Origin of the sequence: Pseudomonas izuensis, from assembly GCF_009861505.1 — a bacterium.
Classification (GTDB): Bacteria; Pseudomonadota; Gammaproteobacteria; order Pseudomonadales; family Pseudomonadaceae; genus Aquipseudomonas; species Aquipseudomonas izuensis.
Genome location: NZ_WTFT01000017.1, coordinates 56,869 through 111,816 on the forward strand (window position 1 = coordinate 56,869; position 54,948 = coordinate 111,816).

The 54,948-nt window shown below is 59.1% G+C and carries 58 protein-coding genes and 1 tRNA gene (1 of these 59 only partly in view); 33 read left to right on the forward strand and 26 right to left on the reverse strand.

Annotated features, from left to right (window positions below; genetic code table 11):
* The first annotated feature begins 152 nt into the window (after window positions 1-152).
* From speE to GPL81_RS16790, 6 genes are all read left to right on the forward strand, one after another.
* Window positions 153-1,028 carry a polyamine aminopropyltransferase gene (gene speE, locus GPL81_RS16765; protein ID WP_160107639.1) on the forward strand — a complete coding sequence of 292 codons (876 nt, stop codon included), beginning with the start codon at window positions 153-155 and terminating at the stop codon, window positions 1,026-1,028.
* A 114-nt stretch (window positions 1,029-1,142) separates the two neighbouring features.
* Window positions 1,143-1,376, forward strand: coding sequence for a hypothetical protein (locus GPL81_RS16770; RefSeq protein ID WP_160107640.1), 234 nt, complete (start codon window positions 1,143-1,145; stop codon window positions 1,374-1,376).
* Between the two features lie 212 nt (window positions 1,377-1,588).
* Complete coding sequence (locus GPL81_RS16775; RefSeq protein WP_053157306.1) at window positions 1,589-1,933, forward strand: ribonuclease E inhibitor RraB; 345 nt, start codon at window positions 1,589-1,591, stop codon at window positions 1,931-1,933.
* A gap of 362 nt (window positions 1,934-2,295) precedes the next feature.
* Window positions 2,296-3,705, forward strand: a complete 1,410-nt coding sequence (locus tag GPL81_RS16780; protein WP_160107641.1) for a circularly permuted type 2 ATP-grasp protein — start codon at window positions 2,296-2,298, stop codon at window positions 3,703-3,705.
* Between the two features lie 12 nt (window positions 3,706-3,717).
* Window positions 3,718-4,668, forward strand: coding sequence for an alpha-E domain-containing protein (locus GPL81_RS16785; RefSeq protein ID WP_008061804.1), 951 nt, complete (start codon window positions 3,718-3,720; stop codon window positions 4,666-4,668).
* Complete coding sequence (locus GPL81_RS16790; RefSeq protein WP_160107642.1) at window positions 4,665-5,474, forward strand: transglutaminase family protein; 810 nt, start codon at window positions 4,665-4,667, stop codon at window positions 5,472-5,474. The genes GPL81_RS16785 and GPL81_RS16790 overlap by 4 nt, the downstream gene beginning before the upstream one ends.
* 116 nt (window positions 5,475-5,590) lie before the next feature.
* Here the strand turns inward: GPL81_RS16790 and GPL81_RS16795 are convergent, their stop codons facing one another.
* A complete protein-coding gene (locus GPL81_RS16795) occupies window positions 5,591-6,412 on the reverse strand; it encodes a c-type cytochrome (protein ID WP_160107643.1) in 822 nt (273 codons plus the stop codon).
* Between the two features lie 603 nt (window positions 6,413-7,015).
* On the opposite strand from GPL81_RS16795, the gene GPL81_RS16800 reads away from it, so the two are divergent.
* From GPL81_RS16800 to GPL81_RS16810, 3 genes are all read left to right on the forward strand, one after another.
* Entirely contained in the window at window positions 7,016-8,221 is a 1,206-nt protein-coding gene (locus GPL81_RS16800) for an acetyl-CoA C-acetyltransferase (RefSeq protein WP_160107644.1), read from the forward strand.
* A gap of 24 nt (window positions 8,222-8,245) precedes the next feature.
* Window positions 8,246-10,390 (forward strand): 3-hydroxyacyl-CoA dehydrogenase NAD-binding domain-containing protein, encoded by a 2,145-nt coding sequence (locus GPL81_RS16805; protein WP_160107645.1) that lies wholly within the window; start codon window positions 8,246-8,248, stop codon window positions 10,388-10,390.
* Between the two features lie 94 nt (window positions 10,391-10,484).
* The gene (locus tag GPL81_RS16810; RefSeq protein WP_160107646.1) at window positions 10,485-11,213 is read left to right on the forward strand and encodes an amidotransferase; all 729 of its coding nucleotides are present in this window, start codon (window positions 10,485-10,487) and stop codon (window positions 11,211-11,213) included.
* Between the two features lie 103 nt (window positions 11,214-11,316).
* On the opposite strand, the gene GPL81_RS16815 is transcribed toward GPL81_RS16810, so the two are convergent.
* The 3 genes from GPL81_RS16815 to GPL81_RS16825 form a co-directional block, all read right to left on the reverse strand.
* Entirely contained in the window at window positions 11,317-12,288 is a 972-nt protein-coding gene (locus GPL81_RS16815; RefSeq protein ID WP_160107647.1) for a magnesium and cobalt transport protein CorA, read from the reverse strand.
* Window positions 12,289-12,431: 143 nt separating this feature from the next.
* Complete coding sequence (locus GPL81_RS16820) at window positions 12,432-13,154, reverse strand: lysophospholipid acyltransferase family protein (RefSeq protein WP_160107648.1); 723 nt, start codon at window positions 13,152-13,154, stop codon at window positions 12,432-12,434.
* A gap of 214 nt (window positions 13,155-13,368) precedes the next feature.
* On the reverse strand, window positions 13,369-14,058 hold the full coding sequence (locus GPL81_RS16825) for a crotonase/enoyl-CoA hydratase family protein (protein WP_160107649.1): 690 nt from the start codon (window positions 14,056-14,058) through the stop codon (window positions 13,369-13,371).
* Window positions 14,059-14,365: 307 nt separating this feature from the next.
* Here GPL81_RS16825 and GPL81_RS16830 point away from each other — a divergent pair.
* A tRNA-Ser gene (locus GPL81_RS16830) sits at window positions 14,366-14,455 on the forward strand.
* Between the two features lie 109 nt (window positions 14,456-14,564).
* On the opposite strand, the gene GPL81_RS16835 is transcribed toward GPL81_RS16830, so the two are convergent.
* From GPL81_RS16835 to phbB, 4 genes are all read right to left on the reverse strand, one after another.
* A complete protein-coding gene (locus GPL81_RS16835; RefSeq protein ID WP_096509741.1) occupies window positions 14,565-14,831 on the reverse strand; it encodes a hypothetical protein in 267 nt (88 codons plus the stop codon).
* Window positions 14,832-14,890: 59 nt separating this feature from the next.
* Complete coding sequence (gene phaC, locus GPL81_RS16840) at window positions 14,891-16,594, reverse strand: class I poly(R)-hydroxyalkanoic acid synthase (protein ID WP_160107650.1); 1,704 nt, start codon at window positions 16,592-16,594, stop codon at window positions 14,891-14,893.
* 160 nt (window positions 16,595-16,754) lie between these two features.
* Complete coding sequence (locus GPL81_RS16845; RefSeq protein ID WP_160107651.1) at window positions 16,755-17,933, reverse strand: acetyl-CoA C-acetyltransferase; 1,179 nt, start codon at window positions 17,931-17,933, stop codon at window positions 16,755-16,757.
* 63 nt (window positions 17,934-17,996) lie between these two features.
* Complete coding sequence (gene phbB, locus GPL81_RS16850; protein ID WP_160107652.1) at window positions 17,997-18,743, reverse strand: acetoacetyl-CoA reductase; 747 nt, start codon at window positions 18,741-18,743, stop codon at window positions 17,997-17,999.
* Between the two features lie 272 nt (window positions 18,744-19,015).
* Here phbB and GPL81_RS16855 point away from each other — a divergent pair, with 272 nt between their 5' ends.
* Window positions 19,016-20,131 carry an AraC family transcriptional regulator ligand-binding domain-containing protein gene (locus GPL81_RS16855; protein ID WP_160107732.1) on the forward strand — a complete coding sequence of 372 codons (1,116 nt, stop codon included), beginning with the start codon at window positions 19,016-19,018 and terminating at the stop codon, window positions 20,129-20,131.
* A gap of 14 nt (window positions 20,132-20,145) precedes the next feature.
* On the opposite strand, the gene GPL81_RS16860 is transcribed toward GPL81_RS16855, so the two are convergent.
* Window positions 20,146-22,524: a DUF3141 domain-containing protein gene (locus GPL81_RS16860; protein WP_160107653.1), complete on the reverse strand. Its 2,379-nt coding sequence runs from the start codon at window positions 22,522-22,524 to the stop codon at window positions 20,146-20,148.
* Between the two features lie 252 nt (window positions 22,525-22,776).
* Here GPL81_RS16860 and phaP point away from each other — a divergent pair, with 252 nt between their 5' ends.
* Entirely contained in the window at window positions 22,777-23,340 is a 564-nt protein-coding gene (gene phaP, locus GPL81_RS16865) for a TIGR01841 family phasin (RefSeq protein WP_160107654.1), read from the forward strand.
* Window positions 23,341-23,374: 34 nt separating this feature from the next.
* Here the strand turns inward: phaP and phaR are convergent, their stop codons facing one another.
* Window positions 23,375-23,908, reverse strand: coding sequence for a polyhydroxyalkanoate synthesis repressor PhaR (phaR, locus tag GPL81_RS16870; RefSeq protein WP_160107655.1), 534 nt, complete (start codon window positions 23,906-23,908; stop codon window positions 23,375-23,377).
* 371 nt (window positions 23,909-24,279) lie between these two features.
* Here phaR and GPL81_RS16875 point away from each other — a divergent pair, with 371 nt between their 5' ends.
* From GPL81_RS16875 to GPL81_RS16890, 5 genes are all read left to right on the forward strand, one after another.
* Complete coding sequence (locus tag GPL81_RS16875) at window positions 24,280-24,483, forward strand: hypothetical protein (RefSeq protein ID WP_160107656.1); 204 nt, start codon at window positions 24,280-24,282, stop codon at window positions 24,481-24,483.
* A gap of 194 nt (window positions 24,484-24,677) precedes the next feature.
* Complete coding sequence (locus GPL81_RS16880; RefSeq protein WP_160107657.1) at window positions 24,678-24,998, forward strand: YbjQ family protein; 321 nt, start codon at window positions 24,678-24,680, stop codon at window positions 24,996-24,998.
* A 147-nt stretch (window positions 24,999-25,145) separates the two neighbouring features.
* The gene (locus tag GPL81_RS31485) at window positions 25,146-25,334 is read left to right on the forward strand and encodes a hypothetical protein (protein ID WP_096515244.1); all 189 of its coding nucleotides are present in this window, start codon (window positions 25,146-25,148) and stop codon (window positions 25,332-25,334) included.
* A 337-nt stretch (window positions 25,335-25,671) separates the two neighbouring features.
* Complete coding sequence (locus tag GPL81_RS16885) at window positions 25,672-26,040, forward strand: bacteriocin (RefSeq protein ID WP_096509750.1); 369 nt, start codon at window positions 25,672-25,674, stop codon at window positions 26,038-26,040.
* Window positions 26,041-26,391: 351 nt separating this feature from the next.
* Window positions 26,392-26,700 (forward strand): hypothetical protein, encoded by a 309-nt coding sequence (locus tag GPL81_RS16890; RefSeq protein WP_096509751.1) that lies wholly within the window; start codon window positions 26,392-26,394, stop codon window positions 26,698-26,700.
* Between the two features lie 33 nt (window positions 26,701-26,733).
* Here GPL81_RS16890 and greB read toward each other — a convergent pair whose 3' ends face one another.
* The 3 genes from greB to GPL81_RS16905 are packed head-to-tail and all read right to left on the reverse strand — an operon-like array spanning window position 26,734 to window position 30,453.
* Window positions 26,734-27,231: a transcription elongation factor GreB gene (gene greB / locus GPL81_RS16895; RefSeq protein ID WP_095196793.1), complete on the reverse strand. Its 498-nt coding sequence runs from the start codon at window positions 27,229-27,231 to the stop codon at window positions 26,734-26,736.
* A gap of 34 nt (window positions 27,232-27,265) precedes the next feature.
* Complete coding sequence (locus GPL81_RS16900; protein ID WP_160107658.1) at window positions 27,266-29,770, reverse strand: ABC transporter permease; 2,505 nt, start codon at window positions 29,768-29,770, stop codon at window positions 27,266-27,268.
* Entirely contained in the window at window positions 29,770-30,453 is a 684-nt protein-coding gene (locus tag GPL81_RS16905) for an ABC transporter ATP-binding protein (RefSeq protein ID WP_034150171.1), read from the reverse strand. Before GPL81_RS16905 ends, GPL81_RS16900 begins: the two co-directional genes overlap by 1 nt.
* 10 nt (window positions 30,454-30,463) lie before the next feature.
* On the opposite strand from GPL81_RS16905, the gene GPL81_RS16910 reads away from it, so the two are divergent.
* The 3 genes from GPL81_RS16910 (at window position 30,464) to GPL81_RS16920 (ending at window position 32,517) form a co-directional block, all read left to right on the forward strand.
* Window positions 30,464-31,069, forward strand: coding sequence for an arylesterase (locus GPL81_RS16910; RefSeq protein ID WP_160107659.1), 606 nt, complete (start codon window positions 30,464-30,466; stop codon window positions 31,067-31,069).
* A gap of 56 nt (window positions 31,070-31,125) precedes the next feature.
* The gene (locus GPL81_RS16915; protein ID WP_096509755.1) at window positions 31,126-31,419 is read left to right on the forward strand and encodes a hypothetical protein; all 294 of its coding nucleotides are present in this window, start codon (window positions 31,126-31,128) and stop codon (window positions 31,417-31,419) included.
* Window positions 31,420-31,545: 126 nt separating this feature from the next.
* A complete protein-coding gene (locus GPL81_RS16920; RefSeq protein WP_096509756.1) occupies window positions 31,546-32,517 on the forward strand; it encodes a L,D-transpeptidase family protein in 972 nt (323 codons plus the stop codon).
* 123 nt (window positions 32,518-32,640) lie between these two features.
* Here GPL81_RS16920 and oprI read toward each other — a convergent pair whose 3' ends face one another.
* On the reverse strand, window positions 32,641-32,892 hold the full coding sequence (oprI, locus tag GPL81_RS16925) for an outer membrane lipoprotei OprI (RefSeq protein WP_003199355.1): 252 nt from the start codon (window positions 32,890-32,892) through the stop codon (window positions 32,641-32,643).
* A 639-nt stretch (window positions 32,893-33,531) separates the two neighbouring features.
* Between oprI and GPL81_RS16930 the strand changes: the two genes are divergently transcribed.
* Window positions 33,532-33,819 (forward strand): GNAT family N-acetyltransferase, encoded by a 288-nt coding sequence (locus GPL81_RS16930; RefSeq protein ID WP_008057026.1) that lies wholly within the window; start codon window positions 33,532-33,534, stop codon window positions 33,817-33,819.
* A gap of 82 nt (window positions 33,820-33,901) precedes the next feature.
* Here GPL81_RS16930 and GPL81_RS16935 read toward each other — a convergent pair whose 3' ends face one another.
* Together GPL81_RS16935 and GPL81_RS16940 are read right to left on the reverse strand one after the other, a co-directional pair.
* Window positions 33,902-34,978 (reverse strand): 3-deoxy-7-phosphoheptulonate synthase, encoded by a 1,077-nt coding sequence (locus GPL81_RS16935; protein WP_095634708.1) that lies wholly within the window; start codon window positions 34,976-34,978, stop codon window positions 33,902-33,904.
* A gap of 170 nt (window positions 34,979-35,148) precedes the next feature.
* Window positions 35,149-35,592 carry a PilZ domain-containing protein gene (locus GPL81_RS16940; RefSeq protein ID WP_121105886.1) on the reverse strand — a complete coding sequence of 148 codons (444 nt, stop codon included), beginning with the start codon at window positions 35,590-35,592 and terminating at the stop codon, window positions 35,149-35,151.
* On the opposite strand from GPL81_RS16940, the gene GPL81_RS16945 reads away from it, so the two are divergent.
* The 5 genes from GPL81_RS16945 to cysB all read left to right on the forward strand — a co-directional run bounded on the left by GPL81_RS16945 (window position 35,591) and on the right by cysB (window position 39,546).
* Window positions 35,591-35,977 carry a thioredoxin family protein gene (locus GPL81_RS16945; protein WP_160107660.1) on the forward strand — a complete coding sequence of 129 codons (387 nt, stop codon included), beginning with the start codon at window positions 35,591-35,593 and terminating at the stop codon, window positions 35,975-35,977. The two genes, GPL81_RS16940 and GPL81_RS16945, sit on opposite strands and share 2 nt — an antisense overlap.
* Entirely contained in the window at window positions 35,974-36,930 is a 957-nt protein-coding gene (locus tag GPL81_RS16950; RefSeq protein WP_160107661.1) for a putative 2-dehydropantoate 2-reductase, read from the forward strand. The genes GPL81_RS16945 and GPL81_RS16950 overlap by 4 nt, the downstream gene beginning before the upstream one ends.
* A 25-nt stretch (window positions 36,931-36,955) precedes the next feature.
* Entirely contained in the window at window positions 36,956-37,861 is a 906-nt protein-coding gene (locus GPL81_RS16955) for a 5'-nucleotidase (RefSeq protein ID WP_096509760.1), read from the forward strand.
* Window positions 37,862-37,955: 94 nt separating this feature from the next.
* A complete protein-coding gene (locus tag GPL81_RS16960; protein WP_160107662.1) occupies window positions 37,956-38,459 on the forward strand; it encodes a universal stress protein in 504 nt (167 codons plus the stop codon).
* A 112-nt stretch (window positions 38,460-38,571) separates the two neighbouring features.
* Window positions 38,572-39,546, forward strand: coding sequence for an HTH-type transcriptional regulator CysB (cysB, locus tag GPL81_RS16965; protein WP_008057010.1), 975 nt, complete (start codon window positions 38,572-38,574; stop codon window positions 39,544-39,546).
* Between the two features lie 6 nt (window positions 39,547-39,552).
* On the opposite strand, the gene GPL81_RS16970 is transcribed toward cysB, so the two are convergent.
* Entirely contained in the window at window positions 39,553-40,035 is a 483-nt protein-coding gene (locus tag GPL81_RS16970) for a GreA/GreB family elongation factor (protein WP_160107663.1), read from the reverse strand.
* Between the two features lie 2 nt (window positions 40,036-40,037).
* Window positions 40,038-40,448: a hypothetical protein gene (locus GPL81_RS16975; RefSeq protein ID WP_160107664.1), complete on the reverse strand. Its 411-nt coding sequence runs from the start codon at window positions 40,446-40,448 to the stop codon at window positions 40,038-40,040.
* Window positions 40,449-40,572: 124 nt separating this feature from the next.
* On the opposite strand from GPL81_RS16975, the gene earP reads away from it, so the two are divergent.
* The gene (earP, locus tag GPL81_RS16980) at window positions 40,573-41,715 is read left to right on the forward strand and encodes an elongation factor P maturation arginine rhamnosyltransferase EarP (protein ID WP_160107665.1); all 1,143 of its coding nucleotides are present in this window, start codon (window positions 40,573-40,575) and stop codon (window positions 41,713-41,715) included.
* 48 nt (window positions 41,716-41,763) lie between these two features.
* The gene (locus GPL81_RS16985; RefSeq protein WP_007983530.1) at window positions 41,764-42,333 is read left to right on the forward strand and encodes an elongation factor P; all 570 of its coding nucleotides are present in this window, start codon (window positions 41,764-41,766) and stop codon (window positions 42,331-42,333) included.
* Between the two features lie 185 nt (window positions 42,334-42,518).
* On the opposite strand, the gene GPL81_RS16990 is transcribed toward GPL81_RS16985, so the two are convergent.
* From GPL81_RS16990 to GPL81_RS17005, 4 genes are all read right to left on the reverse strand, one after another.
* On the reverse strand, window positions 42,519-43,532 hold the full coding sequence (locus GPL81_RS16990; RefSeq protein WP_160107666.1) for an alpha/beta hydrolase: 1,014 nt from the start codon (window positions 43,530-43,532) through the stop codon (window positions 42,519-42,521).
* 37 nt (window positions 43,533-43,569) lie between these two features.
* On the reverse strand, window positions 43,570-43,989 hold the full coding sequence (locus tag GPL81_RS16995) for an organic hydroperoxide resistance protein (RefSeq protein ID WP_150772566.1): 420 nt from the start codon (window positions 43,987-43,989) through the stop codon (window positions 43,570-43,572).
* A 342-nt stretch (window positions 43,990-44,331) separates the two neighbouring features.
* A complete protein-coding gene (locus tag GPL81_RS17000) occupies window positions 44,332-44,793 on the reverse strand; it encodes a MarR family winged helix-turn-helix transcriptional regulator (RefSeq protein ID WP_160107733.1) in 462 nt (153 codons plus the stop codon).
* A gap of 69 nt (window positions 44,794-44,862) precedes the next feature.
* Window positions 44,863-45,819 carry a LysR family transcriptional regulator gene (locus GPL81_RS17005; RefSeq protein WP_160107667.1) on the reverse strand — a complete coding sequence of 319 codons (957 nt, stop codon included), beginning with the start codon at window positions 45,817-45,819 and terminating at the stop codon, window positions 44,863-44,865.
* A gap of 114 nt (window positions 45,820-45,933) precedes the next feature.
* Here GPL81_RS17005 and GPL81_RS17010 point away from each other — a divergent pair, with 114 nt between their 5' ends.
* Window positions 45,934-46,683 carry a sulfite exporter TauE/SafE family protein gene (locus GPL81_RS17010; protein ID WP_160107668.1) on the forward strand — a complete coding sequence of 250 codons (750 nt, stop codon included), beginning with the start codon at window positions 45,934-45,936 and terminating at the stop codon, window positions 46,681-46,683.
* Here GPL81_RS17010 and GPL81_RS17015 read toward each other — a convergent pair.
* Complete coding sequence (locus GPL81_RS17015) at window positions 46,673-47,527, reverse strand: LysR family transcriptional regulator (protein WP_160107669.1); 855 nt, start codon at window positions 47,525-47,527, stop codon at window positions 46,673-46,675. The two genes, GPL81_RS17010 and GPL81_RS17015, sit on opposite strands and share 11 nt — an antisense overlap.
* A 95-nt stretch (window positions 47,528-47,622) precedes the next feature.
* Here GPL81_RS17015 and GPL81_RS17020 point away from each other — a divergent pair, with 95 nt between their 5' ends.
* The gene (locus GPL81_RS17020; protein ID WP_096509770.1) at window positions 47,623-47,838 is read left to right on the forward strand and encodes a DUF1127 domain-containing protein; all 216 of its coding nucleotides are present in this window, start codon (window positions 47,623-47,625) and stop codon (window positions 47,836-47,838) included.
* A gap of 64 nt (window positions 47,839-47,902) precedes the next feature.
* On the forward strand, window positions 47,903-49,132 hold the full coding sequence (locus GPL81_RS17025; RefSeq protein ID WP_160107670.1) for a winged helix-turn-helix domain-containing protein: 1,230 nt from the start codon (window positions 47,903-47,905) through the stop codon (window positions 49,130-49,132).
* Between the two features lie 113 nt (window positions 49,133-49,245).
* On the opposite strand, the gene GPL81_RS17030 is transcribed toward GPL81_RS17025, so the two are convergent.
* On the reverse strand, window positions 49,246-50,592 hold the full coding sequence (locus tag GPL81_RS17030; RefSeq protein ID WP_160107671.1) for a class II 3-deoxy-7-phosphoheptulonate synthase: 1,347 nt from the start codon (window positions 50,590-50,592) through the stop codon (window positions 49,246-49,248).
* A gap of 164 nt (window positions 50,593-50,756) precedes the next feature.
* Here GPL81_RS17030 and GPL81_RS17035 point away from each other — a divergent pair, with 164 nt between their 5' ends.
* The gene (locus GPL81_RS17035; RefSeq protein WP_160107672.1) at window positions 50,757-51,512 is read left to right on the forward strand and encodes a spermidine synthase; all 756 of its coding nucleotides are present in this window, start codon (window positions 50,757-50,759) and stop codon (window positions 51,510-51,512) included.
* A gap of 136 nt (window positions 51,513-51,648) precedes the next feature.
* On the opposite strand, the gene GPL81_RS17040 is transcribed toward GPL81_RS17035, so the two are convergent.
* Window positions 51,649-52,440, reverse strand: a complete 792-nt coding sequence (locus GPL81_RS17040) for a crotonase/enoyl-CoA hydratase family protein (protein WP_160107673.1) — start codon at window positions 52,438-52,440, stop codon at window positions 51,649-51,651.
* A 422-nt stretch (window positions 52,441-52,862) separates the two neighbouring features.
* Between GPL81_RS17040 and GPL81_RS17045 the strand changes: the two genes are divergently transcribed.
* Complete coding sequence (locus tag GPL81_RS17045; protein ID WP_096509775.1) at window positions 52,863-54,536, forward strand: DEAD/DEAH box helicase; 1,674 nt, start codon at window positions 52,863-52,865, stop codon at window positions 54,534-54,536.
* Window positions 54,537-54,691: 155 nt separating this feature from the next.
* Here the strand turns inward: GPL81_RS17045 and GPL81_RS17050 are convergent, their stop codons facing one another.
* Window positions 54,692-54,948: the final stretch of a DODA-type extradiol aromatic ring-opening family dioxygenase gene (locus tag GPL81_RS17050; RefSeq protein WP_160107674.1), read on the reverse strand. The gene runs 511 nt beyond the window's last position; only the last 257 of its 768 coding nucleotides appear in the window; its start codon lies beyond the right edge, outside the window; its stop codon occupies window positions 54,692-54,694.

Here is a 54,948-nt window from a genome sequence, read left to right on the forward strand (position 1 = left end):
TTTTCTCCCACAGGACGGTGTGAATCAGAAGGTTCGACCTGTCATCTTCCGCAACGTAGAATGCGCGCCTTTCCCGGGCAATCGAGGCACTCGATTGGCCATCATGGGCGGGTAACCGTCCGTTGCCACCCGCATTCATCGGAGCACTTCCCATGAGCACCACCCCAACCAGCGACTACCTGGAAACCCTCTACGAAGGCTACGGCCAGCGTTTTCGCATGGACAAACTGCTGCACGAAGTGCGCACCGAGCACCAGCACCTGGTGATTTTCGAAAACCCGCGCATGGGCCGGGTCATGGCGCTGGACGGCGTGATCCAGACCACCGAAGCCGACGAGTTCATCTACCACGAAATGCTCACCCATGTGCCGATCCTCGCGCACGGCACCGCCAAGCGCGTATTGATCATCGGCGGTGGCGACGGCGGCATGCTGCGTGAAGTGGCCAAGCACCGCAGCGTCGAACATATCACCATGGTCGAGATCGATGGCACCGTGGTCGACATGTGCAAGGCGTTCCTGCCGAACCACTCCAAAGGCGCCTATGACGACCCGCGTCTGAACCTGGTGATCGACGACGGCATGCGCTTCGTCGCCACCACCACCGAAAAGTTCGACGTGATCATTTCCGACTCCACCGACCCGATAGGGCCGGGTGAAGTACTGTTCTCGGAAAATTTCTACCAGGCCTGCCATCGTTGCCTGAACGAAGGCGGCATCCTGGTGACCCAGAACGGCACGCCGTTCATGCAGATCGAAGAAGTCAAAACCACTGCCGGTCGCCTGCGCAGCCTGTTCCCGGACTGGCACTTCTACCAGGCCGCGGTGCCGACCTACATCGGCGGCTCGATGACCTTCGCCTGGGGCTCGACCAATACCGCTTATCGCAAGTTGACTCGTGAAACCCTGCAACAGCGCTTCGCTGGCAGCGGCATCGTCACGCGCTACTACAATCCAGAGATACACATCGGCGCGTTTGCCTTGCCACAGTACGTACTGCAGGCGGTGGGCAAGCCAAGCAACGACTGAATGTATGCATGTGTGTTTTTATGCCAACGCACAGCAACCGATTGGAACGATCAATTCAAGCTAAAGTCGAGATAGGTGTAAGCCCATTTACGGGTTTTGATTGAGGAGGCTCCGATGTCAAAGTGGAAAGTCACCTTCGTGGATGATCACGGTGAAACAATCGACGAAGTCTTCGAGTGCGAGGAATGCCCAAGTCATGAGCAGGCCGCCAAACTCATCAAGGAACGGCTCCTTCCTGTCGCCGCCAAGCTGGATCTGAACGATCTGGAAGGTCGAACCACTGACGCGAGCGTCAAAAACCTCAAGACCCAGAACAGCATTCAAATCCTCGGCATCACGCCAATCTGAACAACTCCTGTCACATTCTCAACCAGGCCTTGGCAGCGCCTCTGTCCTGAGGCTACTCTGCAATCGAGATCAGCGAATGGATCGCTAAGGTCTGGTCTTGTCAGCTACATGCTTGTTTCCCGCCGGCACTTCGGTTGCCGAAACGCGCGCGGCCATGGTTGCGCGCGCAGGGAGTACGGAAAGTCTATCCATCGGTTTGAGGAGGACGTTTCATGAGCACAGCCTATCAAGAAGACATCAGCAGCAGCGTGCTGCGCCGCATGAAAGAAGGCGGTTTCGACTTTTCACGGTTCCATCCCATCGAGTTCTACGCCATTTTCCCGGACGAGGAGCGGGCACGCAGGGCGGCAGGTCATTTTCATCGAGGAGAATCCCTGAATGCGCAGATCAGTGTGCGCGACGACGGCGCATGGGCGCTGGAGCTCAGCAAGGTGATGTACGCCACTTACGACGATATCGGCGATTTCGAGCAGGGTTTCGAAGCGGTGGTCGAGCCGTTGGGCGGCATCATTGAAGGCTGGGGAGTCAAGCAGGAGGTACGAGGGCGACTCGCATAACCCTATGAACAGTGACAAGTATCAGTAGCGGCTGACCTTCGGGTTGGCCGTTTTCGTTTAAGCAAATGTGAAATCGAACACGGACCTGTAGGAGCTGGCTTGCCAGCGAAGAAGGCCGTCCAGTCAACAATGCAGCGCCTGATACACCGCCTTCGCCAGCAAGCCGGCTCCTACGGGCTATGCTCGTGATAGGCAACAACATTGCCTTGCAATGAAGCGGGGGGCGATCAGGTTGGGCATTTGCCGCACAGGATTGGTGCGGTGTCTGCGTATTGATTATCCAACCGATTGATATCAAAGCGTTTATGCCGATGGCACGGGCCTTGCGAAGGCCTGGGTGTCCGGGTGACAAGGAGTACGGCATGATCCGCACCTATTTTGATGAGATGTACGATGCCGGCGGCCAGGTCCGTCCGCATTATCGGGAGTTTGCCCGTTGGCTGGCCGAGACGCCTGACGAGCTTCTGGCACAACGGCGACGCGAGGCCGATCTGTTATTTCATCGTGCCGGGATTACATTCACGCTCTACGGTGATGAGCAGGGGACAGAACGCCTGATTCCCTTCGACACCATTCCGCGCAGCATCCCCGCCAGCGAATGGCGGGTGGTCGAGCGCGGCTGCATCCAGCGGGTCAAGGCGTTGAACATGTTTCTCGCCGACCTCTACCACGAGCAGCGGATCATCAAGGCCGGCATCATTCCGGCCGAGCAGGTGCTGGCCAACGAGCAGTACCAGTTGGCGATGCAAGGGCTGGATCTGCACCGCGACATCTACTCGCACATCTCCGGCGTCGATCTGGTACGCGACGGCGACGGCACCTACTACGTGCTCGAAGACAACCTGCGCACGCCCAGCGGCGTCAGCTACATGCTTGAAGACCGCAAGATGATGATGCGCCTGTTCCCCGAGCTATTCGCGGCGCAACGCATCGCGCCCATCGATCACTATCCGAACCTGCTGCTCGATACCCTGAAAAGCTCAAGTCCCATCGACAACCCGAGCGTGGTGGTGCTGACGCCGGGACGGTTCAACAGTGCGTTCTTCGAACATGCTTTTCTGGCGCGGGAGATGGGCGTGGAGCTGGTGGAAGGCGCGGACCTTTTTGTGCGTGACGACAAGGTCTACATGCGCACCACCGACGGGCCAAAAGCCGTCGACGTGATCTACCGCCGTCTCGACGATGCGTTCCTCGATCCGCTGGCGTTCAACCCGGAGTCGATGCTCGGCGTGCCGGGCCTGCTGTCGTCCTACCGCTCCGGCAATGTGGTGCTGGCCAATGCCATCGGCACGGGAGTGGCGGACGACAAGTCGGTGTACCCGTTCGTCACGGACATGATCCGTTTCTATCTGGACGAAGAGCCGATTCTGAAGAACGTGCCGACCTGGCAGTGTCGTAATCCCTCCGAGCTTTCCCACGTATTGGCCCATCTGCCGGAGCTGGTGGTCAAGGAAACCCAGGGCTCCGGCGGTTACGGAATGCTGGTGGGGCCAGCCGCAACCGCAGCGGAAATCGAAGCCTTCCGGGCGCGGATCATCGCCAAGCCCCATGCCTACATCGCGCAACCGACGTTGTCGCTGTCGACCTGTCCGACCTTTGTCGAAAACGGCATCGCGCCGCGCCATATCGACCTGCGTCCGTTTGTATTGTCCGGCCGTGAAACCCGGGTCGTGCCTGGCGGCTTGACCCGTGTCGCGCTACGCGAAGGCTCCCTGGTGGTGAACTCCTCCCAGGGCGGCGGAACCAAGGATACCTGGGTGGTCGAGGATTGAAGGAAGCCTGTCATGTTAAGTAGAACTGCCTCGGATTTGTATTGGATGTCGCGTTACCTGGAGCGGGCGGAAAACCTCGCACGGATGCTCGACATCAGTTATTCGCTGTCGCTGATGCCACAGGATGGCCGTGGCAACGGTCTGCACGAATTGGCCATGCCACTGTTGATTACCGGCACCCTGGACGATTACCTCGAACGCCATGGCGAACTGCATGCCGAACGGCTGCTGCATTTTTTCGCCCTGGATGCGGCCAACCCGGCGAGTATCTACAGCTGCCTCGGCGCGGCGCGGGCCAGTGCCCATGCGGTGCGTGGGCGAATCACCGCCGACATGTGGGAAAACATCAACGCGACCTGGCTGGAAATTCGCGGGATCGCGGAGCAGGGCCTGAGTCGCTACGGCATGAGCCGTTTCTGCGAATGGATCAAGGAGCGTTCCCACCTGTTCAGGGGTGCGTCCTACGGCACCATCATGCGTAACGATGCGTTCCGCTTCATCCGCCTGGGGACCTTCATCGAGCGCGCCGACAACACCCTGCGCCTGCTCGATGCCCGCTACGAAATGGCCGGTGATCAGGCTGAAGCGGTCAGCGACGGCACGGCCCACGCCTATTACCAGTGGAGTGCCTTGCTGCGGGCGCTGTCGTCGTTCGAGGCATACACCGAAATCTACCGTGACGCCCCCGGCGCCCGGCATGTGGCCGAGTTGCTGTTGCTGCGGGCGGATGTGCCGCGTTCGTTGCGCGCCTGTACCGAGGAAATCGACCAGATTCTCGCTCAGTTGCCGGGGGCCAATGGCCGACCGGCGCAACGCTTGGCGGCAGAAATGGACGCGCGCCTGCGTTACACCGGCATCAGCGAAATTCTCGATGAAGGCCTGCACGCCTGGCTGACCGAGTTCATCCCGCTGGTGCGCCAGCTGGGCAACGCGATTCACAGTTCCTACCTGGAGGCTGCATGAGACTTTCCATTAGCCACGAGACCACCTATCACTACGAAGATCAGGTGCGGGCGAGCATCCAGTATTTGCGACTGACCCCTCACGACAGCGAACGCCAGCATGTGCTCAGCTGGCAGCTCGACCTGCCGCGCCCGGTGCGTGCGCAACTCGATCCATTCGGCAATATCCTGCATGTGCTGACCCTGGACGAGCCCCACGAGGCGATCATCATCGGTGCCCGTGGTCAGGTCGACATCGACGAGCTGCGCGAAGCCGAGCACGAGAGCCAGTCGGCGTTGCCGTTCCTGCGTTTCACCCGCCTGACTGAAGCGGATGCGGCGTTGCGTGCGTTCGCGCAGCAGGCGTGCAAGCAGCGGCGGGACCGCACCGCGCTGATCGACCTGATGCATGGCCTGAACCAGCACATGACCTATACGCCGGGCGCCACCGAAGTGGACACCAGCGCCGCCAAGGCTTTCGCCGGGCGTTCGGGGGTGTGCCAGGACCACACCCATGCCTTTCTCGCCTGCGCCCGCAGCCTGGGTATCCCGGCGAGGTACGTGTCCGGTTATCTGTACAGTGAAAACAGCGAACACCTGGCCAGCCACGCCTGGGCCGAAGCCTGGCTCGATGATGCCTGGTACAGCTTCGACGTGACCAACGAACTGGCCCGGCCCGAGCGCCACTTGAAACTGGCGGTGGGCCTGGATTATCTGGATGCCTGTCCGGTGCGCGGCATGCGTCGCGGTGGTGGTGCTGAGCAGATGCATGCCAAGGTGTTCGTTTCACCGACGCCCGCGCCGGTGATTTCCGTCCAACAACAGTAAGGCGCCAACCCCTGTAGGAGCAAAGCTTGCTCGCGATAGCGGTGGTTCAGTTACAGAAATGTTGACTGACAAACCGCCATCGCGAGCAAGCTTTGCTCCTACAGGGTAGAAGGCAATCAGGGCTTAACCTTGCGCCCCACCATATGTTTCAAATACCCCACCAGCATCCCCAGATCCTCATCCGGCAGGACCTCGGTCGAGAACCCGGGCATTTTCGCCTGGGGCCACTGGCGCAAACCCTGTGGATCGCGGATGTAGCGCTTGAGGAAGTCCGCGCCGAAGTACTCGGTCGGGTTATAGGGAATATTCAGGTCCGGCCCGAACTGCGAATCCCCGGCACCGTTCAATCGATGGCACGCCAGGCAGTTTTTCTGAAACAGCGCAAAGCCCTTGTTGACCGGGTCGTCGGCCTTCAACGCAGGATCGGGCAGCAGGGCAGGGAAGCGCTCGGCCACCGGCGCCATGCTCTTGATGCTGGCGACTTCGAACGGCCATTGTTCCGGGCTGATGTTGCCCGCCCGCGGATCAGTCCAGACCAGGTAAAACGGCCCGGCACTGTGCTTGCCTTCTGACAGCGGTGGCCACGGGTTCGCCGGGTCTTCGATTGCCAGCCAGGCCCGCGCTCCCTTGGCATTGAGCAGGGGTGCCGCTGACAATTCCGCGGCAAAACCATCGAGTGCCACAGCTTGCAAATGATCGTCGGGCTTGACCCCCGTCAACAACGCCGCCAACGGAACAGCGCGGTAGCTCATGTCCCGTTTGTAGGAAACGTCATTGGGGATATTGATGGTCTGGACCAGCGGATGCTTGAGCAATTCCTCGGTCTGCCAGGTGCGACTGTCTGCGCCCAGCTCCAGATTGAGTTGTGCGGCGTACAGGGGCGTGCCGAGCAGCAAGGCCCCGAACAGAATGAGCGTTTTCAATTTATCGCCGTCCATGTCGTGGAAGTGCCACAAAGGTTGGCACAGCCACGCTGGCCCGGGTAGCGAGCCAGTCACATTTTTAACGTGGCGATGTAAAACTCTGGTGTCGTATTTTTTGAATACCGACTAGCCGATCACCTTGGTCAGGTTGGGCAAAATCAACAACAGCGTAGTAGCAAAGAGAATGAGACCTGCTTGACGGACTTTCGATTGTTTGAACATGGCTGACCGCCTTTTTTTTGTTATTTCCTGATGCTTGCCTGCATATATCCATGACGGCAAACGTTGCACTTCCTGTAGGACGAGCGCCTCGGCAAAACCCGACGACAACTTCGTATAACTTCACCTTAGAGCCCGCGTCACGCTTGTTTTAGATCCATTTAGTATGGTGATCTCACTCGATGCTATTAAAAAGGCATGAGGCCTATTGCCAGCTTCTTGGGCGGCCTTTTGCTAGACACCTGCGTGTCCTGAACCGGTTCACCGCATCGCTGATGACCGTCCGTCTGAGCGTGAGCGTCAATGCCGATGAGCGCTGCGGTCATTGAATCCATTGCGCCCCGGGCCAAGAGTGTGAGTTGTGTTTTCCACTCACCTGCACTGCGGTTCGAGGACGTCATGACCCAAGCTTTGATTTTCGATGCGTTACGTACGCCCCGTGGCAAAGGCAAGGCCGACGGCGCCTTGCACAGCGTCAAACCGGTAAATCTGGTGGCCGGGTTGCTCAGGGCGCTGCAAGAGCGGACTGCCCTCGACACCCGTCAGGTCGATGACGTGGTGCTCGGTTGCGTGACGCCCATCGGCGATCAAGGCTCCGACATCGCCAAGACCGCGGTCCAGGTAGCGGACTGGGATGTCAGCGTGTCTGGGGTGCAGATCAATCGTTTTTGCGCGTCAGGGCTGGAGGCGGTGAACCTTGGGGCGATGAAAGTCCGCTCGGGTTTCGAAGACCTGGTGGTGGTCGGCGGTGTCGAGTCCATGTCTCGCGTCCCCATGGGCAGCGACGGCGGTGCATGGGCCCTGGACCCGGAAACCAACCTGCATAGCCACTTCACTCCGCAAGGCGTCGGGGCCGACCTGATCGCCACGCTCGAAGGCTTCAGCCGTCACGACGTCGATGCCTACGCGTTGCATTCACAGCAGAAAGCCGCGCGGGCGCGTGCCGATGGATCGTTCAGCAAGTCGCTGGTGCCGGTGCAGGATCAGAACGGCATCATCCTGCTCGATCACGATGAGTTCATCCGGGCTGACTCGACGATGGAAGGCCTGGGCAAGCTAAAGCCGAGTTTCGAAATGATCGGGCAAATGGGCTTCGATGCCACCGCATTGCGGGTCTACAGCCATGTGGAGCGAATCAACCACGTTCACACTCCCGGCAACAGCTCCGGGATCGTCGACGGTGCCGCGCTAATGCTGATCGGTTCCGAAGCCAAGGGCCAGGCGCTGGGCTTGCGGCCGCGGGCGCGGATCGTCGCCACGGCGGTGACCAGCACCGATCCGACCATCATGCTCACCGGACCTGCACCGGCCACCCGCAAGGCGCTGGCCAAGGCCGGGCTGCGGGTTGAAGACATCGACCTGTTCGAGGTCAATGAGGCCTTTGCCTCGGTGGTGTTGAAGTTCATCAAGGACATGGCCGTCGACCCGGATAAGGTCAACGTCAACGGCGGATCCATTGCCATGGGGCACCCGCTGGGCGCCACCGGCTGCGCGATTCTCGGCACCCTGCTCGATGAACTGGAAATCCGGCGCCTGCGCTACGGCCTCGCGACCCTGTGTGTCGGTGGCGGCATGGGCATTGCCACCATCATCGAACGCCTCTGAGCCCCGTATCCAAGGAAACCTTTCATGACCCAAGCCATTCGTTACGAAAAAGGCCAGGACCGGATTGTCGTCCTGACCATCGACATGCCGGGCCAGAGCGCCAACACCATGAACGCGGTGTACCGCGACGCCATGGCCGACTGCGTGACCCGCCTGATTGCCGACCGGGACGCCATTGCCGGTGTCATCATCACTTCGGCCAAGAAAACCTTCTTTGCCGGCGGCGACCTCAATGAGTTGATCAAGGTCGGCAAACCGCAAGCCAAAGCCTTTTACGACATGGTGCTGAACCTCAAGGGGCAATTGCGCACCCTGGAAACCCTCGGCAAACCGGTGGTTGCGGCGATCAATGGCGCGGCGCTCGGCGGCGGTTGGGAAATCTGCCTGGCCTGCCATCACCGCGTGGCGCTGGACAACCCTTCGCTGCAACTCGGTTTGCCGGAAGTGACCCTCGGCTTGCTGCCAGGCGGCGGCGGGGTGGTGCGCATGGTGCGCATGCTCGGCCTGGAAAAAGCCCTGCCGTACCTGCTCGAAGGTAAAAAAGTACGACCGCAACAGGCGTTGCAGGCGGGGCTGATCGATGAACTGGCGGCGGATCAGGAGGAGCTGCTGGCGAAGGCCCGCGCCTGGATTATCGCCAACCCGACCGCCGTGCAGCGTTGGGATGTGAAGGGTTACCAAATTCCCGGTGGTACGCCGTCGAACCCCAAGGTTGCACAGATGCTGGCGATTGCGCCGTCGATCCTGCGCAGCAAAACCCAGGGTTGCCTGCCGGCCCCGGAGAAGATCCTCTGTGCCGCGGTGGAAGGTGCGCAAGTGGATTTCGACGCTGCACACCTGATTGAAACCCGCTACTTCACGGAGTTAACCACCGGTCAGATCTCGAAAAACCTGATCGGTACCTTCTGGTTCCAGCTCAACGAAATCAATGCCGGAGGCTCGCGGCCGCAGGGATTCGCTCCGCACCTCACCCGGAAAGTCGGCGTACTCGGCGCCGGAATGATGGGCGCGGGTATAGCGTTTGTCAGCGCGTCGGCCGGTATCGAGGTGGTGCTCAAGGACATCAGCCTGGCGGCTGCCGAGAAGGGCAAGGCACACTCGGCAGCGCTGCTGGACAAGAAAGTGGCGCGCGGTCAAATGAACAGCGGGCAGCGCGAAGCCGTTCTGGCACGCATTCATACCACCGAAAGCGACGCCGATCTGGCCGGTTGCGATCTGATCATCGAAGCCGTGTTCGAAGACCGTGAGCTGAAGGCCAAGGTCTCCCTGGCCGCGCAAAAAGTCGTCGGCGCGGATGCGGTGATCGCCTCGAACACGTCGACCCTGCCGATCAGCGGCCTGGCCTCGGCGGTGCCGGACCCGAGCAAGTTCATCGGTCTGCATTTCTTCAGTCCTGTGGACAAAATGCCCCTGGTGGAAATCATCAAGGGCAATCACACCAGCGATGAAACCCTGGCTCGCGGCTTCGATTTCGTCCTGCAAATCAAGAAAACCCCGATTGTGGTCAACGACAGCCGCGGCTTCTTCACCTCGCGGGTGTTCGGCACGTTTACCAATGAAGGCATCGCAATGCTGGGTGAAGGCGTCAGTGCGCCAATGATCGAGACCGAAGCGCGCAAGGCCGGCATGCCCATCGGGCCGCTGGCGATCTCCGACGAAGTGTCCCTCAGTCTCATGAGTCATATCCGCCAGCAAACCGCCAAAGACTTGCAGGCCGAAGGCAAACCGCTGGTCGAGCATCCGGCATTTGCCGTGATCGACTTGCTGCTCAACGAATACAAGCGCCCGGGCAAGGCGGCAGGCGGTGGTTTCTACGAGTATCCGGCGGGTGGCCAGAAACATCTGTGGCCTCAATTGAAAACCCGCTTTGAAAAGGCCGACGGGCAGATTTCGCCCAAGGACGTGCGCGATCGCCTGCTGTTCGTGCAAGCCATCGAAACCGTGCGCTGTGTGGAGGAGGGCGTACTGACCTCGACGGCGGACGCCAACGTCGGTTCGATTTTCGGCATCGGTTTCGCCGCCTGGACCGGCGGTGCGCTGCAGTTCATCAATCAATACGGGGTCAAGGACTTCGTCGCCCGCGCCCAGTACCTGGCCGGACAATATGGCGAGCGCTTCGCACCACCGGCATTGCTGCTGGAGAAAGCCGCCAAAGGGGAGACGTTTTAGGGATCGGTGACGCATCGCGGGGCTTGCCTTGTTACGGTGTTTCAAGGCAGGCTCTGGGGTGTGCATTATTCCCATCACGTGTCAGGTATTTTTTATGTCGTTACGCATCTGCATTCTCGAAACCGACAACCTGCGTCCGGAATTGGTCGACCAATATCAGGGCTACGGGCAGATGTTCAAGCGCCTGTTTTCGCAGCAACCCATTGCCGCTGAATTCACTATTTACAACGTGGTACAGGGTGACTATCCCAGCGATGACCTGACCTTTGATGCCTACCTGGTCACCGGCAGCAAGGCTGATTCCTTCGGCACCGACCCGTGGATCCAGACCCTCAAGGAATATCTGCTGACCCGCTACAAGCGTGGCGACAAACTGTTGGGCGTATGCTTTGGCCATCAGTTGCTGGCGCTGTTGCTCGGCGGCAAGAGCGAACGGGCGAGCCAGGGCTGGGGTGTCGGTACCCACAATTACAAACTCGCTGCCAAGGCACCGTGGATGAGCCCTGTGCGCGAAGAGCTGACCCTGCTGATCAGCCACCAGGACCAGGTGACCTCACTGCCGGAAAACGCCACGGTGATCGCTTCCAGCGATTTCTGCCCGTATGCCGCGTATCACATCAACGACCAGGTGCTGTGCTTCCAGGGGCATCCGGAGTTCATTCACGACTATTCCCGGGCCTTGCTGGAAATCCGTCAGCAAGCGCTGGGCGAGCAGGTGTATTCGAAGGGCATTGCGAGCCTGGAAAGTGAGCATCACGGCGCCACGGTGGCCGAGTGGATGATGCGGTTTGTGGCGCATAAGCCAGAATCGGTCAAAGGCTAAAAGCTTCGCGAGCAGGCTCGCTCCCACATTTGAAACTCGATCGATTGTGGGAGCGAGCCTGCTCGCGAATGAGGCGACTGGTTTTCACTGAAAGCACACAGCCCTACAGCCAGCCCGATTTCTTGAAGCTCGCCCACAAGGCCACACACCCAACCGTAATAAACCCCAGTACGGCGAAATAGCCGTAATGCCAGCTCAGCTCGGGCATGTTCTGGAAGTTCATCCCGTAAATCCCAGCTACCGCCGTCGGGAACGCCAGGATCGCCGCCCACGCAGCAAACTTGCGCTGAACCACACTCTGGCGTGACGCCTCCAGCAACACCCCGACTTCGATCGTCTGGCTGGCAATGTCCGCCAGGGTGGTCAGGTCTTCCATCTGCCGTGTAACGTGAATCTGCACATCGCGAAAGTACGGGCGCATGTTCTTGTCGATGAATGGAAAGCTCAGTCTTTGCAGCTCCTCGCCGATCTCCACCATCGGCGCTGCGTAACGGCGCAGGCGCAACACATCGCGGCGAAGGCTGTGCAGGTCCTGGATATCGCGTTCGTTCAGCGTGCCGCACAGGACGTTGCGTTCCAGCTCATCGATCTCGGCATGAATCGCTTCGCCCATCGGCTGGTAGTTTTCAATCACGAAGTCGAGGATGGCATAGAGTACGAAATCTTCTCCGTGCTCAAGCAGCAGTGGTCGCGCCTCACAACGCTGTCGGACATAGGCGTAGGACGCCGAGTGACCGTTGCGTGCGGTAATGATGTAACCCTTGCCGGCAAAGATATGGGTCTCGATGAACTTGAGTTTGCCTTCTTCCCGAATGGGGGAATACGTGACGATGAAGAGCGCATCGCCGAAGGTTTCCAGTTTCGGTCGACTGTGTTTTTCCAGGGCGTCTTCGATGGCCAGTTCGTGCAGGTTGAACTGGCGTTGCAGGTTGTACAGTTCCTCGGCGCTCGGCTCTTCAAGGCCGATCCAGACAAAATGCCCCGGCTTTGCAGCCCAGGACGCGCCTTCGTCGAGGGTGATATTGGTGACTCTCTTGCCAGCGCTGTAAACCGCAGCAGCAACAACTCTACCCATGATGGTGATTCACTTCTTATTAGCAGGCGTTCATTAGCAAAAAGTAGCGGGCGATACTCAGCTTAGCCTTGTCTGCTGCTGGAGCGTCAGTGAAATCTGCGCGGTTCTCAGGCAAAAGAAAACCCGCACCAGGCGGGTTTCATTCAAGCGGCTTGCAGTTGCCGGTCCATCGAGTCGATGCATTCGCGCATCTGTTCGCGGCACTGGGCAATCAACATGGGCATGTCGTCCAGACTCAAGCCGGCGGTAGGAATGGCCGGCAACGAGCGAATCAGAATTTTCCCACTGCGCCAGCGATTCAAACGCATGTGTTTGACGTAACTGCTGACACACACCGGCACGATCGGAACCCCGGCCGCGATGGCCATCTGGAAGGCGCCTTTCTTGAAGGGCAACAGCTCTTCGCCCAGATTGCGCGTGCCTTCCGGGAAGACCCAGATCGAGGTGTCTTCATTTTGCAGCGTGTGGGTGGTGGTCACCATCGACTGGCGTGCTTTCTGCGCATTGCCACGGTCGATCAGCACATTACCGGCCAGCCAGAACAACTGACCGAACAATGGCACCCATTTCAGACTCTTTTTACCGATGCATACGGTACGGCGGGGCACCACGTTACCGAATACAAACAGATCGTAGTTGGATTGGTGGTTGGCAATGATCACGCAACTGTCGGGTTTATCCATCAGCGGCCCGACATCGGCCTTCACCCGTAAACGCAAAATACACATCGCCGGCCACGCATAGAGACGCGCGCACAGACGACTGTTATCCGGATTGAACGGGCGGCACAGGCCAAGCATCACGCCCAGCACACCCGCGACAATAAAGTGCAGGCCCATCAATGACATACGTAAAACAAACAGCATTTTCAGGCCCCACCGGGACAAAAGGTGGCGCAGTGTACGGATGTGCACTGTTTTCGGCAATTGCCGCTAAAGAAGCGGGAGATAGCCGATGTTTAAGCACATGTTTCCGGCTGATGGGTGAGACGCGTTCTAGAGCGGTTTCTGGCTTTTCAACAGGATACGTACGAAAAAGCCCGACACGACGGTCGGGCTTTTCGTTGAGGCAGGTTGAGGCTTAACCCAAATGCTCCTGATCCAGAATGATCGCGTTATCCAGGGTGTCCAGCAGTGCCTTGCGGACTTTCAGCTTGGTGTTCTTGTGTGCGGTCATGTTGATCTTCTTCAACTGACGAGCCGCCGCCAATGCCGCGCCTTGCAGTTCTTCGGCCGACACTACCAGGTCAAGGAAGCCGGCATCCACCGCAGTCTGTGGATTGAACATTTCACCGTTGATCACCGAACGGTGGAATGCCGACTTGCGCAGTCGATCACGGGCCAGCTCGATACCGGCGTGGTGCATGGTCATGCCGATCTGCACTTCGTTCAGGCCGATGCTGAACGGGCCGTCGACACCGATGCGGTAGTCGGCTGACAGCAGCAGGAATGCACCCTTGGCCACCGCATGGCCTGGGCAGGCCACGATCACCGGGAACGGGTGTGACAACAGGCGACGGGCCAGCGTCGAGCCGGAAGTTACCAGCGCCACGGCTTCTTTAGGGCCGGACGTCATCACCTTCAAATCGTAACCGCCCGAGAGAATGCCGGGCTGACCGGTAATGATCACCACCGCACGATCAGCCACCGCCTGATCCAGCGCCGTGTTGAAGGCTGCAATCACATCCGGAGAAATGGCATTGACCTTGCCATTGCTCAGGGTCAGGGTCGCGATACCGTCTTCGAGATGGTAGGAAATCAACTCACTCATGACGCTATTCCTTTCAATAAAGTTGGGCAGAAGTTACCCACCGTCTCAGGCCAGGTAAAGCGCCATGACTGACCCGCCAGTCACCCTTTGCCCGCCCGCCAAGCGTAGCCCGCCCTGCCAGCGGCACATTGCCCTCTATATAGTTGTGTGTGCGAAGCCAGAGATTGGCCGGTTTGCCATTGCCTTGACCGGCTCGAAACGACTAATTGCGTTAAGCGCATGAAAATTCTGAAAAAATGTTTGCCATCAGAAAAGCTTTCGACTACATTAGCGCGCCTCGACAGACAGAACTTGTTTGAAGAGATACGGTGAAGTGTCCGAGTGGCTTAAGGAGCACGCCTGGAAAGTGTGTATACAGGAAACTGTATCGAGAGTTCGAATCTCTCCTTCACCGCCACATTTAAACGAAAAAGCCCCGATTATTCGGGGCTTTTTCGTTTCTGCGTTTCGGAAAAAAATCCAGTTCATACCTTGGACGGATCACCGGGAGTGATCCGCGAAAGTGCTTACTCTGGCATCGTCCAGGATTGTAGCGTGTAGCCTTCCTGGCTCAATTTGGCGCGCACCTCTTCCAGCAGGCTTTCCAGCTGCGCCGGGTCGGAATAGGCGCTGCTTGGTATCTGTTTGCGACAAATACGTGTGTTGGCCCGGTCGACGACAGTCAGGCTCAGTTCGCCATTACCGTCTTGCGGAGCCCAGGCGACGCATTGAAAAGGTTCGAGTGCGTGGCCGGCAATCAAAAGTGCTTCGTTGATGCGCAGCGGGGTGCTCATCGGTCGTCTCTCCTTGTACCCAACAAATGATGTGCCGAGCTCTGGCCCATAGCAGTCGTTCATTGTTTTACATACCTGCCTGGCGCCGGTTCCAGAGGCGGGAATTTGTCATTCCCTGTGTGTGCTACCGCGGGTTGGCGCTCGCCGGAGTGTCCCTCCAGCCAGTTGAACCAATCATTCCACCAGCTACCGGGTTGTTGCTCGGCATTCTTGAACCAGGTCTCCGGGTTTTTCGTGACCCGATTATTGGTCCAGTAATGGCGCTTCTGCTTGGTCGGTGGGTTGATGACGCCGGCGATATGCCCTGACGCACCCAATACAAAACGCTTGGCCCCGGAGAGCAGGTTGGTGCTGGCGTAGGCACTTTTCCAGGGCACGATGTGATCGTCATGGGTGGCGAGGATGTAAGCGGGAGCCTCAATTGCACGCAAATCCAGTTTGGCCCCGCAGCATTCCAGCTCGCCTGATTTCAAATCGTTTTGCAGATAGGTGTGGCGCAGGTACCAGCAGTACATCGGGCCCGGAAAGTTGGTGCTGTCGTTATTCCAGTACAGCAGATCAAGGGGGATCGGCTTTTGTCCCTTGAGGTATTTGTCGACGTTGTAGTTCCACCACAATTCGTTGGGGCGCAGCAGGGAGAAGGTATTGCCCATGTCCTCGCCACGAAACAGCCCGATAGGGCCATTCTTGCCGCCGATTGTGCGCTCGCGGTAGGCCACCAGCTCTTCGTCGACGAAGACGTCGATGGCGCCGGTATCGAGGTAATCAAGGAACGTGGTGAGCAGGCTCACGCTGGCAATCTCTCTGTCGCCACGTGCAGCCAGTACGGCCAGTGCAGTGCTCAACAGGGTGCCGCCGATGCAGAAACCCACGCAATTGAGTCGCTGCTGGCCACTGATCTCGCGGGTCACTTGCAGGGCATTGATCACCCCGTGCTCAATCATGTCATCCCAGGTGGTGCCAGCGTGTTCCTGGTCAAAGTTGCGCCAAGATATCAGGAATACGGGATGTCCCTTTTCCAGCAGGTGACGGACCATCGAGTTGTCCGGACGCAGATCAAGGATGTAGTACTTGTTGATCGAAGGCGGTACGACGAATACCGGGTGCCGGTACTGGGTTTCGCTTTGCGGATAGTACTGAATCAGCTGGAACAGATGATTCTCGAAGACGACTTCGCCAGGGGTGTTGGCCAGATCGACGCCAACCTTGAAGGCGTCTTTATCACACTGACGCATTTTGCCTTCGTTCATGTCGCTGGCCAGATGCTGCATGCCCGTGAGCAGGCTGGCACCCTGAGTCTCAACCACACGCTGCAGCGCGTCAGGGTTACTGACCAGAAAATTGCTTGGCGCACTGACGGCAATGGCTTGCTCGACCAGATAGCGCAGGCGTTGGCGCGGTTTCTTTTCGTTGATCAGCAGTTTGTCGAGCAGTTTCAGGAGAAAGCTGGAGTTGAGCAGGTAAAACGCAGCGAGGGAGCCGAACAGTGGGTCGCTCCAGTTGCCGCTGGCAAAGCGTCGATCATCGAAGCTGAAGGGTTGGCCGGTCAGCAATTTTTGGCCGAGTTGACCCCATTGAACCTGGTAGTCCATTTGAAGGCTATCCAGGGTTTCGCGAGGCAGGTCGAACCAGGCACCGTGCTCATGCCCGGAAAACCAGGGATTGGTGCTGACCCACAGGCGCAATTGTTGCACTGCATAGGACGCGATGAACGGAACCTGGCCTGACCAATAGGTGGTGAATGTATGCGCGTTATTGTCCATAAAGTTCCTTGCCCCTACCGATGAGCCGGGCAGAAAAAAGCCGCGCTGTGCCGGACTCCGGCATTGCGACGGCAGAAATGCGGGCTGCATTGTTTGACGCCAATCTGATGCGCGGAGCAAGGCTCGCAGGTCCGCGCATTGGCGATTCAGATGCCGTTGGTTAGCGCTCGATAGCCAGGCCTACGCCTTGTCCACCACCGATGCACAACGTAGCCAGCGCCTTCTTTCCATCGCGACGGACCAGTTCGTGCACCAGCGACACCAGAATCCGTGCCCCCGACGCGCCGATCGGATGACCAAGGGCGATTGCACCGCCGTTGACGTTGACTTTGCTGGTGTCCCAACCCATCTCTTTGCCAACCGCCAGCGCCTGGGCGGCGAAGGCTTCATTGGCTTCGATCAGGTCGAGGTCCTCGACGCTCCAGCCGGCTTTTTGCAGGGTCAGGCGTGTAGCCGGGACCGGGCCGATGCCCATGATTGACGGGTCCACACCGGCGCTGGCATAGGCTTTGATCCGTGCCAGTACTGGAAGGCCCAGCGCTTGTGCTTTAGCAGCGCTGGCCAGCAACAGCACGGCCGCACCATCGTTGAGGGTCGACGCGTTGCCGGCGGTCACGCTGCCGTCTTTCTGGAATGCAGGCTTGAGTTTCGCCAAGGCTTGCGCAGTGCTGTCGATACGCGGTTGTTCATCGGTGTCGAAGACCAGTGGTTCGCCCTTGCGCTGAGGAATCAGGATCGGGGTGATTTCGCTCTGGAAACGCCCGCCTTCAATGGCGGCGGCGGCCTTCTGTTGCGAGGCGGCAGCAAAGGCATCCTGTGCTTCACGAGAAATCTCGTACTTCTGCGCCAGATTCTCGGCGGTGATACCCATGTGGTAGTCGTTGAAGGCGTCCCACAGGCCATCCTGGATCATGCTGTCTTGCAGCTGCGCATGGCCCATGCGCAGGCCGGTACGTGCCTTGGGCAGAACATAAGGGGCCAGGCTCATGTTTTCCTGACCGCCAGCGATCACCAGTTCCGCGTCGCCGCAACGGATTGCCTGGACGGCGAGATGGATCGCCTTGAGGCCGGAGCCGCAGACCTTGTTCAAGGTCAGGGCAGGTGTGGTGTTTGGCAAGCCAGCCTTGATCGCTGTCTGGCGTGCCGGGTTTTGTCCAGCGCCGGCAGTGAGTACCTGGCCCAGGATCACTTCATCAATCTGAGCAGCATCGAGACCCGTCTGCTCCAGCAAGTTGCGAATCACTGCGGCACCCAGCTCGGTCGCGGGAATTGCAGACAAGGAACCCTGGAAACTGCCAATGGCGGTACGAGTAGCGGCAACGATTACGACTTCGTTCATGCGTGACCTCATGGAAAGACAAAATTCGTCGAGCAAACCAGGGCATTGCTGCCCTGATCAGGGTTATTGCATGTTCATGCCGCCGTTCAAGGAGAAGTCGGCACCGGTGCTGTAGGCGGACTCATCGGAAGCCAGCCACGCCACGATTGAGGCGATCTCTTCGGGTTGGCCAAGGCGACCCACCGGTATGCCCGCGATCATGCCTTCGAGAATGTCCGGGCGAATGGCCGCGGTCATGGAGGTTTCGATATAGCCTGGGGAAACGGTATTGACGGTCACGCCCTTGCCGGAAACTTCCCGGGCCAGTGCCATGGTGAAACCATGGATGCCAGCCTTGGCGGCGGAGTAGTTGGTCTGACCGAACTGGCCACGCTGACCGTTGATCGAGGAGATATTGATGATCCGCCCCCAACCCTTGGCCAACATGCCTTCAATGACCTGCTTGGTGGTGTTGAACAGGCCCGTCAGGTTGGTCCCGATCACACTGTTCCAGTCTTCCGGGGTGAGCTTGCGAAAAGAGGCGTCGCGAGTGATGCCGGCGTTGTTGACCAGCACATCGATCGGGCCGAATTGTTCACGCGCCATCTCGAAAGCCTTGCGGGTCGTCTCCCAATCGGTGACGTCGCCATAGATGAACTCGAACTCATAACCCGCCTCGCGCTGGCTGGCAGCCCAGTCGTTCTTGCGGCTGGAATCAGAGCTGCAGCCGACGATTACCTTGAATCCTTCCTTGTATAGACGTTGGCTGATTGCCGTACCGATACCGCCCATACCACCCGTTACCAAAGCAATACGACTACGCGATTCCATACATCTACTCCATTTTTTTTGCGCTGCAGGAGAGAAGATTGTTCGATATCGACGGGGCGTGCGGAAGTGTTTGAAGGTGACGATTTCCTGTCCATCGGTGCCACGCGGCTATTCTGGCCTGATGGCAAAAAAATGAAGAACTACCCTGCTGGGATCAATTTCTGAAACTCCATGGATAGTTAATATTTGTGAAACATTATTGAAATATGTTCAACGCATGTCAGTATCGGCTCCGGACAGGACGTTCGGTTCCACAGGTCAATGAGGACGCCATGTATAGAATGAGTTCAGGTTATGCCAGCGTGCTGGCGAATACGTTTTTGGCCCAAGGACTGGACGTTGCCCGTCTGTGCGAGGAGGCGGGGCTGGATATCAGGTTTGTGAATGAACCGGGGGCATTCTGCGACAGAAGTATTATCTATCGTCTTTGGGATCTGGCTGCTCAGGCTTCGGATGACCCGAACATCGGTTTGAAAGCCTACGGGAATTTCCATCCCAGCAGTTTTCAGATCGTGGGTTACACGATGATGTCCAGTTCGAACCTGAAAAGGGCACTTGAGCGTCTGGTTCGTTTCAGCCCGTTGATCGGTACCGGATTCAGCCTTTTCCTTGTCCGGGAGCAGCAGCATTACCGACTGGCCAGCCTCGATCATCAGCAATCTGGCTCGGTCAAACCCCGGCAATATACGGATGCAGGCTTGTCTTCGCTGCTGGGGTTCTGCCATTGGCTGGCAGGTGGCAAGTCACCGCAACCTTTGAGTGTGGAGTTCACGTATCCCGAACCCGAAGACACGTCGGAGCATCAGCGGCTTTTTGGCTGTCCGCTGAAATTTGGCTCGGCGTATGACAGCATCTTGTTCGATGGCCAGGAGCTTCTGAGTCCTTTGAGCATGGCCAACGAGGCGTTGGCCACCCTCCATGACAGTTTTGCCGTGGCTCAATTGGACCTGTTGTCCGGTTGCTCTATCGTTGGCAGGATTCGCGGGCTGATTACCGAACGCTTGAGCCAGGGGCAATGCGATATGGAGTCGATTGCGGCGGCACTGAACATCAGCAAGCGAACGCTTCAACGAGGCCTTGAGAAGGACGGCACGCAATTCAAGGACGTCCTGAACGATGTGCGCCGCCAGATGGCTGACTTCTATTTGCGCCATTCTCATTTCAACTTGAAGCATGTGACATGCCTGCTCGGCTTCCATGATCACAGCAGCTTCCATAAGGCATGCATCCGTTGGTTCGGTATGACCCCCGGCCAGTATCGAACCGACGAGTTGTCGCCTGTGGTCGAAGAAGTCACGCCGGTCCGACCCATGAACCCCGTCGGCCTGTACAGGGATCAAAAGGTCGCAGGCTTCGCCAACGTCTACGCCGAACGGATACACCGCTAATCCCTTGTGAAGGTTTATTGAGGTTTGGGGCCTTTTGTCTTTCTGCTCGCTTTGCGCTTCGGGGCTTTAACGACGATGGCGGGAGCGGGCGTCGGGGTGACAACTGTTTCACTGGGCGGTTGGGTCAGGCCAAAGCCCGGCAGAGGGACTTCGAGCAGCGCGTGGAGTTCACGCCAGAGTTCGCCTTTTGCTCCGGTTGTCGCCGGCAGTTCAGGCATCATTTGCCCAACGGCTGTCAGGACCTGTTGGCGTTCCTTTGCCTCTGGGAGCAATAAGGGCAGGGTGCGCAAACTTTCTTGCGGGTGGGCAAAAACCAGCAGATTCTGCAAGCGGATGGCCTCGCGCAGGGCCGTGGGCTCATTGCTGTAATCCTGGACCTGCCGATGCACCTGCTGGACCAGTTTTTCGATGTTTTCCTTGCCCGCCTTGTCGCTGTCACGGCCCAGTAGAAACAGAATCCTCACCAAGGCTTCCAGGGGGCCACCATGGGGTAGCGAATCCTGCAGGCGTTCGATCAGGGCCTGGTCCTGCCTGTCGGCATGTGCCTGGAGATTTCGCGCAGGCTTGTTGCCAGTGAGGGCATTCAGTGCGCCATAAACTCCGTAAAAACACAGCTCCTGAGTGGCATCACGCATATCGCGGTACGCATTCAGGGTGTCCTGCATCTGGTTGGAGAACAGTTCCTGCCAGGCCAGCAACGGGTTGTCTTTGCGGGCGGGACGACGATCACTGGTGACTTTGGATGTGCTCCCGGCCAACCACCACAGCGCCGGATTCAGGCTGCTCCATAGCAACCGCTGCTGTTGGAAGGGGTGCGTCCTGCGCATCAATTCGGCAACGGGTTCGTTGATCATCGGACGCAGCCATGGACGTATGAATCCGTCGTAAAACGCGCTGTTGATTTCAGAGATGCGCTCTACCAGAGAGAATTCGCGATCGTCATCACGGGCCGGCTCGATGTCGTCGTGGATATCGGCGATTCGCCTTGATTCGAATTGCACTCGGTATTGCACGTCATGGCTGCCTGAAGGGGCCGGCAGATCGTCAATCAGCATTTCATACAGCCCTGCCGGCAGCGCATTGATGGCTTCGACGGCGCCGAGCAACTCCCGGTGTTCACGCCGCGCCACCTTGCCGGAGACGAAAATACCCAAATGGCCGATGCTGGCGTGCCGAAGATAGACGATGGTGCGGCCTGCCTCATGCAAAGCGAGATCGCTGGGATAGACATCGGTGATCCAGTTCAATGCCTGCTGGGGAGGGGTGATGTTGTCGCCGTAGGAGCAGAACACCACCACCGGTACCTCGATCCGTTTCAGGTCGATACCGCTGCTCTTGCGATCGAGTCCGCCGGACAATTGGTTGCCGATGAAAAGATCGTCGACAATCATCTCGATCTCTTCGCCATTGAGCAGGGTCGGGCTGCCCCACCAGCGTTCGAAGTCGAGAAAGCGCGCAGCCTCGCTGTCGACCTGGCTGAACAACTGGTAGTACTTGCCCCAAAAAGTGTTGGCCGGGTCCAGGTTTTCGAAATTGCTGACCAGCCAGCTACCGTCAAAACGGCCGTTGCCCAAGTCGCTGCCCAGGCGAGCCAACCAGCCACCACCCAGCAGGCCACCGGTATAGCGCATCGGATTGCGTCCATTGACACCGGCCCAGTAGGACAGGGGGGCACCATTGATAATGATCAATCCCGGCAGTTCCGGTCGTGTTGCCGCCAGTCCCATCAGGGCCCAGCCGGCTTGGCAGTTACCAATGATGATCGGCTTGCTGTTGGCCGGGTGTAGGGCGCCGACGACTTCGATGAACCGGGCCTGGGCTTCGGCGATATGGGCCAGGGTTTGCCCGGGCTGTGGTGAGTGGCTGAAAGAGATGAAATAGGTGGGGTGGCCGGCTCTGAGGCTTTCACCTAATACCGAATCCTGTTTGAAACCGCCGATGCCCGAGCCGTGGCCGCCGCGTGGGTCAATGATGATCACCGGCCGGGCGTTGCTGTCGATTTCTTGCCCGGGTCCGGGGAGGATTTGCAGCAGTGAATAGTTGACCGGGTGCGGGAGCTCGGAGCCTGCGATCAGGGTTTCATGAGCGAACTTGAGCAGCAGCGGATACCCGGCGCGTTCATGGGCCAGCGTATTGTCGCCGCGCTGGCGCAGGGTGTCCCAAAACAGCAGGCAACGTTGGCCGAAGTCCGTGACATATTCCTGCCATTCAGCGGGCGTAGGTTGTCTGAGTTGACCCCGCTTCAGAGGTGCGAGGGTTTTTTCCTGGCGCTGGCGACAAGCAAAAAGGAAGTTCAGCGTATTGAGGCGCTGCAGATGAATCAGGTGTTCGAACAGGCCGCGTTGAGAGGAAAGTCTGTCATATTGCGATGCAATAATATCTTCCTGGCCCATGGTGATCTCCTGGTTTTATGCATGAGAAGCAGCTTGCCTGCCTCTCATCATCAAAGAGCGCTTGGCCGGCCGTTTGCCTTTCAGGAGTCTATAGCGAATAGCGGCGGGAGGTGAAGGTTTTTTGTGCGGCGCACAAAAAAGCATTGCCAAACGGATTTGTGCACTGCAATATAAAGGCTAACGCGATGACCGGCAGGATCGCTATCGCGTCCTCAGGCCCACGTCGGCCTTTCAGAATCAGGAGATTCAAGCATGTCTTTTTTCAACTTGGAAAAATTGCAAGACGCTCAGAAAGCCAACCTCGACCTCCTGCAGCAAATCAGCGGCAAAATCTTCTCCAGTGTTGAGCAGCTCAGCCAATTGCAGTTCAAGACCTTGCAGGCCACAACCGAGGAGCAGTTCGACGGTTTCCGCAAACTGCTGGCGGTACGTGATCCACAAGGGTTCGCTGAGCTCCAGGCTTCGTTCACCCAGCCTAATGTGCAAGCCGAACGTCTGGCTGAGTTCAATCGTCAAGTACACGCGCTGATTGTTGGCACCCAATCGGAAATTGCCCAACTGGCCACGCGTCAGGTCGAGGCGGGCACCCGGCAGGTGCAAGAGTTCGTTGAAGTGATCAGCAAGAATGCACCGGCTGGCTCCGAGTCTGTTGTGGCCGGATTCAAGTCATCGCTGGCGAATGCCAGTACCGTTTTTGAAAGTGCACAGAAAGCCGTAAAACAGGCTGCTGACGCTGCCCAGAGTGGTTTTGGCGCAGCGACCGCTGCTGCCGGCAAAACCGCTCCTGGTGCCAAGGCTACTAGCGAAAGCAAATAAGTCGGATCAGAACGGTTACAGGATGACGATGGGTTTATTCCCCATCGTCATTTTTTTTTGGCCCGCCGCCGGCCCCCGGCTTGCCTGCCGGCATGGCGCCGAACAGGCCAAAGAGGTTCTGAGTGTTCATGTAGAGGGCTTTTGACTGGTCGACATACTGGCGCATCAAGTCCTGCATGACCGGTGCTTGCTGGTGCATGAATGCGCTCCAGGCCTCAGAGGACTGAGCGCCGGTCTGAGACTGGATGTCGATGACCGTCTGGATGCTTTTATCCAGGTAGCTGCCGAGGACACTCTGGTAGGGACCGTAGAACTGGATAATCCCCATGAGCATCTCACTGGAGAAGATCGGCTCACCGCCACTTTCGGCTTCCAGGATGACCTGCAGCAAAATGCTTCGGGTCAGATTCTCGCCAGTCTTGGCGTCGACCACCTCGAAAGGGATTCTATCGACGACCAATTGGCGTATATCCGAAAGGGTCAAATGACTGCTGGTGTGCGTGTCATACAGACGGCGATTCGGGTACTTCTTGATCAGACGGGGGGTGTTCCGACTGTTATCTGTCATGCGGGGCTACTCACAGCAAGCCTGGTTTGCAGGCATCTTATCGTACTCTGACCACTGCGACTCCACTGCGTCGCTTCACGCGGCACGCGCGGGGGCAGCGTAAGGACTTCCCTTCATCTTTTGAGTGCTGAGCCCGCAAACGCAGAAGAGAGGGCGCTTCCGAAACTTATGTAGGACAAAGGCGCGCAGCGTAGGAAGCAACGCTGGAAAGGCAAGTGGTTGAGTGCTTTGATAGGTTCCAGCACCTCACAAAACCCGTCTCGGCCGGGGGTATTCGCTTTGCACCTTCAAGGTACAGAATGAATCAAAGGGCAGCGTGTATCGCGCCCCTCCAATAGGACGGAAACACGCACGTTATGCAGGAATTCACCATGCAGCAGGCCGAGTTGGAAAAGGTACATGTGGAAATCGTCAAGCTGATGGCCGAGCAGCGCAAGCTAATGGCTGAGCAGCGCAAGCTGAACGCAGAAGCCGGCAAGATGACTCGTGAAACTTTTTGGTATCCGGTGGCTGTTTCCACGGGCTTGATTGGCACAGTGGCGACTATCACTGCGGTGCTGGTCAAGCTTTTATAGCGCTGTATTTGCGATTTGCATAACAGGCCAGGTTCACTCGGTTTCGCGATCTTTTCAGTGTGAGCAATGCTGTCCAACCTTCGAACGAATCGACCCCCCCATGCCCCGGCCTCGCGCCGATTTTCGCGGTGTATCCATGCTCATCGCAGTTGTATTGATGCACTGGCTCACTCTCTGAACGACAAGGAAATCCCATGATCACCACCACGACGCACGCTGTCGAAGGCCGACAAATCACCGCCTACCTGGATATTGTCAGCGCCGAGTCGGTACAGGGCGTCAACGTCATCCGCGATGTGTTCGCCGGGATGCGGGATTTTTTCGGCGGGCGCTCTCAGACATTGGAGCGAGCATTGAAGGAGGCGCGTATCCAGGCCACCGACGAGATCAAGGAGAGGGCGAGGGCGCTTCAGGCGGATGCGGTGGTTGGGCTCGATTTTGAGATCAGCATGCCGGCCGGCAAGGGTGGAATGGTGGTGGTATTTGTGACTGGAACGGCTGTCAAACTGAGGTGATCAGGTCAGGTCCATTCGTCGGGCATTGGGTAATCTGAACTGCAAGTCCATTAATGACCGGCTAGTCTCGATGGCCTTGGTGATCGATATTTTTTTTGGCAAATGGGCTTGCCGGTGTCGGTCCCGCTTTTGAAGAGGGGTGAAGAGATGGCTGATCCGTATATCGAAGACGACGGTGCAGAATTTCCGATCAACAACTGCGTACAGTGTGGCCAGACGGCGTACGTAGCCAGCTTCGGCGAAGACCAGACCGAGGTCGACAAAATCAAGACCAGGGCGTGTCGGGTACAGAAGGGGAAGTTTCTGCCCAAGGTGACAGCCCCTGTCAGGAAGTAATGAACCAACAAGCGAACCCCGTCATTGAGCGGGGTTTTTTGAGCCTGGGTTTCGTGTTGTTTTTTATTTTTTGAGGACGGTGTGAACGAATATTCAGCCGGGTTTTTTTTCACAAAGTTTTCACGAGGTCCTACGTAGGCTCAACTCATCCGTTAGAAAGCAACACCCTGCCCGTTCCCCAGCGGGCTTTTTTTTGCCTGGCATAAAACCTTTTCCAAAATTGCTGTCCAACCGTCGCTAACTACGAGGTTGAGTGCGCGCATGTCTGGACTTTGTCTCCTCTAAAGCTTTCAATCTCGACCCTTTTGATTTTCATCCCTATTTTGAGGTTTTTGTCATGCGTTTCACTCTGCCTGCTTTGGTTCTGGGTCTTCTGGTTGCTCAAGGTGCAATGGCTGGCGACGGTACTGCCGCAATCGGCGGTGGTTTGGGCGGCGCGCTGGGTAACGTCGTGGGCCAGAGCATGGGTGGCAGCACCGGTGCAGCGATTGGTGCGGGTGTGGCAGGCGCGGCGGGTAGTGCTGTTGCCGCCAAAAAAGGCCACCGTACCAGTGCTGCGATCGGCGGCGGCGTGGGTGCTGCTGGCGGTTCGGTTATCGGTAACAGCCTGGGCGGCAAGACCGGTTCGACCATCGGTGCAGGCCTGGGCGGCGCATTGGGCGGCGGCGTAGGCAGCAACCTGGCCAACGGTCACAAGCGTCACTGATCCCGAGCGATCCATTCAGGCCGGCTCACTCAGCTGCTGGCCGGTTAGAAAAAATGCCCGTATCGCAAGATACGGGCATTTTTTATGCGCCCTATCCAGAATCCGGGGCGGATTGCCTTTCATAGGGTCTGATTGCGCGATCTTTTTTGTTATTCGTCATTCTTGACACTGTCCAGTCAGCTTCTCTAGGATGCTGCTCATGCGCCGATTTAAACAGCTACTTGCGGGGCGCCAGGTGACTCGATCAGTTGCCGATAGAAGCCTGGAGCAGGCTTCGAAATACCGCTAAAGCGCTGGTTCGGTGTTGCCTCTCACCTGCCATGCAGACTTTTGAGGCAGAGACACGACACGATGAATGCACTAAGCCCCGTTGTACGTCCCGCGCCGATCACGGCACATCTCACCCAGCGCAATCCAAAAATCCTGCTTGGCGGTAAACATCAGCCGACGCTCTTGCGTTACCTCGATGGCTGGCCGCGTCGCACCGGTGGGCCGGCAGCCTTTCTGATCCAGTTTGTCGAAGACGGCGAATCCCTGGCTCGATTTGCCAGCGACAGTTTTGATCTGGCGGTGATTCAATCGCCCAGCGCCGAAGATGCCCCTGAAGTCATCAGGCAACTGACCCGTGTCGCCCGCCAAGGGCTGATTACCCGTCGCTGAGGCCCGGAGCGCCATGGCTCATGGCGCCGCGGCTCAAAGATACTCGATGGCCACGATGTACACGCATTGCTCGCCAGTAGGTGTCTGGACCCGAACTTCGGCGTCCAGTGCCTTGCCGATCAACGCGCGGGCCAGCGGTGAGTCGATGCTGATCAGGCCCTGTTTCAAATCCAGTTCGTCCGGCCCGACGATGCGATAGCGTGACTCTTTGCCGTCCTCGTCTTCAATGGTGACCCAGGCCCCGAAATAGACTTTGTTCGGATCGCTGGGCTTCTCGCTGACGACCTTGAGGGCTTCCAGGCGTTTGGTGAGAAAACGTACACGGCTGTCGATCTCGCGCAGCATCTTTTTGCCGTAGGTGTATTCGGCGTTTTCCGAGCGATCGCCCTGTGCAGCGGCTTCGCTGACAGACTGCGTCACTTGCGGTCGCCTTACGTGCCAGAGCTCATGAAACTCGGCGCGCATCCGCGCTTCACCTTCGGGGGTGATCAGCGCGGTGCCTGCGGTGCGGGGAGGGCGATAACGGCTCATGGTAATTTCTTTGAAGGGTGAAGGGCTGAGTCTATCAACCCTCGCGCAGTACTGTCAGGGGGCTGGCATTCAAGGCGCGACGGGTGCCAAATACACCGGCGCCACCAATCAGTAGCGCACCGATCAGCGGCAGTACCAGCAGCCATGGATGCGGATGCCAGGGCAGGTCGAACGCGTAGCGGTACAACACCAGGCTCACGACTTCCGAGCCCAGCGCGGCCAGTAAACCGCTGACTGCACCGAGCAAACCGAACTCGATCCGCCGCGCATTGACCAGTAATTGCCGCTCCGCCCCCAGCGCTCGCAACAGCGCCCCCTGGCGGATGCGTTCATCCAGCGTCGCCTGCAAGCCGGAAAACAGCACCGCCATCCCCGCCGCCAACACAAACAACAGCACATACTCTACCGCCAGGGTGACCTGGGCGAGGATGCTGCGCAGCTGCGCCAACAGGGCTTCGACTTGCAAAATGGTGACCGCCGGAAAACTGCGGGACAGATCGACGATCTGTTGGTCATGGCCTGCCGCCAGATAGAAGCTGGTCAGGTAAGTCGCCGGCAGGTCCTTCAAGGTGCCGGGCTGGAAAATCATGAAGAAGTTCGGCTGGAAATTGTCCCAGTTGATCTCCCGCAGGCTGGTGACTTTCGCCTCGCGATTGACCCCGCCCACGGTAAAGACCATGTGATCACCGAGCTTGAGCTTCAGGCTTTCGGCGACCTTGCCTTCCACCGATACGCCGGGAATGTCATCAGGCGGTTGCTCAGGCCACCAGTTGCCGGCGGTGATCCTGTTACCCGCCGGCAGGTCGGCGGCCCAGGTCAGGCTCAGGTCGCGCTGGACCGCACGATCACCGGCCGAATCCTTGCTGACGATTTGCTGCACCGGTTCGCCGTTGATGCTGATCAGCCGACCCGGCACCACCGGGTACAGCGGTGCCGATTGCGCCGACACTGAGATCAGGCGATCGGTAAACGCCTGCTTGTCCGCTGGCAGAATGTTCAGGGCAAAATAGTTCGGTGCATTTTTCGGCAACTGGTTCTGCCAGGTGTCCAGCAGTTCGCCGCGCAGCAAGGCGATCAATGCCATCGACAGCAGGATCAGGCCGAATGCCAGGGATTGTCCCGCCGCTGCCAGCGGATGACGGAGCAACTGGCCGAGACCGAGGCGCCACGGCAGGGAGGCCCGGGCGAGCAGGCGCCGCAGGCTTTTCAACAGCAGCAACAGCAAGCTACCCAGTGCCAGCGCCGCAATCACGCCACCGCCGAGCAGGGCAAAGGTCAACACCAGGTCCAGGCTCAGGCGCCACATGATCAACCCGAGGGCGCCCAGCGCTGCGCCGTAGACCATCCAGGTACTGGAAGGAATCGGCAGCAGGTCGCGACGCAACACGCGCAACGGTGGAACCCTGCCCAGCGCCGCCAGCGGCGGCAAGGCAAAACCGGCCAGCGCCACCAGCCCGGTGCCGATCCCGGCGATGGCTGGAAACAGGCCGCCCGGTGGCACATCGCTCGGCAGCAAGTCGTGCAGCAAGGCAAACAGCCCCAGTTGTGCCAGCCAACCGATTAAGGCGCCGCTGATACTGGCGAGCAGTCCGAGGACGGTCAGTTGCACGCTGAACAGCACCATGGTTTCCCGCCGCGACAAGCCCAGGCAACGCAACAACGCACTGGCATCGAAGCGGCGAGTGGCGAATCGTGTCGCCGACAGTGCTACCGCCACACCGGCCAGCAACACGGCCACCAGACTGGCCATGTTCAAGTAACGTTCAGCCTTTCCCAGGGCACCGCCGATCTGCCGGTTGCCATCGCGGGCATCCTGGATGCGCTGGTTGGCGGCGAGGCCGGGTTTGATCAGTTGGCGATAGGTTTCCAGCGCCTGGGCCTTGCCGCGCCAGAGCTCCCGGTAACTGACCCGGCTGCCGGGCTGCACCACGCCGGTGGCGGCGAGGTCGTCGAGGTTGATCAGTACCCGTGGCGTCAGGCTGTAGAAGTTGCCGGCGCGGTCGGGTTCATAGGTCAACACCCGCGCCAGTGTCAGTGTTTTCATGCCGACATCGATGCTGTCGCCCATCTTCAGATCGAGCGCGGTCAGCAACCGGGCTTCAACCCAGGCTTCACCGGGTTTCGGCCCGCCACCGGACGCCTCCGGGGCGAAAGGGGCAGGGGCGCTCTTCAGTTCGCCGCGCAATGGGTAGGCGTCATCGGCAGCCTTGATGCTGGACAACTGGATGCCGTTGTCGGTGGCGATGACGCTGGAGAACTCCACCACCTGCGCATGTTCGAGACCCAGCTCGGTGCCGCTTTTTATCTGTTCTGGGCGCGCCGGCGAGCTGCCTTCGAGCAGGAGGTCTGCACCCAGGAACTCGGTGGCGCGCAGCATCATGGCACCGTTGAGGCGGGCACCGAAGTAACCGATGGCGGTGCTTGCCGCCACGGCCACCAGCAAGGCGAAGAACAACACGCGCAACTCACCGGCGCGAGCATCACGCAGCAACTGGCGGATGGCGAGACTGAACAGGCGCAGCAGCGGCAGGCGTGCCATCAAGGCTCCAGTGGGGCGACCAGCAGGCCGGCTTCAAGGCGGATCAGGCGCCGGCAGCGATGCGCCAGGCGTTCATCGTGAGTCACCAGCACCAGGGTCGTGCCGCGCTCTTTGTTGAGTTCGAACAACAGGTCGCTGATGCGCTCGCCGGTGTGACTGTCGAGGTTGCCGGTGGGCTCGTCGGCGAACAGCACGTCGGGTTCGGCGGCAAATGCCCGGGCAATCGCCACGCGCTGCTGTTCGCCGCCGGAGAGCTGACGTGGCGAGTGGGTCAGGCGCTGGCCAAGGCCGACCCGTTGCAGCAGCTCGGTGGCGCGACCACGGGCATCTTTGCGGCCATCGAGCTCCAGGGGCAGCATGACGTTTTCCAGCGCATTGAGGCTATCGAGCAGTTGAAACGACTGGAAGACAAATCCCACGTGCTCGGCGCGGATGCGAGCACGCTGGTCTTCGTCGAGGTTGCTCAGGCCCTGCCCGGCGAGGGTGACTTCGCCGCTGCTCGGCAAGTCGAGGCCGGCGAGCAGGCCCAGGAGGGTGGATTTGCCGGAGCCGGATGCGCCGACGATGGCCAGGCTGTCGCCCTTGTTCAGTTCAAGGCTGAGTTCGTGCAGGATGGTCAGTTCACCTTCCGCGCTGGGAACCACTTTGCTAAGGTTCTTCGCGGTGAGAATGCTTGCGCCCATGGAGAATCCGATGCGTGTGTGGTTTTTGAGTGCTGGCCTGGCCTTGATGTGCATGGCCCAGAACGCAGCGGCGGGTACTGTCCTGATCGTTGGCGATAGTATCAGCGCCGGTTTCGGACTGGATACCCGGCTGGGGTGGGTGTCGTTGCTCGAACAACGGCTCAAGCGCGAAGGTTTTGACGATACAGTGGTCAATGCATCCATCAGCGGCGACACCAGTGCCGGAGGCCAGGCGCGGCTGCCGGCGCTGCTTGCAGAGCATAAGCCGGAGCTGGTCATCCTCGAGCTGGGCGGCAATGACGGGCTGCGCGGATTGCTGCCAACGCAATTGCAACAAAATCTTGCTTCGATGATCGACAGCTCCCGCGCCAGCGGTGCCAAGGTGCTATTGCTTGGCATGCAGTTGCCTCCCAACTATGGCGTGCGCTACACCAAGGCTTTCGCCGAGGCCTACAGCAACGTTGCCGAAGAAAAGAAAATTCCCCTGGTGCCATTTTTCCTCGACGGTGTAGGCGGTCATCCCGACCTGATGCAGGCCGACGGCATCCACCCGGCGGCCGGGGCTCAGGACAAGTTGCTGGAAAATGTCTGGCCTACGCTAAAACCGCTGTTATGACACTTTTCTACGCGCAGGCTTTCGGCTAAGGTGGCGCCCCCGATTTGGAGCCCCCGATGCCGCGTCCTGCCTGGTCCCTGTTTGCCTACCAACTGATCGAGCCTGACGAACAGCTGGATCTGTTCGCCTGCCAGGAAGTGCGGGTACATCTGGTGACCCGTCAGCTGGAGCTGGGCGGTTCGGCTGACCGGACTTTGTGCGGCAGCCTGTTGCCGGCGCAGCCACGTTGGTCGAGCGTCGATCGCAAGGTGTTCCAGGACCAGCGCCTGTGCTCGTTGTGCCGGGCCATTCTCGAATCGCAAAAGCGCGGTACCTCGCCGATCTGGCCGGAGCTGCGATTCGAGCTGTAGGAGCTGCCGCAGGCTGCGATCTTTTCCCAGCATGGCACGCTCCATCGGTGAAGCTCCCCGAAATAACAGGCGGCGGTGTACAATCCGATTCTTATACCTCTGTTGATCATGCGAAGGATTTTCCGGATGTTGCCGCGCTTTCCTGCCGTCACCCGCTGCCTGTCTCTTGCCGCCCTGTGTGTGGCCGGTCCCGTTGCTGCATTGGAGTTTCCCCTGCCTCCGCCTGGTGAAGACATCATCGGCCAGGTGCAGGTGATCAAGGCCAAGTACGAAGATACTTTCGCCGACCTGGGCACCGCCTACGATCTTGGCTACTCGGAAATGGTCGCGGCCAACCCGGGTGTCGATGCCTGGTTGCCGGGCGCCGGCACTGAAATCGTGTTGCCGACCCGCTTCATCCTGCCGCCGGGCCCGCGTGAAGGCATCGTCATCAACCTCGCCGAGTACCGTCTCTACTACTACCCGAAAGGCAAGAACGTGGTGTACACCTTCCCGCTGGGTATCGGCCGTGAAGGTTGGGGGTCGCCGATTGCCCACACCAGCATCACTGCCAAGACGCCGAACCCGACCTGGACGCCTCCAGCGTCGATCAAGGCCGAGCACGCGGCCGATGGTGATCCGCTGCCAAACGTAGTACCGGCAGGCCCGGATAACCCGCTGGGGCCGTTCAAGTTCACCCTGGGCACCCCGGGCTACCTGATCCATGGTTCGAACAAGAAGTTCGGCATCGGCATGCGCACCAGCCACGGCTGCTTCCGCATGTTCAACAACAACGTGCTGGAAATGGCCGGCATGGTGCCGGTGGGTACGTCGGTTCGCATCATCAATGACCCGTACAAGTTCGGGGTGAGTGGCGGCAAGGTCTACCTGGAAGCGCACACGCCACTGGACGACAAGGGCAACCCGTCGGTGGTCGACAAGCACACCGCGGTGATCAACGCGATGCTCAAGCGTGAAGACATCACCAACAACTTGCGCATGAACTGGGATGTGGTGCGTGACGTCGTTGCTGCCGAAGACGGCTTGCCGGTGGAAATCGCCGTGCCGAACAATTCGGCGCCGATGGTCACGAGTGCACCGATCGATCCGCTGCAGTAACGCTTGAAGAGAACCCGCCGATGCTGGCTGCATCGGCGGGTTTTTTTATGCCTGCACGAAACGGCGGGCAATAAAAAAGCCGACCCAATAATGGGTCGGCTTGATAACAATCCCGAAGGACTATTACTTGCGGCTAGCTTTGTCCAGCATGCGCAGAGCACGCTCGTTAGCTTCGTCAGCAGTCTGTTGTGCTTTTTGAGCAGCAGCCAGAGCTTCATCAGCTTTACGGTAAGCTTCGTCTGCACGAGCCTGGGAGCGAGCTGCTGCGTCTTCAGTAGCGGTCAGACGTGCTTCGGTTTCTTTCGATGCGCTGCTGCAACCGGTAGCCAGAACTGCGGCCAGAGCCAGAGCAGAGAATTTCAGAACGTTGTTCATCGTGTTCCCCTTCAAGGACTTTCAATTAAGTGGCTGTCTCCTCAGATTGAGGAAATAGCCGGCGTACATACTACCCATTACTTGTCGTAAGTAAACTGACGTAAAGCAAGAAGCAAAAAAAATTGTAGGCTTTGATTCTTTTTCGAGCAACTTTTAACTGCACTGTTTAAAAAATATTCAGCTGGGAGGCCCGAGATGAGCGAGCCGACCAGGAAAAGTTCCCCTGTGCTCGCAGCTCTTTTTCCGGTCTTGGCTAAAGTGTGTCTAGATGGATTCGTCTACACTTTTGTTCGGATTTTGCGCGACGCCTCTCATATCTTTCTCCATGTTGCGGTGACTTTAACAACGGGCGTTCGTCTCAAGTCTCAACATCCGGCAATGTTCAGGCGTTCGACCCTGGGAGACCACTGGTCGAGCCGTCCCTGCGTGATCCCGGGGCAGCACCCGCCAACCAGCATGATGACGAGCGCACCTTGAGCATTTCTGCCAATGGTGCCTACTATTTGTACGTGCTCGGTTGCGCGAGATCGGTGTAGCTCTTCTCGATGTCCATTCGGGCACGGGGTGGCGTAGATGTTCCTTCGCCGGAAAAACATCGGTAAGGTAGGGGTCGGAATTCAAGACCCGCGAGGAGTAGTGATGAGCGAGGCGTTGTCCATCCACCATGACCAGGCTGGTCATCAGTTCGAGACCAATGTGGACGGTCATCGTGCCTACCTGACTTATATGGATCTGGGGAAACAGACCCTGGATATCTATCGCACATTTGTGCCCAACGCATTGCGCGGCCGTGGCATTGCCGCGGCACTGACCGAGAAGGCGCTGGAGTACGCCGAGGAAATGGGCTACACAGTCATCCCATCGTGTTCCTACGTCGAGCGCTACATGGAGCGTCACCAGCGGCATGCGGCCAAGCTGAGTCAGTGACTTTCAGCAAAACGAACACATAAAAAAACGCCGGGCACTGCCCGGCGTTTTTTTGTCTGCGCTTTTTTACACTAAACGCCGATCAGGTGCGATCGCGTTTAGGTAGCACATCCTTGAGCTTGGCATGCATGCTGCGCAAGGTGTTCTCGGTCGCGGTCCAGTCGATGCAGGCATCGGTGATCGACACGCCGTATTGCAAGTCGGCGAGGTCTTTCGGGATAGCCTGGCAGCCCCAGTTCAGGTGGCTTTCGACCATCAGGCCGATGATCGACTGGTTGCCTTCGAGGATCTGGTTGGCGACGTTTTCCATCACCAGCGGTTGCAGGGCCGGATCCTTGTTGGAGTTGGCGTGGCTGCAATCGACCATGATGTTCGGCTTGATTTTGGCCTTGTTAAGCGCTTGCTCGCACAAGGCGACGCTGACCGAATCGTAGTTCGGCTTGCCGTTGCCGCCGCGCAGTACCACGTGGCCGTAGGCGTTGCCCTTGGTGGTCACGATCGACACGCCACCTTCCTGGTTGATACCCAGGAAACGGTGCGGGCTGGAAACCGATTGCAGGGCGTTGATGGCCACGGTCAGACCGCCGTCGGTGCCGTTCTTGAAGCCGACGGCCGAGGACAGGCCGGAAGCCATTTCACGGTGAGTCTGGGATTCGGTGGTGCGCGCGCCGATGGCCGACCAGCTGATCAAGTCCTGCAAATACTGCGGGGAGATCGGGTCGAGGGCTTCGGTGGCGGTTGGCAGGCCCATTTCGGCCAGGTCCAGCAGCAATTGACGACCGATGTGCAAACCGTCCTGGATCTTGAACGAGTCATCCAGGTACGGATCGTTGATCAAGCCTTTCCAGCCGACGGTGGTGCGTGGCTTCTCGAAGTACACGCGCATGACCAGATACAGGGTATCGGACACTTCCGCGGCGAGCGCTTTCAGGCGCTCGGCGTATTCGTGGGCCGCCTTGATGTCGTGGATCGAGCAAGGCCCGATGACCACGAACAGACGGTGGTCGGTGCCATCCAGAATGTTGCGAATGACTTCGCGGCCCTTGGTGACGGTGCGCAGGGCGGCGTCGCTCAGGGGGATGTCACGCTTGAGCTGATCGGGGGTGATCAGCGTCTCGTTGGAGGCGACGTTTAGGTCGTTGATCGGTAAATCAGCCATCGTTTACTCGTCAGGTCACGGGTGCCGGCCGCCAGCGAACCCGCGCGGCGGAGCACAGCAAATTAAGCGCGTCGGGGAGCCGAACCTTAGCGCGTTACACCGTGGCTCGACAATGGGCATGCGCCGCTTTAGCGGGCATTCTCGATGAATTCCCGGCCTTTGGGCGCGCCCTAATCCTGCATTGACTGTGCAAATGCCCGATGGACCCTGTCGTGGGAGAACTCGTCGGCATGCTCCTGAACCCATTCGAGGGCCAGGGCCTGAATCTCCTGCAGGTCTTCGTGAGCGTCGTGCTGGCGGCAATAACGCTCTATCTGACACACCTGCTCGCCCATCCGCGCACTGAACAGCGTCTGTTCGTCGAGAAAGGCAATACCTACCAGATAGCCATGCTTGCGTCGCAAGCACCAGGCTACATAGCCCAGAATGCGCATGTCGGGATTAAGCGTCGGCATGCGCACTTCAAGCGCTGTGCCGTAGCGCCACGCGCGGTGATAATTGCAAGCCATGCCCCCGAGGCTGCTAGTGTGCAACTGGTGCCGCGAAATACACTCAGGTTTGAATAACGTTAATTCAACGGGCACATCGTCAGGATGAGGAATGAATCGTCCCATGAACACGGACTCCATGTGTCGGCCATCTGACATTGTTTCCCCCAGTATAGTGGTCGAATTGGAGCTGACCGATTTCGACGCCGACCAACGGCTGCTGACGATGAACGGTGTATCACTGGTTATTTTCACCAGCGTCGGTTGCTCAAGCTGCCGTTTTGCCCGTGAACAGTTGCCGGTGCTCGAACTGGCCGTCGATCGACTGTGCTGGATCGATGCCGGGAACAATGGCGGGGTGGTCGAGCGTTATCAGGTCTTTCATTTGCCGGCGCTGTTTGTGGTACGCGACGGTGAGTTCTTTGGGGCGTTGCATGCGCGCCTGACCGGCACCGAACTCAATCGGGCGATACGTCAGGCGTTGAGTCGAACAGCAGAGGAGTTGCCATGATGGGGGCAGTTGCCAAGCCGACGGTCGGTATTATCGGGACCGGTGCAATCGGCGGTTTCTACGGGGTGATGCTGGCGCGTGCCGGCTTCGATGTGCATTTTCTGTTGCGCAGCGAATTTTCCGCGGTGGCCGAGCGCGGGTTGCAACTTCACAGCGCCGTTCATGGCGCGCTGATGTTGAACCCGGTGCAAGCCTATTCGTCGGCCGAAGACATGCCGCCCTGTGACTGGTTGCTGGTGGGGGCGAAAACCACCAGCAACGCAGACCTCGCGCCGGCCATTCTTCAGGCCGCGGCGCCGAATGCCAAGATATTGCTGCTGCAAAACGGCCTGGACGTCGAGGACAGCCTGCGTGAGCTGCTGCCCGATTCGCTGCATGTGCTGGGCGGGCTTTGCTACATCTGCGTCCATCGCGAGGGGCCTGGCGTCGTCACCCATCAGGCGCTGGGTGCCGTGCATGTGGGCTACCACAGCGGTCCCGCCGCCGAAGGGCCGACACGCGCCGCGATTGTCGAGGAAGGCGTCGGGATGTTCCGTGTCGCCGGCATCGACTCCCAGGCTATGGCGAACCTGCACCAGGCGCGTTGGCAAAAACTGGTCTGGAATATCCCTTACAACGGTCTGTCGGTGTTGTTGGGGGCGAGCACCACGCCGTTGATGGCCGATACCGATACCCGCGAGCTGATCAAGGCACTGATGGCCGAAGTGGTGCAGGGGGCGATCGCCTGTGGTCATGAGGTGCCGGCGGGTTATGCCGAGCATTTGTTCAGGGTGACCGAGAAAATGCCCGACTACTGGCCGAGCATGTACCACGATTATCTGCACAAGCGACCGCTGGAGCTGGACGCCATTTACGCCCGGCCGCTGGCCGCCGCGAAGGCCGCGGGGTGTGAGATGCCGCGCATCGAGGCCCTGTATCGCAGTCTGGGTTTTATCGATCGACGCAACCGGTAAGTCGATCAACCTGAGAGGGAAGGGCATGGCAAAGACTATCGACGACAAATTGGTGCTGGCGATTTCGTCGCGCGCATTGTTTGACCTGAGCGAAAGCCACAAGGTGTACCTGTCGAGTGGCGTCGAGGCCTACCGGCAGTATCAGATCGAGCATGAAGACGAAATCCTCGAACCCGGCGATGCCTTCCCTCTGGTGCAGAAACTCCTCAACCTCAATGCCAGCCTCGGCCGTGCCCGTGTCGAGGTGATCCTGGTGTCGCGTAACAGCGCCGACACCGGCCTGCGCGTGTTCAATTCGATCCATCACTATGGACTGGCCATTTCCCGTGCGGCGTTTGTCGGCGGGCGCAGTCCCTATCCGTACCTCAAGGCTTTTGGCTGCGACCTGTTTCTTTCCACCCATGCCGAAGACGTGCGCAGTGCACTGGACGCGGGTTTTGCCGCGGCGACCATCCTGTCGGGAGGCGCCAGCCGCGCCGCCAGCGATGAATTGCGCATCGCTTTCGACGGCGATGCGGTGCTGTTTTCCGACGAGTCGGAGCGCGTGTACCAGGCCGGTGGTCTGGAAGCGTTTCAGGCCAGCGAACGCGAGGCGGCCCGGCAACCGTTGCGCGGTGGGCCATTCAAGGGCTTCCTGGCGGCCCTCAATCTGTTGCAGCGCGAGTTCCCGGATGGCGCCTGCCCGATCCGCACGGCGCTGGTGACGGCCCGCTCGGCACCGGCCCACGAACGGGTAATCCGCACCTTGCGCGAATGGGACATCCGGCTGGATGAATCGCTGTTCCTCGGTGGCCTGACCAAATCGGCGTTTCTCGAAGCCTTCGCCGCCGATGTGTTTTTCGATGATCAGGCCGGTCACTGCGAGTTGGCCCGGGAAGTCGTCGCCACCGGCCATGTGCCCCATGGCATAAGCAACGAGCAAAAGGTTTAAGCCCGCCGATCAACGCGTTGCGCAGGACGTCGTACTCCTCAAGGCACTGCTAAGCTGAATCAATCTCCGCCATGTTGGCATTCGAGGAGGTCATATGATTCGCTCGATGCTCTATGCCACTGACCTCGGTCTGTACGCCCCTTTGGTGATGCAGCATGCCTTGGCATTGGCCCGGACATTCAATGCCGACCTGTACGTGGTGCACGCGGTTGAACCCATGGGGCTGTTCGCCGAGTCGGTGCTGCAAAGCTACCTCGATGAGCAGGCGTTGAACGAGTTCCACAGTCAGGGGCTGAACACCGTCATTGCCAGTATCGAGCAGCGGGTGCTCGACAGTTTTCGTGAAGAACTGGGGGGGGAGGGCGAGCACGATCTGGAGCGGATCCAGGCGGTGCGGGTGCTGCAGGGCGATCCGTCGCAGGTGATTCTCGACCAGGCGCAGAAACTCTCCGTGGATTTGCTGATCGTAGGTAGTCATAGCCATGGTGCTGGCGCGGAAACGCCATTGGGCCGGACCGCCGCGCGTGTGTTGCAACTGTCGCAGGTGCCGGTTTACCTGGTGCCGCTGGTGCAGCGTCGTCGCCAGGGGGATCGCTAGAACACGAATAGTGGCATTCTGATAAAAAGTTCTAGATTTATTCTTCAAACCATTAATATAGTTATATACCGTCGCTGATGCCCGTGGCGTCTATCTGCTTTGAGGGATTCATATGAAGCTTCAACAATTGCGCTACATCTGGGAAGTGGCGCACCACGACCTCAACGTTTCCGCTACAGCCCAAAGCCTTTACACCTCGCAACCGGGCATCAGTAAACAGATCCGCCTGCTGGAAGACGAATTAGGCGTCGAGGTGTTCGCCCGCAGCGGCAAGCACCTGACCCGCGTCACTCCGGCCGGCGAACGCATCATCACCACTGCCGGCGAAATCCTGCGCAAGGTTGAAAGCATCAAGCAGATCGCCCAGGAATTCTCCAACGAGAAGAAAGGCACCCTGTCGATCGCCACTACCCACACCCAGGCGCGTTATGCGTTGCCACCGGTGATCAGCAATTTCATCAAGCAATACCCGGACGTTGCCCTGCACATGCACCAGGGGTCGCCGATGCAAATCGCCGAAATGGCGGCTGACGGCACGGTGGATTTCGCCATCGCCACTGAAGCGCTGGAGCTGTTCGGCGACCTGGTGATGATGCCGTGCTATCGCTGGAACCGCTGCGTGGTTGTGCCTCAGGGGCATCCGCTGACCAAACTGTCGAAGCTGACCCTCGAAGCCTTGGCCGAATACCCGATCGTGACTTATGTATTCGGTTTTACCGGCCGCTCGAAACTCGACGAAGCCTTCAGCCATCGTGGCCTGACGCCGAAAGTGGTGTTCACCGCGGCCGACGCCGACGTGATCAAGACATACGTGCGCCTGGGCCTGGGCGTGGGCATCGTGGCGAAAATGGCGGTCGATACCAAACTCGACAACGACCTGGTGGTGCTCGATGCCAGCGAGTTGTTCGAGTCCAGCGTGACCAAGATCGGCTTCCGTCGCGGTACTTTCCTGCGTGGCTTCATGTGCGACTTCATCGAGAAGTTCGCCCCGCACCTGACCCGCGAAGTCATGGCCAAGGCTATCCAGTGCCACAACAAGCAGGAACTGGAAGAACTGTTCGACGGCGTCGAACTGCCGGTGCATTAAGCTTTCTTAAACAACCTCGGTGACAGCAAACTGTTGCCGAGCGCCCGCCACCAGAATCTCCACCTCATCGCCTTCGAACTTGCCCAGCAGGCCTTTGCCCAGCGGTGAGCGCGGGGTGATGACGGTAATGCTTTGCCCCACCAGATCGACTTTCAGGCCCGCCGCATCCGGTGCCAGAAACAGCCACTGTTCGCGGCCCTTTTCGTCTTCCAGGCCGAGCAGCGCGCCGACTTCAATACCACGCCGTTCGTCATAAGGACGCAGGACCAGGTTTTGGCAAAGCGCCAGTGACTGCCGGATCTCTTCGACCCGCCTGGCTTGCCCGGCAGCCAGGTAGGACGCCTCCAGACCCAGCGTGTCGTACTTGTTTTCGGCGATGTTTTCTTCGTGGGTAGCGGTTTCGTAGGCGGTTTGCGCAGCGCGTTCGGCGATGTCGAGGTCGATGCGCAGCTTATCGAGAATCAGTTGGTGGACACTTTGTTTATTCATGATCAATCGCAGAATTGCAGGACGTTGGCGCGACTTTTTTCGCTTGGGGCGGTCTGGTCCTGTTGCAACCAGAACTGGCATTTTGCGTTCGACAGATTGCGATTGCTGCTGCGTGCCTGATCGAGTCGTTGCGCCTGTTCGTTCTTGCGCAGGTTTTCTTCGTATTGCTCGAAGATCGGGCTCTGTGGAGGAATATCCGGTACCGGTTGCGCCGCCGCGGGCGGTTTGGCCAGTTGCTCTATCGTCGCCGCGACGGGCGCCAATTGTTCGTTGAAGAACAGGCGGGCGACGAGCCAGCAGGTCAGCGCGATGGCGATGAAACCCAGCCACAAACCGAAGGCGATGCTACCGGTCAGTTGCACGACATTGAGCTGGATCGGCAATGGACGGCGCGGATTGGGACGGTAGGGCATGGCTGCCTCCTGGCAGTGGGTCGCGGGTTGTTGGCGATTGTCGCACGAAGAATAATCGTCGTCGGCTCTTCTGCACGGGGTAATTTATGCGCAGAATCGCTGCCTTTGCCAACGGGAGCCTGGAATGCCTGAAATGAAGACCCGCTGGGATATTTTTTGCACCGTGGTCGACAACTTCGGCGACATCGGCGTGACCTGGCGCCTGTCCCGGCAACTGGTTGCCGAGCATGGGATAGCGGTGCGGTTGTGGGTCGATGACCTGCGTGCCTTCGAGCGCATGTGCCCGGACATTGATATCCACACCTCGCAGCAATGGCAGCAGGGTGTGGAGGTGCGTCACTGGGCGAGCGACTGGCAGTCTGTCGAAGCGGCGGATGTGGTGATCGCCGCGTTCGCCTGCCAGTTGCCGGGTGCCTACATGGACGCCATGGCCGAGCGGGAAAAAACACCGCTGTGGATGAATCTCGATTACCTGAGTGCCGAGGGCTGGGTGGTCGGCTGCCACGGCTTGCCATCGGTGAAGTACAGGCATGTGCAGAAATTCTTCTTCTTTCCGGGGTTTCAGAAAGGTACGGGTGGCTTGTTGCGTGAAAGCGGATTGCTCGAGCGGCGACGGACGTTTCAGCAAAGTCCTGAAATGCGGCGCGAGTTCCTGCAAGGTCTTGGGATAAATCCTGCGCAGGGTGCTCAATTGATCTCGCTGTTTGCCTACGAAAACACCGGGCTGGCCAGTTGGCTGGACGCGATGGGGGGCGACACGACGCCCACTCATCTGTTGGTGCCGGAAGGGCGGATTCTCGGCGATGTCGAGCGTTGGCTTGGCGTGGATGGACTGAAGGCCGGTGCGCTGCATGTGCGCGATGCGTTGACCGTGCAAGTGTTGCCGTTCGTCCGCCAGGACCAGTATGACCATTTACTGTGGTGCTGCGATTTCAATGCGGTACGCGGCGAAGATTCCTTTGTCCGCGCCCAATGGGCGGGGCGGCCATTGCTCTGGCACATCTATCAACAAGAGGAAGACATCCACCTGGATAAACTGGAAGCCTTCCTCGCGTTGTATGTGAACGGTCTGTCGGAGACTGCTCGTGAGGCGATCAGCGGTCTTTGGCGGGCATGGAATGCCGGTGACAATATGGCAGGCCACTGGCAATCGACCCGCAAACACTGGCCGGAACTGCAAAAACACGCCGAGACATGGTGTCTGGAACAGGCCTCGCAGGCTGATCTTGCGGCAGCGCTGGTACAGTTTTATGTAAATTGGATATGATACGCGGCCTAGATTTTTGTAAATCCCATCCAAATTCGGATATTCGCAATGAAAACTGGTAAAGAACTCAAACCCGGTACAGTGATCCGTATCGACAACGACCCTTGGCTGGTTCAGAAAGCTGAATTCACCAAGTCCGGTCGTAACAGCGCGATCATGAAGACCAAGCTGAAAAACCTGCTGACCGGCTACAAGACCGAAACCGTTTACGGTGCGGACGACAAGCTGGATGACGTGATCCTGGATCGCAAAGAAGCGACCCTGTCCTTCATCAGCGGCGATTCCTACACGTTCATGGACACCACTGACTACACCATGTACGAGCTGAACGCCGAAGACATCGAAGCCGTTCTGCCGTTCGTTGAAGAAGGCATGACCGACGTTTGCGAAGCCGTATTCTTCGAAGGCCGTCTGGTTTCCGTAGAACTGCCGACCACCATCGTGCGTCAGGTTGCCTACACCGAAGGTTCCGCTCGCGGCGACACTTCCGGCAAGGTAATGAAGCCTGCCAAACTGAAGAACGGTACCGAGCTGTCGGTTGCTGACTTCATCAATATCGACGACATGATCGAAATTGATACCCGCGAAGGCGGTTCCTACAAAGGCCGTGCCAAATAAGCACTGCTTCAGGAATGAAAAAGCCCGACCAGTGAGTCGGGCTTTTTTGTGCCTGTCAGAAACACCCCAATCCCCTGTAGGAGCGAGCCTGCTCGCGATGGTCGTTAACGATAACGTGGGCTATCTGAATGCCTGCGTTGTCTGGGCGCCCATCGCGAGCAGGCTCGCTCCTACAGGGGGGAGTGTTATTTCTTCAGGTGCTGCTTGAGCTCTTCGGACGCCTGCAACATCGCCGAACGCACCGCCGGCACCTGACTCACCACGTTGAGCAAACCGTAGTCGTGGATCAGGCCGTTATAGCGAACCGAGGTCACCGGTACGCCGGCTTCGTCCAGTTTGCGGGCGTAGGCTTCACCTTCATCACGCAGTACGTCAGCTCCAGCGGTTTGCACCAACGCAGGTGGCAGGCCCTTGAGTTGCGCAGGGGTTGCCCGCAATGGCGAGGCATAGATCTCGTTACGCTGCCTGGCGTCGGTGGTGTAGTTGTCCCAGAACCACTTCATCATGTTGCGGGTGAGGAAGTGCCCTTCGGCATACTGGTTATAGGAACCGGTGTCGAAGTTGGCATCGGTCACCGGCCACAGCAGCACCTGGAACTTGATTGCCGGGGTGCCTTTGTCTTTTGCCATCAATGCGACCACGGCCGCCATGTTGCCGCCGACACTGTTGCCGGCCACGGCCAGACGCTTGCCGTCGACGTTGATCTCTTTACCGTGCTCGGCCACCCATTGGGTCGCGGCATAAGCCTGATTGATCGCCACCGGATAATGCGCTTCCGGCGACGGCGTGTAGTTGACGAACACCGCTGCCGCCCCCGAACCCGCCACCAGGTCGCGAACCAGCCGCTCGTGGGTCGGGAAGTCTCCCAGTACCCAACCACCGCCGTGGAAAAACATGAACACCGGCAACTCGCCTTTGACCCCGGCCGGCCTGACGATGGTCAGGCTCAGCGGTTGGCCGTCGACCTGGATGGTCTTTTCGCTGACATCGGCTTTTGGCAGCGTCAGCTTCACCCCCGACTGCGCGCCTACCAGCACGGCGCGGGCATCTTTGGGCGTCAACTGCTCCATCGGTTTGCCGGTGCCGGCGTTCAACACATCGAGAAACGCCTGGGTGTTGTGTTCAACGTCGCCGGCGAATGCACTGTGGACGGACAGGGCGAGAAGGGTACCGGTCAAGACTTTGCTGAAAGTGTTCATGTTCATTTCCTGTTCGGGCCTGAGTGGACAAAAACGGTTAGACGGTCACGTGCAGGCGCACTTCGACGTTGCCGCGGGTGGCGTTGGAGTACGGGCAGACCTGGTGGGCCGCGTCGACCAGGGTTTGTGCATCGGCTTGTTCAAGGCCTGGCAGGCTGATGTGCAGGTCGATGTCCAGGCCGAAACCGCCAGGGATCTGGCCGATGCCGACATGGGCTGTGATCGAGGCGTCGTCCGGGATTTTGCGTTTGGTCTGGCTGGCGACGAACTTCAGTGCACCGATGAAGCAGGCGGAATAGCCGGCTGCGAACAGTTGCTCAGGGTTGGTTGCTGCGCCGCCGGCACCGCCGAGTTCTTTCGGGGTGGCGAGTTTGACGTCGAGAATGTTGTCGCTGGAAATCGCACGACCATCACGGCCGCCAGTGGAGGTTGCGATTGCGGTGTAGAGAGTTTGCATGGTGGAAGCCTCGTTCGGGGAATGTTTGTTTTGCGCTAAATGTTTGCGCGCTAAGTAAGTGCGAAATGAATGTATCGCGCTAATGTTTAGTGCGCAAGATAATTTTTTGAGAAAAATCGGCACAGGCGGATGGTGGATCTACCTGATCAGGTTGGAAGTATTGAATTAGAGCTGTTCAGGCAAGATTGTCGGCAGCAGGATTTTTTCACCGACGATGGAAACTGTAGGATCGAGCCTGCTCGCGAAAAACCTGAGCACACTGAGGTGAATCAGGTTTCCCGCGTTATCGTTGGCACCATCGCGAGCAGGGCTCGCTCCTACAGTGAGATGTGCGGGGGGAGGTCAGAGGCTGTCTTGCAGATGCCGGCGCAGCGCTTGCAGCTCCGCCTGCAACTTCTGCAGTCGTTCCAGCGTCATGCCGCTGGCGCCGAGGATGCACTGGGGAATGTCCCGCGCCTTGTCGCGCAGCGCCCGGCCTTGCTCGGTGAGTTCGACGATCACCACGCGCTCGTCTTCACGGCTGCGGGTGCGGCTGAGCACACCTTCGGCTTCCAGGCGTTTGAGCAGCGGCGTCAGCGAACCGGGGTCAGTCAACAATCGGGCGCTGATTTCGCCTACGGTCAAACCGTCCTGTTCCCACAGCACCATCATCGCCAGGTACTGTGGATAAGTCAGTCCCAACGCTTGTAACAAGGGTTTGTAGACCTTGGTCATCATCAGCGAAGTGGAGTGCAGGGCGAAGCAGGCCTGGTTGTCCAGCAGCAGGTCGTCGCAGTTGTCCGGGGTTTTGCGCTCGGTGGTCATTTCGAAGCCTTGATCGGTGGTCGTCATGAATCTAGCGGGCAAATCTTTAATGCACCAGACAATTCTAGACTAGTGGCGGTCCAGATGGGTTTGCAGCACCAGATCCCAGGGAGGGATCGGACTGAAACGGGTTTTCAGGTATTCCAGCAGCAGGCGGCTGCGGGCGTTGGGTTGCTGCTCCAGGCGCAAAGCATAGATCCCGGCGCTTTCCGGTTTGGGCAGGCCGCTTTCGCAGAACAAGGGCAATAGTTCGCCGCGCAATAAGTACTCGCTCGCCAGCCACGTTGGCAAGTGCGCGATACCCAGGCCAGCCAGCGCGCCGCAAACCAGGGCTTCGGCATTGTTGGCGCTCATGCGAATACGCGACGGGCGATGCAATTGCATCTGGCCATCCTGCTCGAAGCGCCAGGCAAAGGGCGGTGCCAGGCCGGCCCAATCGAGGCCATCGTGTTCAATCAGATGGGCCGGATCATTCGGCACGCCGCGACGTTGCAAATAATCGGGGCTGGCGCAGGCGATGCGCACCATGCTCGCCAGTGGCGTGGCCACGAGCCGCGTGTCGGCCAATTGACCGGCGCGCAGCACCAGATCGACCTTGCCCAGGTTCATGCCCTGCATGTCGACGAAACTGTCGATCAGTTGCAGTTGCACGTCGAGGCCGGGGTAGAGCATCAGAAAGTCGGCAATCACCGGCGCCAGATGCCGTCGACCAAACGCTGCCGGCGCATCCACCCGAATCAACCCCTCCGGGGCGCTGCTGAGGGACACGGCCTCGGCCCTGGCCAGGCGCAACTCCGCGACAATGCGCCGTGCGCGCTCGGCAAATGCCAGGCCCGCCGGGGTGGCCCTGACGGCGTGGGTACTGCGAATGAACAACTGGCTGCCGACGGCGCTTTCCAGGCTGTCGATACGCCGGGCCACCGCCGAGGGCGTCAGTGGGTGGCGGCGCGAAGCGGCGGAAAAACTGCCGGTTTCCAGCACGTCGAGGAACAGGCCGAGCTGGTCGGTCAGTTGATTGGGGTTCATGGTGCGCTCATTGCTTGTGCGAATTTGGCAAAGCCATTGTGCGTCGCTGTGCGTTTCCGCGCCAGAATCAACTGCGTAGGATCGAAGGCGTGATGTGACTGGGATAAAACGCTCGTGATTGAGTTTCTGATGTATCTGGTGTTTGGCGCGGCCTTGGGTACGCTCGGCGGGTTGTTCGGAATTGGCGGCGGTCTGATTGCCATTCCGCTGTTGGGTGTGCTGTTCGGTCTCGACCAACAGATTGCACAAGGCACGGCACTGGTGATGGTGGTGCCAAATGTGATGCTGGCACTGTGGCGTTATCAACAGCGCAACCGGATTGAATTGCGCCACGCGTTGCCACTCGCCACGATGGGATTCAGCTTCGCCTGGCTCGGTTCCCTGTGGGCGGTGGGCATTGATGCACAAACCATGCGCCTGGGGTTTGTCGGGTTCCTGATCGCCCTGTCGGCGCTCAACCTGGCACGTATGTTTACCGCCAGTGCGCCAGCAGCCTCACAAATGAATCACCCATGGCCGTGGCTGGGTGTACTCGGCGCGGCATCCGGCACCATGGGCGGCGTGTTTGGCGTGGGCGGTGCCGTGGTGGCGACGCCGGTACTGACCAGTGTATTTGGCACCAGTCAGGTGGTTGCGCAAGGTTTGTCGCTGGCGCTGGCATTGCCCAGCACGGGTGTCACGCTGGTCACTTATGCGGTGCATCACCAGGTGGACTGGATGATTGGCATTCCGTTGGCAACCGGCGGGTTGATGAGCATCAGTTGGGGCGTGAAAATTGCCCACGCGCTGCCGGAGCGCCTGTTGCGCGGACTGTTCTGTGGCTATCTGGTGTGCTGCGCGGTGACACTCGCCTTTAAAGTTTGAAGCCTTCGATGATGTGTTCGGCCAGGCACTCGGTGATCGGCGACGGGTTGTGCAGGTTGCGCACCAGCATGATGCTGGCTTCGGGCAACAAGGGCAGCCCTTCATCTTCGCCGAGGATGCGCATGTCCGGAGTTATCAGGCTTTCCAGTTGCGCGGTCACCGCCAGGCCGGCGCTGACCACCGCCATGATCGCCGACAGGCTGTCACTGTTGTAGGCCACCCGGTAATCGCGGCCTATGGCATCGAGCGCATTGCAGGCCCATAAGCGGCAGAAACAATCGCTGTTGAACATCGCCAGCGGCAACGGTGTGTTCTCGTGGGCGCTGTAGCACTGTGCTTCGGCCCAGACAAATCGCTCCTTGCGCAACAACTGGCCGATTTCACTGCCCGGTTCGCGGGTGACAATGGACAGGTCCAGGTCCTGACGCATCAGCAATTGTTTTGATGATTCGCAGTGCACCTCGATCTGGATCAGCGGGTAGGACTGGGCAAACCGGCGCAGAATCCCCGGCAGGAAACGCATCACATAGTCATCCGGCGTACCGATGCGCACCATGCCGACCATGTGCGGTTCGCGCAGGGTATTGAACACCTCGCTGTGCAGCTTGAGGATGCGCCGGGCATAGCCAAGCAACACCTGGCCTTCCGCCGTCAGCCGCACCTGGCGGCCGTCGCGCTGGAACAATTGCCGCTGCAACACATCTTCTTCCAGCCGTTTCATCTGCATGCTGACGGCGGACTGGGTGCGATTGACCTGTTCACCGGCGCGGGTAAACCCACCCTGGTCGGCGATGGCAACGAAGGTGCGCAGCACTTCGGTATCGATACTCGGGTAGGCCGACATTCATCAATCTCCGAGATATGTGACATCAGAAACATTCGTTGGATTGATCTTAAGCCTGGGGTGAGACTGAAGCCATCCAAACGGAGGGCAACAAGATGAAAGGTCAACATGAATATCCAGCCGTAGAAAAACACTCTCACCATCTGGTATCGGATCTGTTGCACAAGTTCAGCCGCTGGTATGAACTTCACCGGGAACGCGAGTTGTTGGCAAGCCTGAGTGACGAAGCGCTGAAAGACATCGGTATGAGCCGCGCGGACGTGGAGTTCGAGTCGGTCAAACCGTTCTGGAGCGACCCGATGCACAAATGAGTAGATCACAACTACACAAACCGACTTTCGGTGAGGTAGGTTGCGAGCAGACAAGGAGATGCTCATGCCCGCAACACAGTCCTTTTCCCTCAAACAGGCTCGGCGTCTGGCGCTGGCTGCCCAAGGATTCAACGGGCGCCAGCCGCCGGCGGCGATCAAACCGGTTCAACTCAACCGTCTGATCGAGCGGCTGGGCATTCTGCAGATCGATTCCGTCAATGCAGTGGTGCGTTCGCACTACCTTCCGCTGTTTTCCCGTCTCGGCAATTACTCATCCGACTTGCTCGACCAGGCCGCCTGGAGTCAGGGCCGGCGTCGCACCTTGTTCGAATACTGGGGTCATGAGGCCTCGTTGCTGCCCTTGTCGATGTACCCGTTGATGCGCTGGCGCATGCAACGTGCGACCCGGGGCGAAGATATCTATCAGCAACTGGCGCAATTCGGTCGTGAACAGCAGGACACGATTCGCCGGGTGCTGGCTAGCGTTCAGGAACAGGGCGCGCTGGGTGCGGGTAGTTTGTCGACGCGCCAGGAGCGGGCGGGGCCGTGGTGGGACTGGAGCGCGGAAAAGCATGCGCTGGAATGGTTGTTCGCCGCGGGTGAAGTGACCGTCGCCAGCCGGCGCGGATTCGAGCGGCTTTATGACCTGCCTGAACGGGTGATTCCTTCGGCGATTCTTGCGCAACCACTGTTGAGCGAGGCCCAGGCCCAGCGTGGTCTGTTGCTGCATGCCGCGACAGCTTTGGGGGTTGGGACCGAGAAGGACTTGCGTGACTATTTTCGCTTGAACCCCGCTGACAGTCGCCCGCGTCTTGATGAATTGGTCGAGGCGGGTGAGTTGCTCGTTTGCGAGGTCCGGGGCTGGCGGCAACCGGCGTATTGTCTGCCCGAGCCCAAGCTGCCACGCAAGGTCGCGGCCAGTGCGCTGCTTTCACCTTTCGACTCGCTGATTTGGGAACGCAGCCGCACCGAGCGCCTGTTCGATTTTCGCTATCGGCTGGAAATTTACACGCCGCAGGACAAACGGGTCTATGGCTATTACGTCCTGCCGTTCTTGCACAACGAACGGATCGCCGCGCGGGTTGATCTGCGCGCCGAACGGGCGGCGGGGCAGTTGGCGGTGCATGCGGTGCATGAGGAAGAGCCAGGGCTGGATGAGGACGGGATGCTGGCGTTGGCGGTCAATCTGCGGCGGATGGCGGATTGGTTGGGGTTGGAGCGGGTGCAGTTGAATTGCCCGCGGGCAAGTGCCGGGCGGTTGCGGGTGGCATTGGCCGAAATTGATGGTGCCTGAACCGGCGCCTTCGCGAGCAAGCTTTGCTCCCACAGGTTTGTGTCGTGCACACGGTCGGCGAACGACACAAAACCTGTGGGAGCAAAGCTTGCTCGCGATGGGCGTAGCACAATCTAGCGCCGAACTTGCTTCAGGGTTTCAGCAATCAGGAATGCCAGCTCCAGCGACTGGTCGGCATTCATCCGCGGGTCGCAATGGGTATGGTAACGATCTGACAAACCGTCCTCGGTTATCGGACGCGCGCCACCAATGCACTCGGTAACGTTCTGCCCGGTCATCTCGATGTGAATGCCACCGGCATAACTGCCTTCGGCTTCGTGCACCTGGAAGAACTGCTTCACTTCGCCGAGGATCTGCGCGAAGTCGCGGGTCTTGTAGCCGCTACTGGCCTTGATGGTGTTTCCGTGCATCGGGTCCGAACTCCACAGCACTTGCTTGCCTTCACGCTGCACGGCGCGAATGAGCTGCGGCAAGTGATCGCCGACCTTGTTCGCGCCCATCCGCGCAATCAGGTTCAGACGGCCAGGATCATTGTCCGGGTTAAGCACGTCGATCAGGCGGATCAGGTCTTCGGGGTTCATGCTCGGGCCGACCTTGACCCCGATCGGGTTATTCACCCCGCGCAGGAATTCGACGTGGGCACCGTCGAGCTGACGGGTGCGGTCGCCAATCCACAGCATATGGGCCGAGCAGTCGTAATAATCGTTGGTCAGGCTGTCGCGGCGCACGAAGGCTTCTTCGTAGTTCAACAACAGCGCTTCGTGGGCGGTGAAAAAACTGGTTTCGCGCAGTTGCGGCGAGCTGTCCATGCCGCAGGCGCGCATGAAGGCCAGGGTTTCATCGATGCGGTCGGCCAAGTGGCTGTATTTTTCCGCCAGGGCCGAGTTGGCGATGAAGTCCAGATTCCACTTGTGCACCTGATGCAGGTCGGCAAACCCGCCCTGGGCGAATGCGCGCAACAGGTTCAGGGTGGCGGTGGATTGGTGATAGGACTGCAGCAGGCGCTCCGGGTCCGGCACGCGGCTTTTTTCGTCGAAACCGATACCGTTGACGATATCGCCACGGTAGGCCGGCAGGGTCACGCCGTCGATCGTCTCATCGTTGGCCGAGCGGGGCTTGGCGAATTGCCCGGCCATGCGCCCGACCTTGACCACCGGGCAACCGGCCGCGAAGGTCATGACGATCGCCATTTGCAACAGCACCTTGAAGGTGTCGCGGATTTTCGCGGCGGAGAACTCGGCGAAGCTTTCCGCGCAGTCGCCGCCCTGTAACAGAAACGCGCGGCCCTGGGTCACCTCGGCAAACTGACGGCGCAATTCCCGGGCTTCACCGGCAAACACCAGCGGTGGATAGCTGGCCAGGGTTTGCTCGACATGCTGCAAATGCGCCGCGTCGGGGTATCGGGGTTGTTGCTGGATCGGCAAGGCGCGCCAGCTGTCAGGGCTCCAGGGTTGGCTCATCGCGGTCTCTAATGTTTTACGCTCGGACAACCATGTTATCAGCAATTAGTGCGTGACCTGTTCCCGAAGCTTGGCGGACAATCGCGCCTTTGCCGCACCCTGTTCGCGGTGTTATTGCGTTGCCGCTTTTTATATTGAAGGCATGGTGACGATCGGGAGACGAAATGACTGAGGAGCGCGTCGAGCATTTGCTCGCCGAGGTGCAGGACGAATTTGGCGTGATTCGTGTGCTGGAAGTGGCTGATTACCGTTTTCTCGAATTCGGTGATGCCATCGAGCAAAGCTGTGTGTTTACAGCCGACCCGAGTTGGCTCGAATACGATTACACCCGGGCGATGCTGATCGGTGCGCTGTGCCACGAACAGCCCGAAACCGCGCTGTTCCTCGGTCTCGGCGCGGGCACGCTGACCCAGGCCTGCCTCAAGTTCCTGCCGCTGGAAGATGTCGAGGCCATCGAACTGCGCCCCGATGTGCCGCGCCTGGCCATCGAATACCTGGGGCTGGATGACGATCCGCGCCTGTATATCCGCGTGGGTGATGCACTGGAACTGCTCGACACCGCCGAGCCGGCGGACCTGATTTTTGTCGACCTCTATACCGACGTGGGTCCGGGCGTTGGGCATCTGGCCTGGACCTTCCTGGAGAACTGCCAGAAACGCCTGAATCCGGGTGGATGGCTGGTGATCAATCAGTGGGCAACCGATGACGGCAAGCCATTGGGCGCCGCATTGCTGCGCGGGCTCTATCACCGGCATTACTGGGAGTTGCCGGTGAAGGAGGGCAACGTGATCCTGATCGTGCCTTCGGAGCTGGATCAGGAGCTGGACATGGACGGTCTGATCGCTCGCGCTGAAGCACTGGCGCCGCGGTTGGGGTATTCGTTGCAGTCGTTGATCAAGGCGATTCGCCCGGCGACTTGAGTGCTGTCTGGTTGGGCCTCATCGCGGGCAAGCCTTGCTCCCACAGGTTTTGTGTCGTTCACATTCTCTGTGGACGATGTAAAACCTGTGGGAGCAAGGCTTGCCCGCGATTGCGATATCAATGCCGACACAATTCTCAACAGCCTTTGAATACTCCGGGCCGCCGCTCCACCAGCGATCGCACCCCCTCTTGGGCATCCTCACTGCTCAGCAATTTCTTCACCAGCGCTGGCAACCCTTGGGCAGCAGCCGTTTCCCCTTCATAACGCGCCTGTCGCGCCGACATCAATGTGGCCTGAACCCCCAGCGGCGCCTGACGGGCAATGCGCTCGGCCAGCTCGATCGCCCTGGGCAGCAAATCCTCGCTGGCCATGACTTCCTGCACCAAGCCCAAGTGCAAGGCATCATGGGCGTCGAACTCATCGCCGGTCAGCATCCAGCGCATGGCATTGCCCCAGCCGGCCACTTGATGCAGGCGTAGCGTGGCACCGCCAAAGGGAAAGATGCCACGCTGTACTTCCATTTGCGCGAAGCGGGTATTGCTGGCGCACAAGTTGATATCGGCGGCCAGCATCAACTCGATGCCGATGGTCAGGCAGTAACCCTGGGCAGCGACGATCACCGGTTTGCTGACTCGGGGGCCGGCAAATACCCCCCATGGATCGCAGCCACCGGGCGGAGCCTGCCAGCCTTCGGTCAGCGCGGTGCTGGCATTCACCAGATCCAGACCGGCGGTGAAATGCTCGCCATGACCAAATACCACCGCCACCCGCGCCTCGCTGTCGGCCTCGAACTCGCCATAAGCCAGGCTTAGCTCGTTGAGCAGGTCGAGATCGAAGGCATTGCGTTTGGCGACCCGATCCAGGCCGATCAACAGGACATGACCGCGCTTTTCACGGCTCACACGGTGGGTGTCGAGCTCTTTCATGAGGGCATTTCCTCGAGCGGGAAGGGGAGTCGGACCGACGGTCCGCGTGTTCAAGGTGAACCGTTTTAGCGCCATGACCCGCAGGGCCGGGCCTTTGAAAAATAGACGCTTGCACGATTATCCGCAAAGCCTGTGACAGAACGCTGTACGCGGCAGTTTTACGTTAAAAAAAGGCTCCCTTTTTCGGCAAATTCCGGTATAGTGCGCGCCGGCCTTTAGCCGGGCCGCGTTTAGGTGGAGCAATTACCCGAAGTCAGCTTCGGTTGCACGTCCGTACAGCGGACTCTTCCTTAACGATTCTTTTCATTCATTCGTTTTCGCAAATCCCCGCCGACAAAGCTGCCAGGGCGACTCTTGAGTCTCAACACGGCATGCGCAGCTTTGGAGCATGGGTCTTTGCGGATGCACTTAGAGGCAGACCCATGACCCAGGAAATCGGCGGCTTCGCCGCTCTTGAACTTCATCCCAATATTGTCGCTGCAGTAGTCGCTACCGGCTATGAAGAGCCTTCGGCCATTCAGCAGCAGTCGATCCCGATCATTCTCGCCGGTCACGATATGATTGGTCAGGCGCAAACCGGTACCGGTAAAACCGCTGCCTTTGCCCTGCCTATCCTGCACCGCATTGATCCGTCCAAGCGCGAGCCGCAAGCTCTGATCCTGGCCCCAACTCGTGAGTTGGCGCTACAAGTTGCAACCGCTTTCGAAACCTACGCCAAGCAAATGCCGGGCGTAACTGTTGTGGCTGTCTACGGCGGCGCGCCGATGGGCCCACAATTGAAAGCAATCCGTAATGGCGCACAGATCGTTGTCGCCACTCCGGGCCGTCTGTGCGACCACCTGCGTCGCGACGAAAAAGTGCTGGCGACCGTGAACCACCTGGTTCTCGACGAAGCAGACGAAATGCTCAAGCTGGGCTTCATGGACGACCTGGAAGTTATCTTCAAGGCCATGCCGGAAACCCGTCAGACCGTATTGTTCTCGGCCACCTTGCCGCAATCGATCCGTGCCATCGCCGAACGCCACCTGCGCGATCCGAAGCACGTGAAGATCCAGAGCAAGACCCAGACCGTTACCGCGATCGAACAGGCTCACCTGTTGGTTCACGCTGACCAGAAGACTTCTGCCGTTCTCAGCTTGCTGGAAGTGGAAGATTTCGACGCGCTGATCATGTTCGTGCGCACCAAGCAAGCAACCCTGGACCTGGCCAGCGCCCTGGAAGCCAAAGGCTACAAAGCCGCTGCGCTGAACGGTGACATTGCCCAGAACCAGCGTGAGCGCGTGATCGACTCCCTCAAGGATGGCCGTCTGGACATCGTTGTGGCAACCGACGTTGCTGCTCGTGGCCTGGACGTACCGCGCATCACTCACGTATTCAACGTTGACATGCCGTACGACCCGGAATCCTACGTTCACCGTATCGGCCGTACCGGCCGTGCCGGTCGCGAAGGCCGTGCGCTGTTGCTGGTGACTCCACGTGAGCGCCGCATGCTGCAAGTGATCGAGCGTGTAACCGGTCAGAAGGTTGCTGAAGTTCGCCTGCCGGACGCTCAAGCCGTTCTGGATGCACGCATCAAGAAGCTGACCAACAGCCTGTCGCCGCTGGTGGCCGATGCCGAATCGACTCACGGTGATCTGCTGGATCGCCTGACCGCCGACATCGGTTGCAGCCCGCGTGCCCTGGCCGCAGCCCTGCTGCGCAAGGCTACCAACGGTCAAGCGCTGAACCTGGCTGCTATCGAGAAAGAGCGTCCACTGGTGCCGAACAACGCACCGCGTGGCGATCGTCCAGAGCGTTCCGGTGATCGTCCTGACCGTGGTGACCGTGAGCGTCGCGCTCCGATCCCGTTGGCCGAAGGTCGTGCCCGTTGCCGTACCGCGCTGGGTGCGCGTGACGGTATCGCTGCCAAGAACCTGCTGGGCGCCATCCTCAATGAAGGTGGTCTGGCCCGTGAAGCCATCGGTCGCATCCAGGTGCGCGACAGCTTCAGCCTCGTCGAGCTGCCGGAAGATGGTCTGGAGCGTCTGCTGACCAAACTGAAGGACACTCGCGTTGCCGGTAAGCAGTTGAAGCTGCGTCGCTATCGCGAAGATTGATCCGCTTTCGGGCTGATTGATCGAACATAAAAAATCCCCGACTAGTTCGGGGATTTTTTTTGCCTGTAACAAAGATCGCAGCCTGCGGCAGCTCCTACATCGAGTTGTATTTCTTTGTAGGAGCTGCCGCAGGCTGCGATCCTTTGAACTTCAAGTCAGCCGAAGCGGTAGATATCCATACCCAGCGCCCCCATCGTGAAGCCTTTGTGGGCAACGCTGAAATCTCCCCCGGCACCGCGGGCAAAGTACAGCGGAAGCAGGTGTTCATCGCTGGGATGGTTGCGCACGGCGTTCGGTGCCTGTTGACGATAATCGTGCAAAACCGTTTCGTCGTTGGCCTCAAGTTTTTCGATCATCCAGTCGCGAAATGCCTGCGCCCAGGGTTCGACGCTCTCAGGGCCGGCATGCCAGT

Coding starts and splice junctions, on each gene's coding strand:
- phaC (WP_160107650.1), bottom strand. CDS start 16,594: ATGGACAATAACGCGCATACATTCACCACCTATTGGTCAGGCCAGGTT.
- GPL81_RS16950 (WP_160107661.1), top strand. CDS start 35,974: ATGATGGGGGCAGTTGCCAAGCCGACGGTCGGTATTATCGGGACCGGT.
- GPL81_RS16960 (WP_160107662.1), top strand. CDS start 37,956: ATGATTCGCTCGATGCTCTATGCCACTGACCTCGGTCTGTACGCCCCT.
- phbB (WP_160107652.1), bottom strand. CDS start 18,743: ATGGAATCGCGTAGTCGTATTGCTTTGGTAACGGGTGGTATGGGCGGT.
- GPL81_RS16860 (WP_160107653.1), bottom strand. CDS start 22,524: ATGGGCCAGGAAGATATTATTGCATCGCAATATGACAGACTTTCCTCT.
- GPL81_RS16825 (WP_160107649.1), bottom strand. CDS start 14,058: ATGAGTGAGTTGATTTCCTACCATCTCGAAGACGGTATCGCGACCCTG.
- GPL81_RS17025 (WP_160107670.1), top strand. CDS start 47,903: ATGCCCGCAACACAGTCCTTTTCCCTCAAACAGGCTCGGCGTCTGGCG.
- GPL81_RS16910 (WP_160107659.1), top strand. CDS start 30,464: ATGCGTGTGTGGTTTTTGAGTGCTGGCCTGGCCTTGATGTGCATGGCC.
- phaP (WP_160107654.1), top strand. CDS start 22,777: ATGTCTTTTTTCAACTTGGAAAAATTGCAAGACGCTCAGAAAGCCAAC.
- GPL81_RS17030 (WP_160107671.1), bottom strand. CDS start 50,592: ATGAGCCAACCCTGGAGCCCTGACAGCTGGCGCGCCTTGCCGATCCAG.
- GPL81_RS16985 (WP_007983530.1), top strand. CDS start 41,764: ATGAAAACTGGTAAAGAACTCAAACCCGGTACAGTGATCCGTATCGAC.
- speE (WP_160107639.1), top strand. CDS start 153: ATGAGCACCACCCCAACCAGCGACTACCTGGAAACCCTCTACGAAGGC.
- GPL81_RS17000 (WP_160107733.1), bottom strand. CDS start 44,793: ATGACCACCGAGCGCAAAACCCCGGACAACTGCGACGACCTGCTGCTG.
- GPL81_RS16940 (WP_121105886.1), bottom strand. CDS start 35,592: ATGGGACGATTCATTCCTCATCCTGACGATGTGCCCGTTGAATTAACG.
- GPL81_RS17005 (WP_160107667.1), bottom strand. CDS start 45,819: ATGAACCCCAATCAACTGACCGACCAGCTCGGCCTGTTCCTCGACGTG.
- GPL81_RS16790 (WP_160107642.1), top strand. CDS start 4,665: ATGAGACTTTCCATTAGCCACGAGACCACCTATCACTACGAAGATCAG.
- greB (WP_095196793.1), bottom strand. CDS start 27,231: ATGAGCCGTTATCGCCCTCCCCGCACCGCAGGCACCGCGCTGATCACC.
- GPL81_RS16955 (WP_096509760.1), top strand. CDS start 36,956: ATGGCAAAGACTATCGACGACAAATTGGTGCTGGCGATTTCGTCGCGC.
- GPL81_RS16815 (WP_160107647.1), bottom strand. CDS start 12,288: ATGGGTAGAGTTGTTGCTGCTGCGGTTTACAGCGCTGGCAAGAGAGTC.
- GPL81_RS16935 (WP_095634708.1), bottom strand. CDS start 34,978: ATGGCTGATTTACCGATCAACGACCTAAACGTCGCCTCCAACGAGACG.
- GPL81_RS16975 (WP_160107664.1), bottom strand. CDS start 40,448: ATGCCCTACCGTCCCAATCCGCGCCGTCCATTGCCGATCCAGCTCAAT.
- GPL81_RS16905 (WP_034150171.1), bottom strand. CDS start 30,453: ATGGGCGCAAGCATTCTCACCGCGAAGAACCTTAGCAAAGTGGTTCCC.
- GPL81_RS16770 (WP_160107640.1), top strand. CDS start 1,143: ATGTCAAAGTGGAAAGTCACCTTCGTGGATGATCACGGTGAAACAATC.
- GPL81_RS17045 (WP_096509775.1), top strand. CDS start 52,863: ATGACCCAGGAAATCGGCGGCTTCGCCGCTCTTGAACTTCATCCCAAT.
- GPL81_RS16930 (WP_008057026.1), top strand. CDS start 33,532: ATGAGCGAGGCGTTGTCCATCCACCATGACCAGGCTGGTCATCAGTTC.
- GPL81_RS16915 (WP_096509755.1), top strand. CDS start 31,126: ATGCCGCGTCCTGCCTGGTCCCTGTTTGCCTACCAACTGATCGAGCCT.
- GPL81_RS16885 (WP_096509750.1), top strand. CDS start 25,672: ATGCGTTTCACTCTGCCTGCTTTGGTTCTGGGTCTTCTGGTTGCTCAA.
- GPL81_RS16875 (WP_160107656.1), top strand. CDS start 24,280: ATGCAGCAGGCCGAGTTGGAAAAGGTACATGTGGAAATCGTCAAGCTG.
- GPL81_RS16890 (WP_096509751.1), top strand. CDS start 26,392: ATGAATGCACTAAGCCCCGTTGTACGTCCCGCGCCGATCACGGCACAT.
- GPL81_RS16855 (WP_160107732.1), top strand. CDS start 19,016: ATGTATAGAATGAGTTCAGGTTATGCCAGCGTGCTGGCGAATACGTTT.
- GPL81_RS16845 (WP_160107651.1), bottom strand. CDS start 17,933: ATGAACGAAGTCGTAATCGTTGCCGCTACTCGTACCGCCATTGGCAGT.
- GPL81_RS16805 (WP_160107645.1), top strand. CDS start 8,246: ATGACCCAAGCCATTCGTTACGAAAAAGGCCAGGACCGGATTGTCGTC.
- GPL81_RS16810 (WP_160107646.1), top strand. CDS start 10,485: ATGTCGTTACGCATCTGCATTCTCGAAACCGACAACCTGCGTCCGGAA.
- GPL81_RS17035 (WP_160107672.1), top strand. CDS start 50,757: ATGACTGAGGAGCGCGTCGAGCATTTGCTCGCCGAGGTGCAGGACGAA.
- GPL81_RS16920 (WP_096509756.1), top strand. CDS start 31,546: ATGTTGCCGCGCTTTCCTGCCGTCACCCGCTGCCTGTCTCTTGCCGCC.
- earP (WP_160107665.1), top strand. CDS start 40,573: ATGCCTGAAATGAAGACCCGCTGGGATATTTTTTGCACCGTGGTCGAC.
- GPL81_RS16945 (WP_160107660.1), top strand. CDS start 35,591: ATGAACACGGACTCCATGTGTCGGCCATCTGACATTGTTTCCCCCAGT.
- GPL81_RS16835 (WP_096509741.1), bottom strand. CDS start 14,831: ATGAGCACCCCGCTGCGCATCAACGAAGCACTTTTGATTGCCGGCCAC.
- GPL81_RS16995 (WP_150772566.1), bottom strand. CDS start 43,989: ATGCAAACTCTCTACACCGCAATCGCAACCTCCACTGGCGGCCGTGAT.
- GPL81_RS16880 (WP_160107657.1), top strand. CDS start 24,678: ATGATCACCACCACGACGCACGCTGTCGAAGGCCGACAAATCACCGCC.
- phaR (WP_160107655.1), bottom strand. CDS start 23,908: ATGACAGATAACAGTCGGAACACCCCCCGTCTGATCAAGAAGTACCCG.
- GPL81_RS16785 (WP_008061804.1), top strand. CDS start 3,718: ATGTTAAGTAGAACTGCCTCGGATTTGTATTGGATGTCGCGTTACCTG.
- GPL81_RS16990 (WP_160107666.1), bottom strand. CDS start 43,532: ATGAACACTTTCAGCAAAGTCTTGACCGGTACCCTTCTCGCCCTGTCC.
- GPL81_RS31485 (WP_096515244.1), top strand. CDS start 25,146: ATGGCTGATCCGTATATCGAAGACGACGGTGCAGAATTTCCGATCAAC.
- GPL81_RS17015 (WP_160107669.1), bottom strand. CDS start 47,527: ATGTCGGCCTACCCGAGTATCGATACCGAAGTGCTGCGCACCTTCGTT.
- GPL81_RS16900 (WP_160107658.1), bottom strand. CDS start 29,770: ATGGCACGCCTGCCGCTGCTGCGCCTGTTCAGTCTCGCCATCCGCCAG.
- GPL81_RS16780 (WP_160107641.1), top strand. CDS start 2,296: ATGATCCGCACCTATTTTGATGAGATGTACGATGCCGGCGGCCAGGTC.
- GPL81_RS16800 (WP_160107644.1), top strand. CDS start 7,016: ATGACCCAAGCTTTGATTTTCGATGCGTTACGTACGCCCCGTGGCAAA.
- GPL81_RS17020 (WP_096509770.1), top strand. CDS start 47,623: ATGAAAGGTCAACATGAATATCCAGCCGTAGAAAAACACTCTCACCAT.
- cysB (WP_008057010.1), top strand. CDS start 38,572: ATGAAGCTTCAACAATTGCGCTACATCTGGGAAGTGGCGCACCACGAC.
- GPL81_RS17040 (WP_160107673.1), bottom strand. CDS start 52,440: ATGAAAGAGCTCGACACCCACCGTGTGAGCCGTGAAAAGCGCGGTCAT.
- GPL81_RS16820 (WP_160107648.1), bottom strand. CDS start 13,154: ATGCTGTTTGTTTTACGTATGTCATTGATGGGCCTGCACTTTATTGTC.
- GPL81_RS16970 (WP_160107663.1), bottom strand. CDS start 40,035: ATGAATAAACAAAGTGTCCACCAACTGATTCTCGATAAGCTGCGCATC.
- GPL81_RS16795 (WP_160107643.1), bottom strand. CDS start 6,412: ATGGACGGCGATAAATTGAAAACGCTCATTCTGTTCGGGGCCTTGCTG.
- GPL81_RS16775 (WP_053157306.1), top strand. CDS start 1,589: ATGAGCACAGCCTATCAAGAAGACATCAGCAGCAGCGTGCTGCGCCGC.
- oprI (WP_003199355.1), bottom strand. CDS start 32,892: ATGAACAACGTTCTGAAATTCTCTGCTCTGGCTCTGGCCGCAGTTCTG.